53 protein-coding genes (1 of these 53 cut by a window edge) are annotated in these 57,671 nt (G+C 43.6%); 38 read left to right on the forward strand and 15 right to left on the reverse strand.

Translation table 11 applies throughout. The annotated features are described in order from the left end of the window. The 4 genes from B4K11_RS11365 to epmB form a co-directional block, all read right to left on the reverse strand. Positions 1-677, reverse strand: a 677-nt coding sequence (locus tag B4K11_RS11365) for a PhoH family protein (RefSeq protein WP_292959385.1), incomplete at its 3' end; no start/stop codon positions are given. Positions 678-681: 4 nt separating this feature from the next. After that, positions 682-2,046, reverse strand: coding sequence for a tRNA (N6-isopentenyl adenosine(37)-C2)-methylthiotransferase MiaB (miaB, locus tag B4K11_RS11370; RefSeq protein ID WP_292955886.1), 1,365 nt, complete (start codon positions 2,044-2,046; stop codon positions 682-684). A 192-nt stretch (positions 2,047-2,238) separates the two neighbouring features. Beyond that, complete coding sequence (locus tag B4K11_RS11375) at positions 2,239-3,393, reverse strand: hypothetical protein (protein WP_292955884.1); 1,155 nt, start codon at positions 3,391-3,393, stop codon at positions 2,239-2,241. 250 nt (positions 3,394-3,643) lie between these two features. Beyond that, positions 3,644-4,663, reverse strand: coding sequence for an EF-P beta-lysylation protein EpmB (epmB, locus tag B4K11_RS11380; RefSeq protein ID WP_292959386.1), 1,020 nt, complete (start codon positions 4,661-4,663; stop codon positions 3,644-3,646). Between the two features lie 123 nt (positions 4,664-4,786). Between epmB and efp the strand changes: the two genes are divergently transcribed. Together efp and epmA are read left to right on the forward strand one after the other, a co-directional pair. Then, positions 4,787-5,350 carry an elongation factor P gene (gene efp, locus B4K11_RS11385; protein WP_292953656.1) on the forward strand — a complete coding sequence of 188 codons (564 nt, stop codon included), beginning with the start codon at positions 4,787-4,789 and terminating at the stop codon, positions 5,348-5,350. 80 nt (positions 5,351-5,430) lie between these two features. Beyond that, on the forward strand, positions 5,431-6,399 hold the full coding sequence (gene epmA, locus B4K11_RS11390) for an elongation factor P--(R)-beta-lysine ligase (protein ID WP_292953653.1): 969 nt from the start codon (positions 5,431-5,433) through the stop codon (positions 6,397-6,399). A 130-nt stretch (positions 6,400-6,529) separates the two neighbouring features. Here the strand turns inward: epmA and B4K11_RS11395 are convergent, their stop codons facing one another. Beyond that, positions 6,530-7,681, reverse strand: coding sequence for a MalY/PatB family protein (locus B4K11_RS11395; protein ID WP_292953650.1), 1,152 nt, complete (start codon positions 7,679-7,681; stop codon positions 6,530-6,532). 353 nt (positions 7,682-8,034) lie between these two features. Between B4K11_RS11395 and B4K11_RS11400 the strand changes: the two genes are divergently transcribed. Genes B4K11_RS11400 through rimI form a run of 3 tightly spaced genes read left to right on the forward strand, consistent with a single transcriptional unit; the run spans position 8,035 to position 11,012 of the window. Beyond that, positions 8,035-9,576, forward strand: a complete 1,542-nt coding sequence (locus B4K11_RS11400) for a 2-isopropylmalate synthase (RefSeq protein WP_292959387.1) — start codon at positions 8,035-8,037, stop codon at positions 9,574-9,576. Positions 9,577-9,633: 57 nt separating this feature from the next. Continuing rightward, on the forward strand, positions 9,634-10,563 hold the full coding sequence (locus B4K11_RS11405) for a hypothetical protein (protein ID WP_292956707.1): 930 nt from the start codon (positions 9,634-9,636) through the stop codon (positions 10,561-10,563). Further along, positions 10,563-11,012, forward strand: a complete 450-nt coding sequence (rimI, locus tag B4K11_RS11410) for a ribosomal protein S18-alanine N-acetyltransferase (RefSeq protein WP_292956710.1) — start codon at positions 10,563-10,565, stop codon at positions 11,010-11,012. Before B4K11_RS11405 ends, rimI begins: the two co-directional genes overlap by 1 nt. Here rimI and B4K11_RS11415 read toward each other — a convergent pair. Further along, complete coding sequence (locus B4K11_RS11415) at positions 11,009-11,923, reverse strand: GGDEF domain-containing response regulator (protein ID WP_292956713.1); 915 nt, start codon at positions 11,921-11,923, stop codon at positions 11,009-11,011. The genes rimI and B4K11_RS11415 overlap by 4 nt on opposite strands. 131 nt (positions 11,924-12,054) lie before the next feature. Between B4K11_RS11415 and B4K11_RS11420 the strand changes: the two genes are divergently transcribed. After that, a complete protein-coding gene (locus B4K11_RS11420) occupies positions 12,055-12,723 on the forward strand; it encodes an energy-coupling factor ABC transporter permease (RefSeq protein ID WP_292956716.1) in 669 nt (222 codons plus the stop codon). Positions 12,724-12,758: 35 nt separating this feature from the next. On the opposite strand, the gene B4K11_RS11425 is transcribed toward B4K11_RS11420, so the two are convergent. Further along, positions 12,759-13,286: a response regulator transcription factor gene (locus B4K11_RS11425; protein ID WP_292956719.1), complete on the reverse strand. Its 528-nt coding sequence runs from the start codon at positions 13,284-13,286 to the stop codon at positions 12,759-12,761. Next, on the reverse strand, positions 13,286-14,536 hold the full coding sequence (locus tag B4K11_RS11430; RefSeq protein WP_292956722.1) for an ATP-binding protein: 1,251 nt from the start codon (positions 14,534-14,536) through the stop codon (positions 13,286-13,288). Before B4K11_RS11430 ends, B4K11_RS11425 begins: the two co-directional genes overlap by 1 nt. 116 nt (positions 14,537-14,652) lie before the next feature. Here B4K11_RS11430 and B4K11_RS11435 point away from each other — a divergent pair, with 116 nt between their 5' ends. Together B4K11_RS11435 and B4K11_RS11440 are read left to right on the forward strand one after the other, a co-directional pair. Further along, complete coding sequence (locus B4K11_RS11435; protein WP_292956725.1) at positions 14,653-16,233, forward strand: peptide chain release factor 3; 1,581 nt, start codon at positions 14,653-14,655, stop codon at positions 16,231-16,233. A 62-nt stretch (positions 16,234-16,295) separates the two neighbouring features. Beyond that, complete coding sequence (locus B4K11_RS11440; RefSeq protein ID WP_292956728.1) at positions 16,296-17,060, forward strand: TatD family hydrolase; 765 nt, start codon at positions 16,296-16,298, stop codon at positions 17,058-17,060. 12 nt (positions 17,061-17,072) lie between these two features. Here B4K11_RS11440 and B4K11_RS11445 read toward each other — a convergent pair whose 3' ends face one another. Continuing rightward, complete coding sequence (locus B4K11_RS11445) at positions 17,073-17,483, reverse strand: hypothetical protein (protein ID WP_292956731.1); 411 nt, start codon at positions 17,481-17,483, stop codon at positions 17,073-17,075. A gap of 22 nt (positions 17,484-17,505) precedes the next feature. Then, a complete protein-coding gene (locus B4K11_RS11450) occupies positions 17,506-19,416 on the reverse strand; it encodes a beta-ketoacyl synthase (RefSeq protein WP_292956734.1) in 1,911 nt (636 codons plus the stop codon). 224 nt (positions 19,417-19,640) lie between these two features. Here B4K11_RS11450 and B4K11_RS11455 point away from each other — a divergent pair, with 224 nt between their 5' ends. Continuing rightward, positions 19,641-20,297, forward strand: coding sequence for an OmpA family protein (locus B4K11_RS11455; protein ID WP_292956737.1), 657 nt, complete (start codon positions 19,641-19,643; stop codon positions 20,295-20,297). Between the two features lie 61 nt (positions 20,298-20,358). Here the strand turns inward: B4K11_RS11455 and B4K11_RS11460 are convergent, their stop codons facing one another. Next, complete coding sequence (locus tag B4K11_RS11460) at positions 20,359-21,573, reverse strand: flagellar assembly protein T N-terminal domain-containing protein (RefSeq protein WP_292956740.1); 1,215 nt, start codon at positions 21,571-21,573, stop codon at positions 20,359-20,361. 209 nt (positions 21,574-21,782) lie between these two features. Here B4K11_RS11460 and B4K11_RS11465 point away from each other — a divergent pair, with 209 nt between their 5' ends. Continuing rightward, positions 21,783-22,466, forward strand: coding sequence for a FlgO family outer membrane protein (locus B4K11_RS11465; RefSeq protein WP_292956743.1), 684 nt, complete (start codon positions 21,783-21,785; stop codon positions 22,464-22,466). Position 22,467: 1 nt separating this feature from the next. Continuing rightward, positions 22,468-22,956 (forward strand): LPP20 family lipoprotein, encoded by a 489-nt coding sequence (locus B4K11_RS11470; RefSeq protein ID WP_292956746.1) that lies wholly within the window; start codon positions 22,468-22,470, stop codon positions 22,954-22,956. A 7-nt stretch (positions 22,957-22,963) separates the two neighbouring features. Here the strand turns inward: B4K11_RS11470 and B4K11_RS11475 are convergent, their stop codons facing one another. The 3 genes from B4K11_RS11475 to map are packed head-to-tail and all read right to left on the reverse strand — an operon-like array spanning position 22,964 to position 26,790. Then, the gene (locus B4K11_RS11475; RefSeq protein ID WP_292956749.1) at positions 22,964-23,257 is read right to left on the reverse strand and encodes a DUF1244 domain-containing protein; all 294 of its coding nucleotides are present in this window, start codon (positions 23,255-23,257) and stop codon (positions 22,964-22,966) included. Positions 23,258-23,276: 19 nt separating this feature from the next. Further along, positions 23,277-25,979 (reverse strand): [protein-PII] uridylyltransferase, encoded by a 2,703-nt coding sequence (locus B4K11_RS11480; protein WP_292956752.1) that lies wholly within the window; start codon positions 25,977-25,979, stop codon positions 23,277-23,279. A gap of 40 nt (positions 25,980-26,019) precedes the next feature. After that, positions 26,020-26,790, reverse strand: a complete 771-nt coding sequence (gene map / locus B4K11_RS11485; RefSeq protein WP_292956755.1) for a type I methionyl aminopeptidase — start codon at positions 26,788-26,790, stop codon at positions 26,020-26,022. Positions 26,791-27,032: 242 nt separating this feature from the next. Here map and rpsB point away from each other — a divergent pair, with 242 nt between their 5' ends. The 26 genes from rpsB to rpoS all read left to right on the forward strand — a co-directional run bounded on the left by rpsB (position 27,033) and on the right by rpoS (position 54,725). Then, positions 27,033-27,773: a 30S ribosomal protein S2 gene (gene rpsB / locus B4K11_RS11490; protein WP_292956758.1), complete on the forward strand. Its 741-nt coding sequence runs from the start codon at positions 27,033-27,035 to the stop codon at positions 27,771-27,773. A 107-nt stretch (positions 27,774-27,880) separates the two neighbouring features. Beyond that, positions 27,881-28,741, forward strand: a complete 861-nt coding sequence (tsf, locus tag B4K11_RS11495; RefSeq protein WP_292956761.1) for a translation elongation factor Ts — start codon at positions 27,881-27,883, stop codon at positions 28,739-28,741. Positions 28,742-28,837: 96 nt separating this feature from the next. Then, positions 28,838-29,596 (forward strand): UMP kinase, encoded by a 759-nt coding sequence (pyrH, locus tag B4K11_RS11500; RefSeq protein ID WP_292956764.1) that lies wholly within the window; start codon positions 28,838-28,840, stop codon positions 29,594-29,596. Continuing rightward, positions 29,586-30,143: a ribosome recycling factor gene (gene frr, locus B4K11_RS11505; RefSeq protein WP_292956767.1), complete on the forward strand. Its 558-nt coding sequence runs from the start codon at positions 29,586-29,588 to the stop codon at positions 30,141-30,143. The genes pyrH and frr overlap by 11 nt, the downstream gene beginning before the upstream one ends. Before the next feature lie 39 nt (positions 30,144-30,182). Beyond that, positions 30,183-30,941, forward strand: a complete 759-nt coding sequence (gene uppS / locus B4K11_RS11510; protein WP_292956770.1) for a polyprenyl diphosphate synthase — start codon at positions 30,183-30,185, stop codon at positions 30,939-30,941. Next, positions 30,934-31,746 carry a phosphatidate cytidylyltransferase gene (locus tag B4K11_RS11515; protein ID WP_292956803.1) on the forward strand — a complete coding sequence of 271 codons (813 nt, stop codon included), beginning with the start codon at positions 30,934-30,936 and terminating at the stop codon, positions 31,744-31,746. Before uppS ends, B4K11_RS11515 begins: the two co-directional genes overlap by 8 nt. A gap of 1 nt (position 31,747) precedes the next feature. Continuing rightward, a complete protein-coding gene (rseP, locus tag B4K11_RS11520; RefSeq protein ID WP_348703419.1) occupies positions 31,748-33,109 on the forward strand; it encodes an RIP metalloprotease RseP in 1,362 nt (453 codons plus the stop codon). A 48-nt stretch (positions 33,110-33,157) separates the two neighbouring features. Continuing rightward, positions 33,158-35,479: an outer membrane protein assembly factor BamA gene (gene bamA / locus B4K11_RS11525; protein WP_292956773.1), complete on the forward strand. Its 2,322-nt coding sequence runs from the start codon at positions 33,158-33,160 to the stop codon at positions 35,477-35,479. A 10-nt stretch (positions 35,480-35,489) separates the two neighbouring features. Then, positions 35,490-35,987, forward strand: coding sequence for an OmpH family outer membrane protein (locus B4K11_RS11530; protein ID WP_292956776.1), 498 nt, complete (start codon positions 35,490-35,492; stop codon positions 35,985-35,987). Positions 35,988-36,001: 14 nt separating this feature from the next. Then, complete coding sequence (gene lpxD / locus B4K11_RS11535) at positions 36,002-37,039, forward strand: UDP-3-O-(3-hydroxymyristoyl)glucosamine N-acyltransferase (protein WP_292956779.1); 1,038 nt, start codon at positions 36,002-36,004, stop codon at positions 37,037-37,039. 3 nt (positions 37,040-37,042) lie between these two features. Then, a complete protein-coding gene (fabZ, locus tag B4K11_RS11540; RefSeq protein WP_292956782.1) occupies positions 37,043-37,480 on the forward strand; it encodes a 3-hydroxyacyl-ACP dehydratase FabZ in 438 nt (145 codons plus the stop codon). A gap of 3 nt (positions 37,481-37,483) precedes the next feature. Further along, on the forward strand, positions 37,484-38,254 hold the full coding sequence (gene lpxA, locus B4K11_RS11545; protein WP_292956785.1) for an acyl-ACP--UDP-N-acetylglucosamine O-acyltransferase: 771 nt from the start codon (positions 37,484-37,486) through the stop codon (positions 38,252-38,254). Positions 38,255-38,262: 8 nt separating this feature from the next. Next, positions 38,263-39,420 carry a lipid-A-disaccharide synthase gene (lpxB, locus tag B4K11_RS11550; RefSeq protein ID WP_292956788.1) on the forward strand — a complete coding sequence of 386 codons (1,158 nt, stop codon included), beginning with the start codon at positions 38,263-38,265 and terminating at the stop codon, positions 39,418-39,420. After that, complete coding sequence (gene rnhB, locus B4K11_RS11555; protein WP_292956791.1) at positions 39,420-40,013, forward strand: ribonuclease HII; 594 nt, start codon at positions 39,420-39,422, stop codon at positions 40,011-40,013. The genes lpxB and rnhB overlap by 1 nt, the downstream gene beginning before the upstream one ends. Positions 40,014-40,039: 26 nt before the next feature. Then, positions 40,040-43,531, forward strand: coding sequence for a DNA polymerase III subunit alpha (gene dnaE, locus B4K11_RS11560; RefSeq protein ID WP_292956794.1), 3,492 nt, complete (start codon positions 40,040-40,042; stop codon positions 43,529-43,531). A 67-nt stretch (positions 43,532-43,598) separates the two neighbouring features. After that, positions 43,599-44,561 (forward strand): acetyl-CoA carboxylase carboxyl transferase subunit alpha, encoded by a 963-nt coding sequence (accA, locus tag B4K11_RS11565; RefSeq protein ID WP_292956797.1) that lies wholly within the window; start codon positions 43,599-43,601, stop codon positions 44,559-44,561. Beyond that, positions 44,551-45,882 carry a tRNA lysidine(34) synthetase TilS gene (tilS, locus tag B4K11_RS11570; protein ID WP_292959388.1) on the forward strand — a complete coding sequence of 444 codons (1,332 nt, stop codon included), beginning with the start codon at positions 44,551-44,553 and terminating at the stop codon, positions 45,880-45,882. Before accA ends, tilS begins: the two co-directional genes overlap by 11 nt. Positions 45,883-45,969: 87 nt before the next feature. Continuing rightward, entirely contained in the window at positions 45,970-47,595 is a 1,626-nt protein-coding gene (locus B4K11_RS11575; protein ID WP_292951570.1) for a CTP synthase, read from the forward strand. Positions 47,596-47,657: 62 nt separating this feature from the next. After that, entirely contained in the window at positions 47,658-48,953 is a 1,296-nt protein-coding gene (gene eno / locus B4K11_RS11580; RefSeq protein WP_292951573.1) for a phosphopyruvate hydratase, read from the forward strand. 72 nt (positions 48,954-49,025) lie between these two features. Further along, positions 49,026-49,313, forward strand: coding sequence for a cell division protein FtsB (ftsB, locus tag B4K11_RS11585; RefSeq protein WP_292951576.1), 288 nt, complete (start codon positions 49,026-49,028; stop codon positions 49,311-49,313). 5 nt (positions 49,314-49,318) lie between these two features. Next, on the forward strand, positions 49,319-50,353 hold the full coding sequence (truD, locus tag B4K11_RS11590; protein WP_292951579.1) for a tRNA pseudouridine(13) synthase TruD: 1,035 nt from the start codon (positions 49,319-49,321) through the stop codon (positions 50,351-50,353). A gap of 4 nt (positions 50,354-50,357) precedes the next feature. Then, on the forward strand, positions 50,358-51,107 hold the full coding sequence (gene surE / locus B4K11_RS11595) for a 5'/3'-nucleotidase SurE (RefSeq protein ID WP_292951582.1): 750 nt from the start codon (positions 50,358-50,360) through the stop codon (positions 51,105-51,107). A gap of 26 nt (positions 51,108-51,133) precedes the next feature. Then, positions 51,134-51,772: a protein-L-isoaspartate(D-aspartate) O-methyltransferase gene (locus B4K11_RS11600; protein ID WP_292951612.1), complete on the forward strand. Its 639-nt coding sequence runs from the start codon at positions 51,134-51,136 to the stop codon at positions 51,770-51,772. 9 nt (positions 51,773-51,781) lie between these two features. Beyond that, complete coding sequence (locus B4K11_RS11605) at positions 51,782-52,723, forward strand: DUF368 domain-containing protein (protein ID WP_292959389.1); 942 nt, start codon at positions 51,782-51,784, stop codon at positions 52,721-52,723. Positions 52,724-52,733: 10 nt separating this feature from the next. Further along, complete coding sequence (locus B4K11_RS11610) at positions 52,734-53,618, forward strand: peptidoglycan DD-metalloendopeptidase family protein (RefSeq protein WP_292951588.1); 885 nt, start codon at positions 52,734-52,736, stop codon at positions 53,616-53,618. A 57-nt stretch (positions 53,619-53,675) separates the two neighbouring features. Then, positions 53,676-54,725: an RNA polymerase sigma factor RpoS gene (gene rpoS / locus B4K11_RS11615; RefSeq protein WP_292951591.1), complete on the forward strand. Its 1,050-nt coding sequence runs from the start codon at positions 53,676-53,678 to the stop codon at positions 54,723-54,725. 47 nt (positions 54,726-54,772) lie between these two features. On the opposite strand, the gene mutS is transcribed toward rpoS, so the two are convergent. Next, the gene (gene mutS / locus B4K11_RS11620; protein ID WP_292951594.1) at positions 54,773-57,355 is read right to left on the reverse strand and encodes a DNA mismatch repair protein MutS; all 2,583 of its coding nucleotides are present in this window, start codon (positions 57,353-57,355) and stop codon (positions 54,773-54,775) included. Between the two features lie 244 nt (positions 57,356-57,599). Here mutS and B4K11_RS11625 point away from each other — a divergent pair, with 244 nt between their 5' ends. Further along, on the forward strand, positions 57,600-57,671 hold the start of the coding sequence (locus B4K11_RS11625; RefSeq protein WP_292951597.1) for a tyrosine-type recombinase/integrase. 1,284 nt of this gene lie beyond the right edge of the window; the window shows 72 of its 1,356 coding nt (coding positions 1-72); the start codon lies at positions 57,600-57,602; its stop codon lies off the right edge, out of view.

Raw genomic sequence — 57,671 nt, forward strand, 5'->3', positions numbered from 1 at the left:
CGCATAAATGCAAGAGGAGCCACTTCAATCACATTTCGCTCAATGAGCTTACTAACACGCTCAAACCCAAGCATTTCGTAGAGAGCATCATAGAGTGGGCGTAAGTAAGGATCGACCTTTTGGCTTAGATCGCCGGGTAAAAAGCCTAGCTTCTCGCCTGCTTCAACGGCTGGGCGAACTAGCAAAATACGGTCAACCTCTTCACGTTCAAGTGCATCAACAGCACAAGCAACAGCGAGGTAGGTTTTTCCGGTGCCCGCAGGGCCAATTCCGAAATTGATATCGTGCTGTAAAATAGAGCGCACATAGCCTTGTTGATTCTCGCCGCGTGGGCGAATCAACGCTTTTTTGATGCGGATGCTGATATCCGAATCCATCACTTTTTGGTTGCTTGTGATCTGCTCTACACCGCTTTGTTGCATAAGCAGGTGAATATGTTCAGGTGATATATGTTTATCTTGTGTCGCTTCAAGATACAGTGCTTCTAGTATTTCAGAGACTAAGCGAATGATATCCATATCGCCCAATAGCTGGAAATGATGACCGTGATGGCGTATTTCAACACCTAAGCGTTTCTCTAATAACTTGATATGTTCATTAAATGGACCGCAAAGATTCGCCAGGAATTCTGTATTTTCAGGCTCTAGCGTTACTTTTATAGATTGTGCATTACTCAACAGCTTAGCCCGCCTTCTGTGGGAAAATTTCGTCTAATTCAGAACATAGCAACTCGCCTACTAGCGAGTTTTTATAGCTGTCAGCAATATTAACATCCGCAAAATGACCAATAAGGTCAGGGTTATCGCAGCGGAAGTTCACAACGCGGTTGTTCTCTGTACGGCCTGATAATAAGCCCGGGTCTTTTTTGGAATAACCATTTACAAGAATGCGTTGTGTCGTGCCAACCATTTTACGGCTGATACGTTGTGTGTTTTGTACTATACGTGTCTGCAAAATCTGCAGGCGCTGCTTTTTGGTTTCATCATCAATGTTATCGGGTAGATCTGATGCTGGAGTGCCTGGGCGGCGGCTATAGATAAAGCTATAGCTGTTATCAAAGCCAATATCATCAATTAACTTCATCGTTGCTTCGAAATCCGCATCTGATTCATTTGGAAAGCCGATTATGAAGTCAGAAGATATCTCGATATCTGGACGTGCCTTACGAATACGACGAATTTTAGATTTGTATTCTAGTGCAGTGTGGCCGCGTTTCATTGCCATCAATATTTTGTCAGAGCCGCTTTGAACAGGTAAGTGTAGGAAGCTAACCAGTTCAGGAACATCTTCGTAGGCTTCGATTAAACTATCTGTAAACTCAACGGGATGGCTAGTCGTGAAACGAATACGATCAATGCCATCTACTGCAGCAACACTGCGGATGAGCTCCGCTAGATCGGCGGTATCACCGTCATGAGTAGCACCGCAGTATGCATTAACGTTTTGCCCAAGCAGGTTTACTTCGCGCACACCTTGTTCGGCAAGCTCTACGCACTCGGTGATGACATCGTCCATCGGACGGCTTACTTCTTCGCCTCGAGTGTAGGGCACAACACAGAACGTACAATACTTTGAGCAGCCTTCCATAACAGAGACAAAGGCTTCAGCGCCTTCCACTTTTGGTGCTGGAAGGTGATCGAATTTCTCGATTTCAGGGAACGAAACATCGACAATGCCTACACTGCCAGCATCCGACTTTTCCATCATCTCCGGAAGACGGTGTAGAGTCTGAGGGCCAAAAATCATATCGACATAAGGGGCGCGTTTAAGGATTTTATCGCCCTCTTGGCTGGCAACGCAGCCGCCAATCCCGATTTTTAGATCTGGGTTTTTGGCTTTCAGTTTCCTCCAGCGCCCTAGCTGGTGAAATACTTTTTCTTGAGCCCTTTCGCGAATAGAGCAGGTATTAAGTAACAGGACATCTGCTTCATTAACATCTTCCGTTAGCTCTAGTTCATGGCTTTCTCCCAGGAGGTCAGCCATACGCGCGGAGTCGTATTCATTCATCTGACAGCCATGAGTTTTTATAAAGAGCTTCTTCGACATTGTTCACCTGTATCTTGCGTGGGTCATAAGCCTAATTAAGCGTATTGCTTAAGCAGGGTCGTAAAGGACCGCGCATTATACTTAAGCGACCAGATAATGAACAGTTTAGTGATGCAGATATAGTGTTTATTGTTTGCGTTGTAGCAAAGCTCTTAAGACGTGTAATTTGTATGGATTTATATCTATACCGGCTTAAACGACTAAATCGACCTGCTGGAGGGTGCCGGTGTCTCCCTCTTCTGTTAGAAATAAACCTGTCGCTCTAATTTTTCCCGCCATTTCATCACTGTGTTGGCCTGCGCTGAGCTCCCAATCCGTTTGAGTGTAACCAAGATATAGGGCGCCGACGCCTTTCTCCGCTAGGGTAAAGAGGCTACTACTGCCATCGTCATGTTGTACCCAGATCCGTAGTTGATCCCAGATGGCATCGCTTTCATCAATAAACCCATTGTTATCATCGTCGTAGGCGGCCAGCTCTTTAAAACCGTTTCCTGATGTCGCACCAAAGAGTTCACTGCCATCATCGATTGTTTCACTGTTATTTCGGTCTAATGCAATGTAACCGCTTGAATCATCTAAGCGGTGGATAGTGTCTTGTTTTCCATCCATATCAAGATCAAATTCGAGAGTGTCAGCCGTGAGCTCTGCTGCTTGTCCGGTAAAGTTTATAACCAGCGGGTCTTTAAGGGCAGCGCCTAATCGAATCTGGAAGCTATGATTTTCGCTCAGTGTTCGGCTCATGTTGAGCTGAAGGTCTAGATTGATGACCTTGCCATCTTCAGTGCGAACTTGCCCTTTAGCCTGAAATTGCACTTGTTCATGAGAGACTGTTGATTCACTGTAGCTATATTCAAATCCGTGTTCGAGTGCGCCGGTTCCTATGGCTAGATCGTTAGATGAGATGCTCAATTCTGATTCGTTGCTTGCTTCGGCGTTGCTATCATTGCCAACAGCTGGAGCGTTAAGCATGCCCACATTGAAACTTTTCCCCGTTAAACTCTCGAATAGTTTCTTTAATAACTCTATTTTAACTTTATCTTCAGGACTTAATTCGAAGAGGCTAGTGTTGCTGCCTGTTGCTTGAGTAATGAGTTGATCGAGGCTGTATTTACCGACATTTTCCCGGGCGAGCATCTGCCGCAGATCTGAATAAGTTGAAGCTTCAGTAGAGATCTCTCTGTTATTTTTTATCTCTACTTTTTCGGTGTGACTACCGGCGACGAGGTTTTCTTTATTAAAAGCATCGCCCGCACGCACATAACCTTCGGTTAAATGTTCACGAGTTTCAGTGTAACTGCTTTTATGACTTGCACTGTCGAGTGCTATATCTGAGGCCGCGATACGCATGGCATCACCAATTTCTAATAGGAACAGTGGCGGGCTTTAGTGACAAAATTCGTCAAAGAGTGAAGGGTCCCAATACTTGTCTGTTGAGCACGTGAGCTAAATGGGGCCAAGTCCGTTTGTGTGTTCCGAAACCAATGGGTTTTGTTTATAGGTTTACTGGTTATCGGCCAATATTGAGAATGTAATAGTCTCAAATTGCCTGTATGAATAACTTTCACTTCTAACGCCCTTCAGAAGGAGGACGCTTTATCTAAGGGTGTAAGAGTGTTTTTGATGGACGCTCAGGAATTTCACGCGCGAGTTTAGGTAGTAGATAGCCTGGGAGTAGTGTTTGAAGTTCGCCAAACAACTGTATTGCTTGTTTATCATCAACATTGAAATGTGCAGCGCCTTGTACTGGGTCCAAGGTAAAAAGGTAGTAGGGAAGAATACCCGCGTGAAACAGCTTTTCACTGAGCGTTTTTAAGGTCTCTACGCAATCATTTACGCCCTTGAGGAGTACCGATTGGTTTAGAACGGTGACATTGGCACTCTTTAGCTGTGATGTGATGCGGCCTGTTTCGTTATCAATTTCATTAGGGTGATTAGCATGTAAAACCATGACTGTATCGAAACGGCTGTTTTCTAGAATAGAGGTGAACTCAGGCGTTATGCGTTGTGGCAGAACGATAGGCAGGCGTGTATGAATGCGTAGTCTGGTTAGATGAGGGATCTTTTCTAGATCTGTAATCATCTGTGCTAAGCGATTATCCGATGTGGCCAGAGGGTCACCGCCAGAGAAGATGACTTCGCTAATACTTTCATCATCATTTAAGTATTTAAGGACTTGTTGCCATTGTTTAGGACCTAGTTTGTTCTCTTGGTAGGGGAAGTGGCGTCGAAAGCAATATCTACAGTTGATCGCGCAAGCACCGGTTAGAATGATTAATACTCTTCCCTTATATTTATGGATAAGCCCTTCGTGGTGGTTGGCAGACATTTCAGCCAGTGGGTCCGTCACATAACCCGGGATCTGCTGAGCTTCTGCTTCAATGGGCAGTATTTGACGCAAAAGGGGATCATTGATATCCCCTTTTTTGATTTTATTTAGATAGGGTGTGGGAACTTTAAGTGAAAATTCCGCATCGCCGGTTTGAGCGCCTTGTAAATAATCATGAGGGAGCTCGAGTAGCTTAATGAGTTGCTCAGGATCATTAATGGTATGGCTCAATAGTTGCTGCCATGAGGTGTTATTGTCGATCTGCAGAGCTTTGGGAAAAGAATTCATCATGTTTTTTGGCAGATTGGCAGCTGAAAGTTGCTCGCATTTTCCTTTCAAGTAGAATGTGTGTCAATTTTACTGCCAATGACACTGTTGGTTGAATGACAAATAATAAGAGATGCGTAGAACATTATGGGGAACTTTTCTGCTAACCAGTTTAAAAACGGTATGAAAGTAATGATCGACGGCGATCCATGTTCAATGGTCGACGTTGAGTTTGTAAAGCCAGGTAAAGGTCAGGCATTTACGCGTGTGAAACTGCGTAACTTGATGTCTGGGCGTATTTGGGAGCGTACGTTTAAATCTGGTGAAAGCGTTGAAGCGGCTGATGTCATGGATACATCAATGGAGTATTCATACTTCGATGGTGAGCTTTGGTACTTTATGGATCCAATTACGTTTGAGCAGGTGGGTGCTGATGAAAATGCTGTTGCCGAGGCGAAGCCTTGGTTGAAAGAGCAAGATTCAGTGACAGTAACGTTGTTCAACGGTAATCCAATCGCTGTAACGCCACCTAACTTTGTAGAGCTGGAAGTGGTTGAGACTGATCCTGGTTTGAAAGGTGATACGGCGCAGGGCGGTTCTAAGCCAGCGACGCTTGCAACTGGTGCTGTTGTACGTGTTCCGTTATTTATTAACCAAGGTGAAGTGCTAAAGATTGATACACGCACAGGCGAATATGTATCACGTGCATAGTATTATCTCTTGAAGGAAACGGCAGCTGAGGCTGCCGTTTTTGTTTCTGCTGTTTAATATTTATCTATTTGGGTTATTTGATGTCTGACTGGCGCCCCACCGCAACGATTGAAAATCTGCAAAAGCGAGCTGAACTACTGGCGTATATTAGGCAGTTTTTTCTTCAGAAAGGTGTCATGGAAGTTGATACGCCGGTGATGTCTCATTGCGCTGTCAGTGATCCTTTTATTGATAGTATTGAGGTGAGTTATCACCCTGCTGTTGGTCTAGATAGCTCCACACTTTATCTACAAACGTCGCCAGAGTACGCAATGAAACGCATACTTGCTGCGGGCAGCGGAGCGATATATCAGATGAGTAAAGTCTTTCGTAATGGCGAAAGTGGCAGTCGGCATAATCCAGAATTTACAATGTTAGAGTGGTATCAGCCTGGTTATGACGATCAGGATTTAATGTCTGAAGTTGAAGTATTAGTCGGTACTGTTTTAGGTTTGGGTGAAATAGAACGCATTACGTATTCAGATCTTTTTCAGCGCTATTTAGGTTTTCGGCCTGAAGAGGTCAGTGCAAGAGATCTGAAGTCAGAAGCTTTAAAGCATATCGATATTAATCTAGATGACGATAACCCTGATACATGGCTAAATTTACTAATCTCTAATGTAATTGAACCTCAGTTGAAATCTGTCCCTGCAATCTTCGTTACAGAGTACCCTGAATCCCAAGCCGCATTGGCTAAAGTGAAGGGAGGGAGCGCAGGCATTAAAGTGGCTGCTAGGTTTGAGTTATTTATTAAGGGTATTGAGCTTGCAAACGGTTACCATGAATTAACGGACTTTCGCGAGCAAGATCGACGTTTGACTGCTGATCAGCTACAGAGAGCTGAGTTAGGACTACCTCAGAGACCTTTAGATAAACGGCTTGTTGATGCGCTGGAATCCGGAATGCCTGATTGTGCGGGTGTTGCATTAGGTGTGGATCGTTTATTGATGTTGCTGTTGGACTCGACGACTATTTCTGAAGTCATTCCATTTGATCATGCGCGTGCATAGTGCGTAAATGTGAGTAGGAATAGATAGTATCTGAATTGTGAATAGGTAGAAGCTGGCGTTCTCATTTAAACCTTTATAAGAAGTTTAAATGAGAACGACTGAGGGTAATATAAAGTATCTATCGTGAATGCTATGCAGGTAATTCATTTAATAGCGCAGTTTTAATGCGGTGTATCGCTTGTTCTAAGGTGCTTCTCGGGCAGCCAAAGTTTAATCGCATATAGTTTGCGTCACCAAAGTCTCTCCCAGGGGACATACCCACGCCTGCTTGTTCAAAAAAGTGTGTCGGGTTTGATAATTTTGCACCCGATACATCAATCCAAGCGAGGTATGTTGCTTCAACAGGAAGGAGTTTAAGGCCTGGGATCTGGTTTATTTCATATTGCAGGTAATCACGGTTTTCGCGTAAATAATTGAGTTGCTGTTTATTCCATTCATCCCCATCTTTATAGGCTGAAATCGCTGCGGTATAGCCTAAAAGGTTAACGTCAGGAACGATCCCTTTGCGTACATTGATAAATTGTTGTCGTAATTTTGGATCAGTAATAATAGCAAAAGAGCATCCAAGGCCTGCGATATTATAGGTTTTACTCGGTGCCATTAATGTAATAGTACGTTTTGCAATCTCATCGTTGATTGAGGCCATAGGGATATGTTCTAACCCCTGTTCAAGTATAAGATCGCAATGGATCTCATCCGAACAGATATAAAGATCATGCTTGATTATGATCGCTGCAAGCGTTTCAAGTTCTTCACGGGTGTAGACTGCACCGCCTGGGTTTTGAGGGTTACAGAAGAGGAGTAGTCGGGTGGTGTCGGATAAGCTGTTTTCCAGTGCTTCGAAATCAATAATAAAGTGCTGGTTTGTCTCTTTAAGCGGAACGCTACACACTTCTCTTTCAGATAAGCGTGGTGATGAAATAAACGGGGGATAGATAGGCTTAGGTGAAATGACAGTGTCGCCACTTTGTCCTACAGTGCGACAGGCTAAGTTTAAACCGCAGACTAAGCCCGGTAGCCATTCAATTGCATCGGCTTCAATCTCCCAGCTGTAGAGTCTTTTCATTCGTTCAATTACGAGCTCGTTTAGCTCTGAGGGTACATTTGTGTAACCAAAAACACCGTGGTCTATACGTTCTTTAAGTGCTTCTATAACGCAAGGTGGAGACATAAAATCAGTATCTGCTACCCACATAGGTAGAATGTCGCTGTCACCATACTTTTCCCACTTTTGGCTAGCGGTTCCTTTTCGGTTTACGGGACGATCAAATTCTTTACTCATGACGGCCTTCTTTTGTGGAGAGCAGGAGCAAACTTAGGTTGCAAAACACTGCTCTGGCGCTATAGTGGTGGTCATCTGAGGACCACGTAAAATCTAGGTTTATAGTGTATTTGTTCTGTGTAATATTTAGAGATAACTACTCGCTCATTAGGTAGCGTTAAAACGTAGATTGCTGTTTCTAGTTAATAGAGCATTTTTTGAAGAAAGATAATCTCTCTTTTTGAGTATAGTCTTTTGTTACCCCTTTTTAGCCCTCTTTCTTTTTAAGATTAAAATCCAGTTTTGTAAAGAATAAAGAGAACGGCGATAATGGTATATATTGATCGTCGGTGAGTTGGTTTGGAGCAGTTCTGATGAATAATGATAATCGTGTAATTATTTTTGATACAACTTTGCGAGATGGCGAACAGAGCCCAGGCGCATCGATGACGCGTGATGAGAAATTGCGTATAGCTAAGCAGTTAGAAAAAATGCGTGTCGATGTTATCGAAGCGGGTTTTGCCATTGCTAGCCCAGGAGACTTTGAGTCGGTTAAAGCAATTGCTGAAGCGGTTACTGAAAGTCGTGTATGTTCATTATCACGTGCTTTAGATGCGGATATAGATCGTGCAGGTGAAGCGTTGATAAATGCTGCGATGGGTCGTATTCATACTTTCATTGCAACTTCGCCTATTCATATGAAGTACAAACTTCAGATGGAACCTGATCAAGTGGTTGAGCAGGCGGTAAAAGCTGTCACGCGTGCACGCAACTTAATTGATGATGTTGAGTTTTCGTTAGAAGATGCGAGCCGTTCTGAATTGGACTTTATGTGCCGGATTATCGAAAAAGTGATCGATGCAGGTGCTAGAACGATCAATATCCCTGATACCGTTGGCTATGCGGTTCCGGGTGAGTTTGCTCATACAATTAGTCAATTGATACAGCGTGTTCCTAATGCGGATAAAGCGATATTCTCGGTACATTGCCATAACGATTTAGGTTTGGCAGTTGCGAACTCTCTTGCTGCTGTAGGTGCCGGTGCACGCCAAGTCGAGTGTACAATTAACGGCTTGGGAGAACGTGCGGGTAATGCATCTCTAGAAGAGATTGTTATGGCTATTCGTACGCGTAAAGATTCTTTAGGCGTAGAAACAAATATTGATACGACTCAAATAGTTCCAGCTTCTCGTCTTGTGTCTAGTGTGACAGGCTTCCCTGTACAGCCTAACAAGGCGATTGTGGGAGCTAATGCTTTTGCTCATGAATCAGGTATTCATCAAGATGGCGTTCTGAAACATCGTGAAACTTACGAAATTATGACAGCGCAAGATGTAGGCTGGAATACGAATCGTATGGTGCTCGGTAAGCTTTCAGGTCGTGCGGCTTTCCGTAGCCGTTTAGAAGAGCTTGGTACTACTTTTTCATCTGATCTTGAATTGAACAATGCTTTTTCACGCTTTAAAGAACTTGCAGATAAAAAGCATGAGATCTTTGATGAAGATTTAGTTGCACTGGTAAGTGATACTCGTGCTTCTGCTAATAGTGAACAGTTCAAATTAAGCAGCTTATCTGTAACTTCTCAGACGGGTGAAACGCCGAAAGCAAATATTGTAATGCAAGTAGGGGATGAGGAAAAAAGTGCTGAAGCAACCGGTGGTGGACCCGTTGATGCAGCCTTTAAGGCGATTGAATCTATTGCTGAATCTGGCGCTAGCTTGCAGATATATTCAGTGAATGCGGTAACTGAAGGAACGGACTCTCAGGGCGAAGTTACAGTGCGTCTTGAGAAAGGCGGCCGTATTGTTAATGGGCTTGGTGCTGATACTGACATTATTATCGCGTCAGCTAAAGCTTACATACACGCGCTAAATATGCTGGATGCTAACGTTCAAAAAGCACATCCGCAGGTTTAGCGTTTGAGAAAGTTATAAAGTTGTGAAAAGGCATAATGTTGTGAAAAGGCTGTGAGCATGGAGCAGGAGACGCTTCGTCATCAATATCTAGAAGCGCTAGGCGTTTCTAGTTGGCTGCCTTGTGCCGTGTTACCCGGAGCAGCTCCTTCGGCCGATTGGGTAAATGATTTTCGTTATCCTGCTCCTGATATCCCTTTTGAATCCGATCGCGCCTCTTCAGCACGTGCTGCATTGGGCCAGCAAAATACGGTGCCTTCAGCGGGTGGTAATTCTCAAGGGGGTTCTTCCAGTAATGCGCTTAGTCGTACACTCAATAGTACAAAGGCCTCGCCGGAAAGTGCTCAACAAGGGATGTCTCAAGCGCGTGCTGCTTTAGGTTTATTTGAGAGCGAAGTTGATAATGCTTCAGAGATTCCTTCCGCTGCTAAGGCTCGCCCTGTTCAATCGACTAGTCCTACTCAATCGACTAGCCCGGTAGAAACACCTGATTCGGTAGAGGTTGAAGCGAACACTGAGACGCCTAACTTCAAACTCGCTTTTCAGCATATTGGTGATTATCTAGTAGTTGATAGTTTGCCTCCGCAGGGAGGTGGTTTTTCTGAAAACTATCAATCCTTGGCGCAGGCTATTGTGGTAGCACTAGGTGGACAAAGGAAAACGGGGCAAGTATTTATGTTGCCTTGGCCTATGTTTGCAAGCAAAACCTTGGATCAAGGGCATCATCAAGCATCGATAGCGGTTCAGCATAAATTAACTAAAGAACTCCAAGCTCACAATATTAAAACGGTGTTGTTGTTTGGTGAAGCTGCAGCTCAGATGGTTATGGCGAGGCATGAGGGGCTAGATGAGTTGAAAGGCATTAGCTTTGAGGTTCGCTCGGGTGTTAAAGCGATAGCCAGTCATAGTCTAACTGAAGCGATGCAGTTATCGGGTATAAAGAAACAGATCTGGATGGACTTTCAGCCCCTAGTTACAAAACGACTGTAATGCTTACAGTTAGGTGTTTAAATCAGCAAGATCTCCCTTCTCTGTTATTCCTAGAAAGAAAGTCTTTTGTCTCTAGTTGGGTAGAACAGCAGCTTGCTAATCAGTTAGATCATTCGCGTGGCCTTTCGTTAGGTTGCTTTGATGAGGACCTAAAAGGCTTTGTTTTGATCTCTACTGTGTTAGATGAGGCTGAGGTTCTGCAAATAGCGGTTGACCCTGAGCGCCAAGGTGAAGGCCTAGCTCGAACTTTATTGGATACCGCGATTGTTTACCTTAAAGCTAAGGGCGTTAATCGGCTCATGCTAGAGGTGCGAGAATCAAATATGGCTGCTGTTTCATTGTATCGCAGCTATGGCTTTGTTGAGGATGGGCTGCGTAAAGGGTACTACCCCTCATCACAAAATGATGGGGCTAGGGAAGATGCTTTGTTATTCAGTTATAGGTTCTAATTTTTAAAGATCTCACTTCGATTACGACCATTCTCTTTTGCAAGGTATAGCGCGTCATCCGCTTGTTTGAGTAACCCCGTGGGGGTTTCAGAATTAGCGCTAGTTGAGCTAATCCCCATGCTAACGGTTATGTGGCTTGCCGCTGTAGAGTGTTCGTGTGGTAGGTTTAACTGCTTTAAGCTATCAATAACTCTATTGGCTACATGTGTGGCCCCGTCTAGAGATGTCTCAGGCAAGACTATAGCGAACTCTTCGCCACCGTAACGGGCAAGTAAATCGTGTGAGCGGTGTAAGCATTTCTTTAGAGCTTTAGCGACGCTTTTTAAGCATTCATCACCCTGTTGATGTCCATAGGTGTCGTTGTATGGTTTGAAGAAGTCAATATCAAGCATGATGACAGCAAGTTCAGTTTCTTTGCGTTTATGCAGTTTCCACTCTTTAAGTAAGCTTTGTTCTAGGTCTCTACGGTTAGAGACTTTTGTTAGCGGGTCTTGAGTGCTGAGTTTTTCAAGGCGGGAATTGGCTGAATCTAATGCCTTCTTCATATTAGCTATACGTTCCATGGCTAAAATTTTAGCTTTTAGAACGATAGGGCTAACAGGCTTAGTTAGGTAGTCATCGCCACCGGCATCTATGCCCTCTTCATAGTGCTTTTCATCACTCTGGCCGCTTAAAAATATGATAGGGAACCAATCATTAGGGTAGCGTTGGCGTATTTCGCGGGTGAGTTCAAAACCGTTTAGGCCAGGCATTTCAACATCGGTCAAAACTAAATCGATATCGCTATTTTCAAGCAGTGGGAGTGCTTCATTGTCTCTGCTTGCTGTGATCGGGGTGTGGCCCGCGTCAGTAATTACTGCGCTAATTATTTCGCGTATAAAACGGTCATCGTCGACAACAAGAATGTTCATTGGCACTCCAGTGCGCGGTTATCATAGTATGCATGATATGGATCAAAAACTTAATCTATATAACTATCATATGCGCACATACAGAATCTTCAATGTAAAATAACTCTTATTGCTAATTTTGGGGTTTGATTATGAGCTTTTCAAATGAGTTAGTATCGGGGTATTGGATAGTGATTACGGCTATTGTGTATTCTGTGATCTTTTTGTGTGCAGTTAGAAGCGCGCCTTGGCGGGTGTTGTTGGCTAATCGTGTTCTGCAGCATATGTTGTTTGGTGCCACGGTATTGTTAACAGTCATGTGGTCTATTAGGGCAGGGATCTCTCCAGGATTAGGAATACACTTTTTAGGTTTGACTGTTCTGACACTCGTATTTGGTTGGGACTTAGCGATTTTGTCTGCAACGGTTGTTTTGTTAGGAATGGCCTTGATTGGCAAAGAGAGTTGGGATGGGCTCTTCATTAATGGGGTTTGTTCTATATTGCTGCCTGTTGCTACAACACATCTGATTAGTAAGTTTGTAGATAAACGATTAGAAAAGAATTTTTTTGTTTTTTTGTTTGTGTGTGGTTTTTTTGCAGCGGGAATATCAACCGCAGTTGCTGGATTGGCAACGAGTATGGTTCTGGTTTTAGATGGTGTTTATAGTTTAGAGAAAGTTTTTCTAGAATATATTCGCTACCTTCCATTAATCATGTTCCCAGAGGGACTGATGAACGGGATTTTCTTGACGGGAATGCTGGTTTTTCATCCTGATTGGGTTAGAAGTTTTGAGGCAAAAAGCTATATAGATGAGCAATAAATCGTACTGACAGGCGCTTAATATCTTCTCTGTACCTAACGTTTCACTGGGCGTTTAGCTAGTTTTCTTTGCAGTGTTCTGCGGTGCATGCCTAAAGCGCGTGCGGTAGCAGATATGTTGCCATCATGCTCATTAAGTACTTTTTGAATGTGTTCCCATTCTAGTCTGTTTACTGACATGGGTTGCTCAGTCACTTCAATATCGGCATTGGCATCTACTTGGTTGAGCGCTGCGAGTATTTGATCCGCATCTGCTGGTTTTGGTAAGTACTGAGTCGCACCAAGCTTTATGGCTTCGACAGCCGTCACGATGCTCGCGTAGCCTGTAAGCATGAGAATACGCATTGCCGGGTTAGCTGACCTTAGATGAGGTATTAAGCTAAGTCCGGAGCTGTCTTCCATTTTTAAATCGACGGTTGCAAAGTCAGGTAGCCAATCTTCAATAGTTTGCTCAGCCTCTTGTACGCTACGGGCAACTTGTACTTCAAATTCTCTACGTGTCATTGCTCTAGAAAGGACGCGAGTGAAGGCGGGATCATCGTCAACAATTAGAAATCGTTTCATTATGTTTTTTGCCTTATAGGAAGAGTGACTTCAGTTAACGTACCGCCATCAGGGTGGTTGTATAATCGTACATCACCGTCATAGCGGGCCAGTGTTGTTGCTGTAAGAAATAAACCAATACCTAAGCCTTTTCCTTTGGTAGTAATAAAAGGTTTACCTATATTGTCGCTTTGCTCAAGGCTTATGCCCGCCCCTTGATCATGAATTCGGAAGTAAACTTGTTGCGGGTCCCAATCTAATTCTATTTTTATATTTTTAGGTTCCGCATCTGCCGAGTTATTTAGAAGGTTAAGTAGCGATTGACGTAATGATGTAGTGCAGTTTACAGGAGGAGGGGTATCTGAAGGGAGCACGGAAAAAGTATAAGTAACCTCAGGCCTTTGCAGTAAAAACTGTTCAATGGTGTCTTGGATAAGCGCTGTTGCATCTAGCCATTGGGTTGTCATCTGCTCTTCTTTAACGCTTTGAGCCATCTGCTTTAGACGTTGAGAGCAGACTTCTGTTTGCTGATGAAGCAGCTGGAGGTCTTCCAGTAAGTCCAGATTGTCAGCGTGTTCATATTCAAGTTCTTTTAGCAGCACTTGCATCGTGCTTAAGGGGGTGCCTAATTCATGGGCGGTTCCAGCTGCCATTGTCGCCAGAGAAAGTAGCTGTTGGTCTTGAATATGCTTCTCTCGCTCTTGTTCAAGTCGATCTTGTTGGCGCTGCATTGATTGGCGCATTCTGACAATAAAATAGGTGACGACTAAAACGGTCAAAAGGAAATTTATCCACATACCTAAGATATGGATATCAAATAGCTCCATGATGCGATGCTGGTGGCTATCGCTGAGTCTAATTAAAGGCTCATAATAAAAGAGAAGTGAGCTATATATTGCGACGACCATGGCTGAAACTAGCCATATATAGCGCTTGGATAAAGTGGCGGATGCAATGATAAGGGGGACTAAGAGTAAGAATATAAAAGGGTTTGTTGCGCCTCCCATATGAAAGAGTAAGGCGCCGTATAAAGACATGTCAGCAATGAGTTGAGTAAAGAATTCAGGTTCAGTGACAGGCCAAGGAGAGAAAAGGCGCGCGTAAGTAATAAAGTTTAGGATAGCTAAAACGCAGAGAGTCGGGCCCACTTTCCAAATATCTAAGTCGGCTTCTAAACCATAGATAGCAAAGATAACAGCCAAGCACTGTCCGAACAGTGTGACAGTACGTATATAAGAAAGCTGTAGTAAATTATCGCGATGATTGGCCATGCAGGGATTATACCTCACGACGGTGGATATCTGGCGAGGCAAAATGTCGCAGTTGAGGTAATTTTTTACAGTAAGAGTATAATGCCCGCTTCTTTCTCTCTACACGATTTATACCGATGAGTATCCTGCAAGAAGAAGTTAACCAGCGCCGTACCTTTGCGATTATTTCCCACCCGGATGCGGGTAAAACCACGATCACTGAAAAACTGTTGTTGTTTGGGCAGTTAATCCAGCAAGCGGGCACAGTAAAAGGCAAGAAAAGTGACCGACATGCAACATCCGACTGGATGTCGATGGAGCAGGAGCGTGGTATTTCGATTACCTCCTCCGTTATGCAGTTTCCATATAATGATCGTATGGTTAACTTGCTTGATACACCAGGACATGAGGATTTCTCAGAGGATACTTACCGTACTCTAACGGCTGTAGATTCCGCGTTGATGGTTGTTGATGGCGCGAAGGGTGTTGAGGCAAGAACCATTAAATTAATGGAAGTTTGTCGTCTGCGTGATACGCCTATTTTCTCCTTTGTGAACAAGGTCGATCGTGAGATTCGTGATCCTATTGAACTGCTGGACGAGATCGAAGAAGTTTTAAAGATCGAAGCTGCGCCTATCACTTGGCCGATTGAAATGGGGCCGCGTTTTAAAGGGATTTACAACCTTTATACCGATACGATCCATGTTTTCCAGCCGGGGCAAGGTCATACCATTCCTGCAGATGTTCGAGTTCAGGGGTTGGAAAGTGAAGAGGCTAAAGAGCTATTGGGTGAAGTGTATGACGATTTCATCGAAGAGGTTGAGTTAGTTCGTGGCGCAACGCACGAGTATGATCAAGAAGCTTTTCTTGCAGGTAAGCTTACGCCGGTATTTTTTGGAACGGCTTTAGCAAATTTCGGTGTAAGAGAGATGCTTAATGATTTTGTTAAGTGGGCTCCGGCACCTATTTCTCGTCAAGCGGTTACGCGCACAGTAGAGCCTGCTGAAGAAAAATTTAGTGGTTTCATTTTTAAGATCCAAGCAAATATGGATCCTAAGCATCGAGACCGTATTGCTTTTATGCGTATTTGTTCAGGTAAATACAGTAAAGGCATGAAGATGCGTCATAGTCGTATCAATAAGGATGTAAAGATTGCCGATGCGGTCACGTTTATTGCCGGTGATCGTGAAAATGTAGAAGAGGCATGGTCTGGCGATATTATTGGTTTGCATAACCACGGTACTATCCAGATTGGTGATACTTTTACGGCAGGTGAAGACCTTAAATTTACGGGCATCCCACACTTTGCACCGGAAATGTTTAGGCGAGTTAGACCGCTTGATCCCCTTAAAATGAAACAGCTACAGAAAGGTTTGAAGCAGCTTTCTGAAGAGGGGGCAGTTCAGCTCTTCCAGCCGTTCAAAAATAACGATCTAATTCTTGGTGCGGTGGGTCAATTACAGTTTGATGTTGTGGTTTTTCGCTTGAAGGATGAGTACAAGGTTGAATGTAAGTATGAACCTATTAGCGTTCAGACGGCACGCTGGGCTGAGTGCGATGATGACAAAATGCTTGCGGATTTCGAGAAGAAGAATCACGATAATCTCGCAATAGATGGCAGCGGTTTGTTGACTTATCTGGCGCCTACTCGCGTTAACCTTAGTTTAGCGGAAGAACGCTGGCCTGACGTGGCATTTAGAGCGACGCGAGAACACTAAGTAGCCTTGCTTCGAGGGTTTGGCTGCTTGCAGTCAGACCCTCTACGTTTTACCCTTCCTGTATGCAATTTATTGATAGCCATTGTCATTTAAACTTTTCTCAGTTCGATTTATGTCGTGACGAGCTTGCTCGTGAAGCTGCGCTGCAAGGTGTTACTGATATCGTAGTACCGGGCGTTGTGGCTAGTGATTGGCATGTTATTCAGCAGTTATCTTCTTCATACCTCTCTATTCATACCGCTTTAGGGCTGCATCCCTGTTTTTTAAATAAGCATTTAGAATCAGATCTAGATCGGCTTGAGGAGTCCTTGTCCTCTGGTGGGGGTTGTGCTGTGGGAGAGATAGGTTTAGACCTGTTCATTGCAGATGCGGATATTGAAAAACAGCTATTTTTCTTTCAATCCCAGCTAGATCTTGCGGCTCAGTTCTCTTTACCGGTTTTACTTCATGTACGCAAAGCTCATGATCAGGTGCTTAAGCAGTTGCGGCAATACAAGCTTTCCTCCGGAGGGATTGTTCATGCCTTTTCTGGCAGTGAACAGCAGGCGAAACAGTATTTGGCGTTAGGCTTTAAATTGGGGCTGGGTGGCACCGTTACTTACGAACGTGCTAAAAAGCTTAGGCATATAGTCACAGAACTTCCGCTAGATTCTTTTGTTTTGGAGACGGATGCGCCAGATATGCCTTTAAGCGGGTATCAAGGTGAGCCTAATAGGCCTGTTCGTGTCAAAGAGGTGGCTCAAGTGATTGCCGAACTGAAGGGGTGTTCATTACAAGAGGTTGCTTCTGCAACCTCTTTGCAAGCGTCTAAGCTTCTAGATTTATAACCCGCTTTGCTATTAGCTGCCAGAAGAAAATAGGTTGTCCTGTATGCCGATAAGCGTTTCCCAAGCGACATCTGTTTTATCATTACTTGGGATTTTAAAATAGCGGCCATCTTTGCCAACAGGGTTTGAGCTGTAGCTTTTGTCTGCCGGATTCATCAGCATTCTCATGAGTGATACAGGATAATTTGGGCCTTTGACTGTTGTATTGTATGTTGCTTCTATCGGTCTTAGTTGTGCACGAGAAGAAACTATTTTTGTCATATCTGCACAACGCTTAGTGTTTCCTTGGCAGAAAAGACGAAATTGAGTATCAATTAGGTAGTAGCTAGTGTCTCTAGGTGCCTTTGGACTTGGCGTTATACTGTCCATGCTTAGGCAGCCACTTAAGCCGAAAATTAATGAGAGAACGAGAAGCGAGCGCATAGCCATTTCCTTGTAAGTATAGTTAGCAGATATCATCAAACGGATTTTCAACATCTAGATTTATTGGGTTGTCATAACCTGGCAGCGTTATCTCTTTATCGCTTATATGTAAATCTTCCCCTTGAAGCACATTATGGTCGTAAAGGTAGAGAGGTTTAGCTTCTCCGCGAATAGCGCTCTGGTCATAGGCATTGGCAACTTGCCTAGTTGTTTCTAGCTTTGTTTCATAGGTTTGCCATTCAGACTTGCTATAACGCTTTTGTAGCATGCTTTTGACAATATGGGGGGCGATTACCGCTGCGGATGCATTGTTGCCTCCGAAGCCTTTCGAGTTTAGAAAGACCGAATCCATACCTGTGCTGCCAACTTCTATGTGTTGATTGCTGAAAAATAGGTTGCTTTGGTGTACGTCGCTAGCAAATTCTGGAGTGGTTAAAATTCCAGGTATATAGCCGTACTTCCATGTCCCAAGAGAGCTGCTTAGTTGATCGCCACCGGCTGTTCCTTGGGAGTGGCCGATATAAGATTTAATCGCCGCAACAGGCCAGTTTTGAATAGAAAAAGCTTTAGCTGTCTCATTGATAACATGGGATTCAGTGACTCTATTCTGTGGAGTACTGGTTCCGTGCGCTTGAACAAAACTGCGCTGTTGTAGGGATTCTTTACCTAGCATATTGCGTACAAGTGAGGCCGATTTAGCTAGCGTGATGTAGTTGCCGATCCCCGGTGCTGAAATGGATTTTTTGTGCCCATCTGCATTAACAAATACTTCAGGAACAGCGCCGTAGATGTCTGCACCTAACTCTATTGCTAAATCATCACTCATCAATAGTGTGAATTGGCTGCTCTCACCTATCGTAAAACCACAGTTGTTGCCAAATGGGCGGCAAGCTTTGCGATAGTCGTCATCTGTTAATTCGGATAGTTTATCCAGTGCGAGCAGGTCTTTATCTTCAGCTAGCGCGCCCATAGCGCGGAAGCCTTCAATGATCTCAGGTGTGACAGGGGAATCGCTACCGCCCACCAATACAACTTTGCGTCTGCCTGAACGTATGTCGTTTACACCGCTTCTTAAGTTATAGAGGAATGTGGCGCAGGCACCTAGTGAGCCTCCCGTTGTGCCGACATTGCCTAAAATGTAGGCGTTGACGAAATCTGCGGGCATTTGGGCGTAGCCTAGAGGCATCTGTTTCGATGTTGTGCGTTTACCTAGAGAAGGGAATTTTGTGAGTCCGCCAAAACCATAGTCGTCTAACTGGCCGATAGAGTTGCTTGCGTAAACTGCTATCTTATCAGGAGCTACGCTATTTGCGATCGTTTCAAAAGGTATACCGCAGGAAGATATCGCATCAGAAGCTGCAAAAACAGTCATCTGTAGATTTCGTGGGTGGTTGCGAGACTGATACAGTTTTCCGGGTTCAAAGCCGCTAGGAAGTTGACCTGCCGCTTGTACGGGGGCCTTCTTAGTGTCAGGGATGATGACATCCATATGATTTGATACTTGTATATCAAATTGACCCGGCGCTGTTTCTTTAACTTCCCAGCTTTCAGGAATATTTTGTGGCATCTGCCTTTTTCTTAGGCGGAAATTTAATTTATTTTCGCCAAAGTTGAGGCAGGCGGCTTTGTTGAATACCACTTTATCTACATCAAAACAGCTTTTTTCAATACGTCGAATGAGTGTGTTGCTAAGAAGCTGAGTTTGTAATTCTTGTATTAGGTCTGTCGCGCTGCACTCTTGACCATCCTGATTTAGGTAGTTCCCATTCGAACCCGTTGCTAGCCCTGTTAAAATGGCAAGATCAGTTAACGTCTCTTGGCGTGTATGAGTATCAAGCTTATCAATGATCAGTCGACGATAAGCATGATGGAAAGACGCTCGTCCTGCGGGGTTAATACCACCAAAACCAACAATGACAGGAAGTTGAGACAATTGAAGCTCCTCTATGACGGGTAAAACTACAGTTAGCTAACGGTAAATAGATCTATTGAGCATATGGAAAACTGTGCAGCTCGAAATATTGCCATTATTTTATCGGTGTTTCGCATGACTGACTAGCAAGAAGTTGTTTATTTGTTTAATTGTTTTTTAGTCAGTGTTTATTAAGCCTCGGTAGGGTTATTATTTAGGCTATAGTCATTTCTTTGGAGTTAGTTATGAAAAAGCTGTTCGCAGTTTGTGTTGCTGGTGTTCTTTTGTCTGGGTGTCAAACTCTTGATCCATACACGGGAGAACAAAAAGTCGGTAATACAACAAAAGGAGCAGGCATTGGCGCGATTGCTGGTGCTGTATTGGGTGCTGCGGTTTCTAGTGATGGTGATCGAGATAAAGGTATTTTAACCGGCGCTATTGTTGGTGGTGCAGTAGGTGGGGGTATTGGCTACTACATGGATCAGCAAGAAGCTTTGTTGCGTCAAGAACTTCAAGGTACAGGTGTTCAGGTTGAGCGTATAGGTGATTCTATTCGTTTAATCATGCCAGGCAATATTACATTTGCGACAGATTCTGATCGAGTGGCAAGTAACTTTTATCCAGTGCTGGATTCTGTAGCTAAGGTTTTGATTAAGTTTGATAAAACCGAACTTAATGTTGATGGCTTTACTGATAGTTCCGGTTCTTTCGAATATAACCAGCAGTTGTCGGAGCGACGTGCTGCTCGTGTGGGTGATTATTTGGTAGGCTCAGGTATCGCACAGCTTCGTATTAATACACGGGGTTATGGTGAACGTTATCCAGTAGCAGATAACAAATCATCTGCAGGGCGATCACAGAACCGTCGAGTAGAAATTAATATTAGTGGCACCCGTCGTTAATATTAATTTGTCGAAAGAATTTATTTGTAAGGGGCTTTATGCCCCTTTTTTCATGGCTGTATCAGCGAGCAATCGCTAAATCCCCTGTGCGAATGTTATTAGATGCCGCTGCACTGCTAAGATTTCCAGAAGCGATACCTGCTTGAACGTTATCAATAATCAGTGTTTGCTGAGTATTGGTGAGTTCGGTCTTTGCATGCATTTGAGGTGTGAAGAATGTTGAGCGGCGGTAGATTGTGAGTTTGTCACCGCGCTTAAGTCCTTGTTGCTTGCCAGCATTAATCCAGACAGTGCGGTCGTTTATGCGTGTGATTCTGGCAGTAAAAGGCTCGCATTTTAGATCTGTTGTGAGTTCTTTTGATATTTTGCTAAGCAGTGTTTTGACCTTTTGGCCATAGTCTTGTTTTGCGAACTGTCCCGTAGCAAAGCCTGTCGAGATGGTGCGGTCTAAATTCCATAGCCCCATGGTTTGGTAATGTTTTTGACTAACTAGCTGGCCTGAAAAACCATCATGTATAAAAAGATCAATTTCAAAATTTCTCAAGTGCCGCTTACTTTTGTAATCGAGCTTATTATATAGATCTAGGAAGTAATCAGTTTCTGCGTGAGTCCGGGGATCTATCATTGAAATATCACGGATGACACCTGAAATAACATAGTTTACGTCCAGTTGGCCGATAGTGCTTAGCATGCTTGTCAGAGTGCCATCATCGAGTTGTGATGTACTTGCTTGGATGGGATTAGGGTGTAGATTGATTCGGCCAGCGTCAAGAGCAATTGCGTTGCCCGATGAGTTGAATGACTGTCCAAGCATAGTGGGTAGTTCGCTGCTAATGTTATGCAATCCACCTAAACTAGCTTGTGACGGTTTAATCAATGGAAACCCGGCTAACGCTATGGTTTTTTTGTACTGATTGTTATTGCCGTTGCTGCAGCCTTCATCAATAAGTACATTGGCTTTGATGCGTACGTGTAGTGTGGAACCAATGATTTTCTCACTTACTACTTCTATATCAGAGACTTGGCCTAATGTGCTGATCTGCATGTTGTCTATTGCTAAGATGCCGTCTCTCACCACTTGGCTGCTTGAAATATAAACCGCTGCCTGCATTGATGCTTGTTGGGACGCATCTCGTATCGCAGCTTCCCGTGCTGAAACGATATCTTTGTTCATAATAATGGCCACTCCTTCAGCTTCAACGACAACAGCAAAGGCCGCGGTGGAGGTGAGCCAGCAGAGAGTAGCGATAAAAAATGTGAGCGCTTTATTAAACATATTTGCCAAATGACCGATTATTAAAAGAAGGTGATGAATATGTCACTGATTTCAGAACAGTATTTTATTGTGTGGCTATTGTAAACGGTTTGAGCATACTCCCTATGCTTTGATGATTATGTTAGATTGTCGGGCTTAACCTTTGAGTTTTGGATATCAGGATGAAAAATACTTTACTCTTGTTGTTGATTTGCTGTTTAGGCGGATGCATGCAACAGCGTAATACCCAGGATGAGATGCCTGAGAAAGTTCATATTGAAAGTATGAGTCCTGAGGTGATTGCACAGCTTAATAAGCTAGAAGAAGCTCATATAGCAGAAAAGAAAGCGTTGCTTGAAAAAGAGCAAGCGATGGTTCAGCGTCAGGTCGTTCAAGTTGAGGGGCTACCCAATGGTTTAGATCCATTAAGTGAAGCCGTGGCGCAGATGGCGGTTCAGATGACCGCAGGATTGCAGCAGAATCGAGTTAAGCGCTTCCCTGTTGCAGTAATACCTTTCTCGAACTTGCATAACGAAAGAAAGGTGGGGCGCTTCGGTGAAAGAATTGAACAGGGGTTTATCTATCAGTTGCAGCAGCATGGTTATAACCTTGTTGATTATCGGGCTGCGGGTTTAACTACATCAACCAAGCAGCCTATCTCGAAGCAGAACTTATCGGGTTTGCGTACGCGTTATAAAATATATTTTTTGGTAACGGGTACCTATGCTCAACACTCCGATGGTTTGGTTATAAATGCACGGGTTATTGATACGACGACAAGGCAAGTGTTGGCTTCTGGTCAGTCACATATATCAAATGAGCGTTTAGAAGGTGGGATTCCTGGTTATAATCCACTTGAAGCACTAAATCAGGGGCTTATTATTGAAAATCGCGGCGGGCCTGTAGGTAGATAAAATGATTAAAAATATTATTCGCAAGCCTCTTCAGTGTGTTGCTTTTTGTTTGTTAATGCCTTCATTGTTGGTGTTACAGGGATGCGAAACTGTTGTTGAATCGACAGTTGAGATTGTTGAGGCTTTGCCTGATATTAATTTACCACCGAGTGTGGAGGAGCCTAAAGAGCCTAATTGGGTTCGCGCGACGGGTTATGCGCCTATCAGCTTGCAGCCTGGTCAGACTCGCCAGCATAAAGTGTTAATGGCGATGAGGGCGTCTAAACTTCGTGCCTATCAAGAGCTTGCGGGTGTTGTGCATGGGCAGTACATGTTTGGTACAACAACGGTGCAAGATATGATTTTGCAGAGTGATCAATTTAAAACAGCGGTATCAGGAATTGTTCGTGGGGCAAGAGTAGTAAAAACGTTCCCTGTTCAGGAAGATACTTATGCAACAACGATGGAAGTTGATCTGAACCAGGTGCAGCGCGCCTGGATCAGTCAGTAAAGCTAAATTACTTCTTTTGGATCGCATCAAAGGCTGCTAGCTGCTCTGGTGTAGCCTTTTGTTGGTATTTTTCTTTCCAGCTATCGTAAGATTCACCATAAACAAGTTCTCGAGCTGCATCATAGTCGACATCTTCACCTCTTTGTTCTGCTTCAGCCTTGTACCATTTGCTAAGGCAGTTACGGCAGAATCCTGCAAGAATCATAAGATCAATATTTTGTACGTCTTTGCGATTGTCTAGATGATCTAAAAGACGGCGAAATACGGCTGCTTCTATCTCGTTTTGCTTATTTTTATCCATAGTGTCCTCGTAGTATCCGTTAAGTTTTTTCAAGCTCTATATTTTCATCTAGCTGAAGACATATTTTGTCTTGTAAGGTTTGGCATAGTGCTGGGTCAGCAATGGGTGAGCCTGTTTGATCTGTAATAAAAAAGAAATCTTCTACTTTTTCGCCAACGCTGGCGATTTTGGCTTTTCGCACGGATAGATTGTGTTCAGAGAATATACCGCCTACGCGGGCGAGTAAGCCGGGTCTGTCAGGTGTGATGACCTCCAATACTGTCTGATGCAGTGTAGGGTCATTACTTAAATAAACCTGAGTTGGCGTTGTGAATAGCTTCATCTGGCGTGGAATACGGCGTTGGATTATATCGGGGTAATCGTCTGGGTCATCAAGTTCATCAATCAGTATTTGTTTTATCTGCGACAGCTGTTCAGGGTTTTCTGATAGAGGGGTGTTATCGTCAGATAGAACGGTATATGTATTTAACGCCTCTCCGCTTTCTGTAACGATAATACGAGCATCCTGAATGTTGAGGTGGAGCTGGTCCATTGCGGCAACAGTCGCCGCGAAGAGATTGTCGATATCTTTACTGTAGATGAAAATCTCAGTCGCGCCTTCAAATACACGGTGAGATGTTTGTCTTATCAGAATTAAAGGTTCATCTATTTTTCCGTGTTCGATGATGGCCTTTGTATGCTCTGCAATACTCTGAGCTGTTTCGTGTAGAAAATATTCCTCTCCAATTGATGACCATAAAGGATTGAAGTCTTCGAGCTCTAATCCTTGGCGTTTAAGAATAGCCATAGCTTCATGTTGTATCTGCTCAATGCGGTCTTCTTTGTTTATTGGGTTTTCTAACCCGCGGCGCAGTGCGCGTTTTGTTTCTGTGTAGAGCTTACGCATTAGCGTGGCACGCCAGCTATTCCATAGCGTGTGGTTGGTTGCGTTAATATCGGCAATTGTTAGTACGTAGAGATAATCTAAATGCAGAACATCACGAACCTGTTTGGCGAATGTGTGAATGACGTCAGGGTCTGAGATGTCTTTGCGTTGAGCCGTCATTGACATCAGAAGGTGACTTTGTACAAGCCATGCAACAAGATGGCTATCCCATTTGCCTAGATGGTGTTGTTCGCAAAACTCTAGAGCGTCAGTCGCGCCGAGTTCAGAGTGGTCTCCGCCGCGTCCTTTGGCAATATCATGGAATAGTGCTGCAATATAGAGGAGCTCAATTTTTGGTAGTTGGTTTACTATCCTGTGTGCGATAGGGAACTCTTCTCGATATTCATTGTGTCTAAATTGACGACACATTTGTATGACTTTCATTGTATGTGCATCGACCGTGTATATGTGGAATAGGTCGTGCTGCATCTGGCCTATAATATTGCCAAATGCGGGCAAATACCTGCCTAAGATGCCGTAGCGGGTCATTAGTGAAAGCTGGGTTGATACGCTTTCTGGGCAGCGTAATAGCTCCATGAATAAGCTGGTATTACGGATGTCTTTTCGGAAATCGTCGTCGATCCTGTGTCGATTGTCTCGAATAAGGCGGATTGTTGAGGCGCGAACACCTTTTATTTGAGGGTTTTGCGCTAATAGAACGAATAGCTCCATAAGAGCAAAGGGTTTCTTCTCGAAAATGTCTTCGCGTGTGAGCTCTATAAAATCGTTATGTATTTGGAAACGATTGTTTAAAGGTTGAATGTTTGGTTTTTCGGTTGCTCGAAGAATTGCTTCATCGAAATGCTGCAGAAGTATGCCGTTGAACTCAGACATTGCCATTGCAATTCGATAGTATTTACTCATGAATTGCTCAACCGCAAGCTTGCCATCTTCATCTGTATAGCCAAAGAATTCTGCAAGTGAGCGTTGGTGGTCAAACAGTAACCTATCTTCCCTACGGTTACAGATCATGTGAAGCGCATAACGAACTGACCAGAGGTACAGTTCACCTTTGTTTAATATCTCCAGTTCGGGTTCGGTCAGAAAACCGTCTGCAACAAGATCGCGGATGTAGGTGGAACCGAAATGTCGCTTTGCAACCCAACCGATTGTTTGGAGATCACGTAAGCCGCCAGGGGAGTTCTTAAGATTAGGTTCTAGGTTGTACTCAGTGTTATTGGTTTTCTTGTGTCGTTCTTTTTGTTCATTTAATTTAGCAATAAAGAACTCTTTGTCAGACCAGGCATCTTCAGAGGTTACTTTGTTGTACATCTCTGTGTGGAGTTGGTCATTCCCTGTGAGTGTTCTTGATTCTATTAAATTAGTGGCAATGGTTATGTCATTTTGGGCTTCTTTGTAGCATTCGCTTATGGTGCGTACGCTGGAACCTATATCTAGATTCATATCCCATAATTGAGTAAGAAAGCCGCTAATTGAATCGTGGTGGTTTTCTGCGTCTAAATCGTCGCTCAGTAGTATCAATAGATCTATATCTGAGTGTGGGTGGAGTTCGCCTCGTCCATAGCCGCCTACAGCGATAAGTGCAATTTTGCCCTCGGGCCAATTAAATTGAGCCCAGGCTGTCTGTAAAATACGATCAATTTCCCATGCGCGACCGTAAACAAGTTTGCGGATGTCGTCGCCGTCCTTAAAGCGTTCATCTAAACTTTCTTTGATCTTGCCTAAGGCCTCTTTATAAACTGGTAGTGTGGAGGCCGCGTTGGCAAGCTGTAATTCAAAGTCAGAGAGGTTGATGATCTCTTCTTCAGCAAGTTGTTGATGCAGTGTGGTCGGCATTAGTACGTTATCCGCAATGTGTTAGTACAGTAATTGATAATTAAATAGTGTCATCAGGGCGAAGGGTTAATATTTCATAACCGTCTGATGTGACTAAGATGGTGTGTTCCCACTGAGCAGAGAGGCGGCGGTCAGCCGTTTCGACAGTCCAGCCGTCCTTCTTTGATAGCTTTACCTGGCGTTTTCCTGCATTAATCATAGGCTCGATAGTGAAGATCATACCTTCTTCTAAAATTTCGCCAGTGCCTGCTTTTCCATAATGTAATACTTGTGGTTCCTCATGAAATTCTGCGCCTATTCCGTGACCACAATATTCACGAACGACAGTGTAGTGATTTTGTTCTGCATAGGTTTGTATTGCTTGGCCTATATCACCAAGGCGGGCGCCAGGTTTTACAAGACGGATGCCGCGGTACATACATTCTAGTGTGACTTCAGCCAGTCTAGTGGCGTGGGGTAGTTCTTTGCCTACAAAAAACATCTTACTGGTATCACCGTGATAGCCATCTTTAATGACGGTAATGTCAACATTGATCATGTCGCCGCTTTTCAGGGCTTTGTCGTTTGGGATGCCGTGGCAAACGACTTGGTTGACTGATGTGCAGATAGATTTAGGGAAACCGTGGTAGTTAAGCGGAGCTGGGATGGCTTGTTGTTCGTTAACTATATAGTCATGACAGATCTGGTTTAGTTCGTTGGTTGTAACCCCTGTCTTGATGAAGGGTTCAATCATAACTAAAACATCGGCGGCAAGGCGGCCAGCAACGCGCATTTTTTCAATTTCTTCAGGAGTTTTGATTTTGATGCTCATAGCTACGGATTATGTCCTTTAAATTCTTTTTATACAGCGTGTAAAAAATATTGGAGGGGATTGTATCAATCATGTGCGGTTAAGAGAAATAAGCTTTATCTATAACTGCGGTTATGGTATAAATCCGCGCTCAATTTGCATAAGCAAATATATCACACACGTGCCGACACAATATTCAGGGTGCCTTAGGGTTGAATGTTGGGGTTCGTGGAGGTCTAACCCAAACTATATTAGGAAATATAATGGCTCAAACTACTATGCGTGACCTGCTTAAAGCAGGCGTTCACTTCGGTCACCAGACTCGTTACTGGAACCCGAAAATGTCTAAATTCATTTTCGGTGCTCGTAACAAGATCCATATCATCAACCTAGAGCACACACTACCTGCTCTTAATGGTGCATTGGAAAGCATTGAAAACATGGCATCAAACAAGAACAAAGTTCTGTTTGTTGGTACTAAACGTGCAGCTAGCAAAATCATCAAAGAAGAAGCTACTCGCGCTAAAATGCCATATGTAAACCACCGCTGGTTGGGTGGTATGCTGACTAACTATAAGACTATTCGTCAGTCTATCCGTCGTCTTCGTGATCTTGAATCACAGAGTTCAGACGGTACGTTTGAAAAGCTTACTAAAAAAGAAGCGTTGATGCGTCAGCGTGAAATGGAAAAGCTTGAGCGTTCAATCGGTGGTATCAAAGAGATGGGCGGTTTGCCTGATGCTTTGTTCGTAATCGATGTTGATCACGAGCGTATCGCTGTAAACGAAGCTAATAAGCTAGGTATCCCAGTTATTGGTGTTGTTGATACTAACAGCAACCCAGACGGTATTGATGTTGTTATCCCTGGTAACGATGATGCACTTCGTGCTATTCAGATTTATGTTAAGTCTGCTGCAGATGCATGTGTTGAAGGTTCAGATACAGGCGCTGGCGACAAGAATGAATTTGTAGAAGTTGAAGAGACTCCAGCTGCGGCTGAGTAATTTAACTGTAAAAACAGTTATTTATTCTCTTTGATTTATAAGAGGGGGCTTGGCCCCCTTTTTTGGATTTTTGAATAACCCACGACAATTTATTAGGGGTATCGATAATGGCGAAGATTTCCGCTGTAATGGTTAAGGAACTGCGCGACCGTACTGGTTTGGGCATGATGGAATGTAAAAAAGCACTTCAGGGTACTGAAGGCGATGTAGAAAAAGCAATTGAAGAGCTACGTAAAGCTTCAGGCATGAAGGCAGCTAAGAAAGCTGGCCGTACTGCTGCTGAAGGTGTTGTAGTAATCAAGGTTGCTGAAGACAATAGCTATGCTGTTGGTGTTGAGGTTAACTCTGAGACAGACTTCGCGGCACGTGATGAGGGTTTCCTTGCGTTTGCTGATGTTGTTCTTGAGAAAGCATTTGCTGCTAAATCTACAGATGTTGCAGCGCTAATGGCGGGTGAACTGACTGATGCGCGTGATGCATTAGTTCAGAAGATCGGCGAGAACATTGGTGTTCGTCGTTTGTTTGTTGTTGAGGGTGGTGTTGTTGGCGCTTACGTTCATAGCAATAAGAAGATCGCTGCAATTGTTCAGCTAGAAGGCGGTAACGAAGAGACTGCTAAAGATATCGCTATGCATGTTACTGCGGTTAATCCGCAGGTTGTTAGCAAAGAAGATATGCCTGCTGAAACAGTTCAGAAAGAGAAAGAAATTATTCTTGCTCAGCCTGATATGGCTAGCAAGCCAGCTGAAATCGCTGAAAAAATGGTTATTGGTCGTATCAATAAATTCTTGGCTGAAAATAGCTTGGTAGAGCAGGCGTTCGTTAAGAATCCTGAGCTAAAAGTTGGTCAAGTTGCTAAAGATGCGGGCGCAACTGTTACAGCTTTCACTCGTATTGAAGTGGGTGAAGGTATTGAGATTGAAGAAGTTGATTTTGCTGCAGAAGTTGCTGCGCAGCTAAACGGTTAATTTTTGTAAATCCTTCCGATTGCGCATGTTCTGCATGCGCAATCGTCTCTTTTCCTGATACACTATCCTGATCTCAATTTTTGCGGAGATAGACGGATGCCATCCACTGAAAAACAGTCCAAATATAAACGTATTTTGCTCAAATTGAGCGGCGAAGCCCTAATGGGCGAAGAAAGCTTCGGTATCGATTCGAATGTGCTTAACCGTATGGCCTTGGAAATAGGACAGCTGGTTGGAATCGGTGTCCAAGTTGGCATGGTGATAGGCGGCGGTAACTTATTCCGTGGCGCAGCATTGAATGCGGCGGGTCTTGATCGTGTCACTGGCGACCATATGGGAATGCTAGCAACCGTTATGAATGCGCTTGCTATGCGTGACGCTCTAGAACGCAGTAATATCAATACGCGCGTGATGTCTGCAATACCTATGAGCGGTGTTGTTGATCATTATGATCGACGTAATGCTATCCGTTATCTAAACCAAGGTGATGTTGTTATTTTTGCAGCAGGCACGGGTAATCCATTTTTCACAACGGATTCAGCAGCTTGCTTGCGTGGTATTGAGGTCGATGCTGATGTTGTGCTTAAGGCAACAAAGGTTGATGGCGTTTATACGGCTGACCCAGTAAAAGACCCTAAAGCACGTCGTTACTTGCATCTTAGTTTTGATGAGGTATTGGATCAGCAGTTGGGTGTAATGGATCTTACAGCGATCTGTTTGACGCGTGACCATGATATGCCGATCCGTGTGTTTAATATGAATAAGCCAGGTGCTTTAGCCAATATGGTTGTTGGCGGTGGTGAAGGCACTTTGATTGATAGTAGCGAAACGGTTGGAGAAAAATATGCTGAATGAAATGACTCAGGATGCTGCTGAACGTATGCAAAAGAGCTTGGATGCTCTTGTCACTAATTTTAAAAAGATTCGTACAGGTCGAGCCCACCCAAGTATTTTGGAAGGGGTTCAGGTTCCTTATTACGGATCTAATGTTCCGCTGAGTCAGGTTGCTAATATCTCAGTTGAAGATGGTCGTACTTTATCAATTATTCCATGGGAAAAGCCTATGGTTCCAGTGATTGAAAAAGCAATCATGACCTCTAATTTAGGCCTTAATCCAGCAACGGCGGGTGAGAATATTCGTGTTCCGATGCCTCCTTTGACTGAAGAAACGCGTAAAGGCTATATAAAACAGGCACGCCAGGAAGCTGAGAGTGCTCGTGTCTCAATTCGTAATATTCGTCGTGATGAGAATGGCGATTTGAAAGATCTTCTAAAAGAGAAGGAGATCACTGAAGACGATCTACGCCGCGGCGAAGATCAGATTCAGAAAATTACGGATAAGTTTGTTGCAGAAGTTGATGTGCTTTTGGAACAAAAAGAGAAAGATCTAATGGAAATTTGATCGAAGCAGCGGTGCTGCAAAGTGCCGCTGAATTTATGCATGAAATCTACTAATAACCTCTCCAATTCAGTGAAAAACGCTCCCCGCCATATTGCAATTATTATGGACGGTAATAACCGCTGGGCAAAAGAGCGCCATCTGCCTGGGCTCGCGGGTCACAAGGCTGGCGTCGATTGTGTTCGTTCCACGATTGAGGGCTGTATCGAATCGGGTGTCGAGGTTCTGACTCTTTTTGCCTTTAGTTCTGAAAACTGGAAACGTCCCCCGTTGGAAGTTCGTGGGTTGATGGAGTTGTTTAAGCTGGCTTTAGATCGTGAGTCTAAGAAGCTTCTGAAAAACAATATTCGCTTACGCGTTATTGGTGATAAAACCGCATTTAGTAGTTCATTGCAGAAAAAGATTGAAAAAGTTGAAACTATGACGGCCGAATGTACAGGCCTGCAGCTTAATGTGGCCGCCAATTATGGTGGGCGATGGGACATAGTTTCAGCGGCGAAGAGTATAGCTGAGCGCTGTGTAAATAATGAATTATCAGTTAATGATATTACTGAAGAGCTGTTTTCATCGGATGTGTCATTAGCCGAACTACCTGAAGCTGATTTGTGTATACGTACAGGCGGTGAAAAGCGTATTAGTAATTTCTTGATATGGCAGTTCGCTTACACCGAATTGTACTTCTCTGATGCTTATTGGCCAGATTTTGATAAAACGCATTTGCTGACAGCTATCCATGATTTTAGCAGTCGCCAGCGTCGATTCGGGCGAACAAGTGAGCAAGTTGAGGCTGGAAATGCTTAAGCAGCGATTGATTACAGCAGCTATTTTGGCTCCTTTGGCGCTGTTGGGAGTTTTTGGGCTTCCCTTCTCTGGTTTCGTGTATTTGATGGATGCTGTCATTCTTGTGGCTGCCTGGGAGTGGGCAAATCTATCTGGTTATCAATCCACCAAAGAACGCTGGGCTTATGTTGTGGTTGCTGCGGTGCTGGTAGCGTTAGCGCATTACTATCTACCGAGTATTTCAAGTAATATAGTTCTACAGTTTGCCGTTTTATTTTGGTGCTTTGCTCTTTATGCAGTCATTAGGTATCCAGCGATATCTGGATGGGGAAGTCGTTTTGCTCGGGCGTTAATTGGATTTGTAGTTTTGCTTCCATGCTGGTTTGCATTTGTCAGTATGAAGGCAGTCGATGGCGGTGATTTGTTGATACTGCTGTTATTTCTTTTGGTTTGGGGTGCTGATGTCGGGGCTTACTTTACGGGTAAGCGTTTTGGGCGTACAAAATTGGCTCCAGATGTTAGTCCAGGGAAAACTCGAGAAGGTTTGTATGGCGGGCTATTTGCGTGCCTGCTTATTGCTGTGTCATATGCGCTCATTCTAGGCTATGAATTATCCCAGTTGATTCTATTGGCGGTTCTGGCATTTATAACCGGCTTAATATCGGTGTTAGGTGACTTGTTTGAGAGTATGTTGAAGCGCCATCGAGGCATTAAGGATAGTAGTCAGCTGTTACCGGGGCATGGCGGAGTCCTCGATCGTATCGATAGCTTAACGGCAGCTGCACCTTTATTTGTATTGGGTATGCAGTTCATGGTGCTTGCTTAGTATGGCTTTGGATCTATTACATACCATAGCTGTCACTATATTGACCTTAGGTATTTTGGTAACAATCCATGAGTGGGGTCATTTCTATATTGCTCGGCTTTGCGGGGTAAAGGTTCTACGTTTTTCAGTGGGATTCGGTAAGGCCTTGTGCTCGTGGAAAGATCGTAAGGGTACTGAATATGCTATAGCTGCAATTCCATTGGGCGGCTATGTGAAAATGTTGGATGAGCGTGAAGCGGATGTTCCAGTTCAGCAGTTAGATCAGGCGTTTAATCGTAAGCCGGTGCTGCAGCGTATGGCTATTGTTGTAGCAGGCCCTGCCGTTAATCTTATATTCGCAGTTTTTGCTTATTGGTTTATGTATGTCTCAGGGGTTTCGACTGTTGCTCCGATTGTAGGCTCTGTTGCTTCGGGCTCTGTTGCTGCTGAAGCTCGACTTCCCCAAGGGTTCGAGGTCCTTGCGGTTGATGGTGAGCAGACGCTGACATGGGATGAAGTTAATCTAAGACTAGCCGGTCGTGTTGGTGAGAGTGGTCAGTTAACTTTGCGGGTGAAGGAAATGGATGCTTCCTTAGCAAAAGATTACGTAGTTTTCTTGCAGAACTGGAATGTAGATGTTGATAAGGAATCTCCAGTATCTGCATTGGGCCTAGTACCTTGGCGTCCTGCTGTCCCCGCAGTTATAGGGCGTTTAGTGGAGGGGGGGAGTGCTGAACTGTCGGGTATGATGCTTCAGGATGAAGTAATTACGGCTAACCAGCAGCCATTAGGCAATTGGTATGCATTTGTTGAATTGGTAAGAGCTAATCCTGGTACTCTCTTACAGCTTGAAGTTCTTCGTAATGGCGGCGTTGTAAGTATTGATATTACCCCCGAGGTAAAAGTTGATAAAACGGGTGTCAGTTATGGTTACATTGGCGCCGCTGCAAGTTCGGTAGCATGGCCTGAAGAGTATAAGCGGACGCTTGAATACGGTTTGCTTTCAGGTATTGAAAGGGCGTTTAGTAAAACTTTTCAAATGATATCGCTAACCCTTGATTCCATCTGGAAGATGATTGAAGGGGTTATCTCAGTAAAAAACTTGAGTGGTCCTATAACCATTGCTAAAGTGGCGAGTGACTCTGCCGCTTCCGGTTTAGAATCCTATATTAGCTTTTTGGCTTATCTTAGTATCAGCTTGGGAATTTTGAATTTACTGCCTATACCTGTTTTAGATGGCGGGCATCTACTTTATTATACGATAGAGTTGATAACACGTAAGCCGGTAAGTGAACGTGTGCAAGTGTTAGGCTTGAAATTAGGTATGGCAATGCTGCTGACATTGATGTTCGTAGCCATTTTTAACGACTTTATGCGGTTATGATTAACAGTCATAACTGATTCAAACTTTATTATGGGTAAGAAGTACTTCATGAAACGCGCCTTTGGACTTCTAGTAACACTTTTTTTCTGGGCTTCTCTTGTTCAGGCAAATACAGCAGCTTCATTCGTAGTCGAGGATATCCGTCTAGAGGGTTTGCAAAGGGTATCACCAGGTATTGTTTTCAGAAACTTCCCTGTCTCAGCAGGTGACTCTGTAGACACTTCTGAGCTGGCTAAAGCGTCGCGTAAGCTTTTTGAATCAGGTTATTTTGATGATATTCAATTATTACGTGAAGACTCAGTTTTAGTGCTTAAAATCCAGGAACGCCCGTCTGTAAGTTTGATTAAGTTGGAAGGGAATAAGGTTTTAGAATCTGAAGCGTTACTTGAAGGTTTGAAGCAAACAGGCCTTCAAGAAGGTGATGTGTTTAAGCGCTCAACGTTGGAGCAAATCAAACAAGATGTGGTTGCGGTTTATTCTTCACAGGGTCGATATGGCGCTAGTGTAACTACAGATGTGGATTCATTGCCGGGAAATCGTGTTGCCCTAACAGTGAATATAAAAGAGGGGCGTGTTGCAACTATTCAGCATATAAATATTGTTGGTAATAGCGTTTACAGTGATGAAGAACTTAAAGAACTGTTTTCTTTGAAGTTGTCGAATTTCTGGTCTTTCTTTAGAAAGGATGATCGTTATGCACGTCAGAAACTGTCTGGGGATTTGGAACGCTTACGCTCTTATTACTTAGATAGCGGTTATGTAAATTTTTCCATTGATTCCACACAGGTCTCTATCACTCCAGATAAAAAGCATGTCTATATTACGGTCAATGTAACTGAGGGTGAGTTATATACTGTAAGAGGTTTTGATATTGCCGGTGAAATGGCAATACCAGAAGCTGAACTCGAGTCCGCTGTGCGGGTAGAGACGGGACAAGTGTTTTCTAGGCGATTAGTCACGGAGTCTCAAGAGGCCTTAAGCAGTAAGTTGGGAGATGCTGGTTATATGTTTGCCAATGTTTCTCCTGCGCCTGAACTACATGATGATAATACTGTCACAGTTAAATTCTTTTTAGATCCAGGTAAGCGCACTTATGTCAGACGTGTAAATATCAGAGGAAATACGCGTACGGCAGATGATGTGATACGTCAGCATCTTAAACAGATGGAGGCTGCGGTTGTTTCTAGTGAATTAATTGAGCAGTCTAAAGTTAAATTGGAGAAAACGGGCTACTTTAAAACAGTTGATGTGGCTACATCCCCTGTCCCAGGTAGCACTGATCTGGTTGATATCGAATATTCCGTTGTAGAGCAGCAATCAGGATCTTTCTCAGCAAGCCTCGGTTTTTCACAAACCTCAGGTATTATTTTAGGCTTTCAATTGAAGCAAGATAACTTCTTGGGTACGGGTAAAAAAGTAGGTATTGGTATATCTAACAGTGATACTTTAACTGAGTATTCCTATAGTTTTGTTGATCCTTATTATACCGTTGATGGTGTGAGTCGTGGTTTTGATGTGTATTACCGTGAACGTGATTTTGATGAGGATAATACCAGTGCCTTTTCTACAGACGAATTCGGTGGTGGCGTAAATTTTGGTTATCCAATTGATGACTATCAACGTTTGAATTTTGGTTTGAATGTTGAGCAGGTAACAATTAATACTAACTCCACTGAAACACCTGATGAAATCCTTCAGTATTTATTAGATGAGGGTAATGACTATTTTAATATCAACCTTCGTGGCTCTTGGAGTTCAAACCATTTGAATAGGGGGTATTTCCCAACGAAAGGTTACTCCCAAAGTGCTTCGATTGAACTAGGCCTGCCGGGAAGTGATCTGAGTTATTATAAAGCTTTATATAATGTTAAGTGGTACAGCCCTATTGATGATCAACGCACTTGGGTTATTTCTGCTAAAGGCCGTTTGGGTTATGGCGGTGAGCTAGGTGAGAATGAGTACCCATTTTATAAGCACTTCTTCGCTGGCGGCTTAAAAACTGTACGTGGTTATGAGCAGAACTCGCTAGGTCCACGCGACACAAAAGATGATCCGTTTGGTGGTGATGTTCTAGTTTCAGGTGGTTTGGAATTTATTTTCCCAACACCATTTGTTAAAGATAAATCTTCATGGCGCACACTGTTATTCCTTGATGGAGGTAATGTCTTTGATACGAGTTGCTCATCAGTGTCTTTGGCATCTAACTGTAAGAGTGGTATAGAATTAGATGAATTGCGTTATTCTGCAGGCTTTGGTTTAAGTTGGTTAACACCTATTGGGCCGCTTTCTATTGCGCTTGCAGCGCCGTTAAATGATAAAACAGGCGATGAAACTGAAGTCTTCCAGTTTGCATTGGGTCAAACTTTCTAAGGGATAAGATATGAAATCTAAGATATTGTTAGGTGTTGCTTTAGCAATGAGTATCAGCATGTCTGCGCATGCTGAAAAAATAGCAGTTTTAGGTGTACAGCAGGCGCTGATGGCTTCAGCTGCTGCAGTAGAGTTCCGTAATAGTGTTAAAAGTGAATTTGCTAAAGAAGAGAAAAATCTTTTAGATTTGGAAAAGCAGGTCAAGGCTGCGAGAGATAAAGCTTCCAAAAATAAAGATTTAGCATCACCTGATGAATTGAAGAAAATGAAAATTCAATTCCAAAAGGTATTTTCTGAATACCAGCGAGCTGCTCAAGCTTTACAGCAAAAACGTATGCAGAAAGAACAAGAGTTTATTCAGGAGATGAAGCCTCGTTTAGATAAAGTTATACGTGGCCTGATCGAGAAAGAAGGATATGATGTTGTATTAGCTAAACAGGCAACGTTGTTCGCAAAAAAAGAACTAGATATCACGCCTCGCGTGGTTGAACTGTTGAATAAACAATAGGCTTCTATAGGTTCATGGGAAGTAAAAAATTCACATTAATCGAAATAGCGAACTTCTTGTCATCTGATTTTGTGGGTGATGGTGAGCAAACGCTAAGTTCGTTGGCTACTTTGCAGGCAGCGTCGGCAGGTGAGCTTTCATTTATAGCAAATAAAAGTTATCAGAAGTTTCTTGCGTCAACTGAGGCTTCGGCTGTTATTTTGTCTGCGGACGATTTGGAACATTATTCAGGTAATGCGATAGTTTCAGATAATCCTTATTTGGCTTATGCCAAAGTAAGTCAGTTGTTTGCATATAATCCAGAACAAACATTAGGCATTTCACCATTAGCCAGTGTAGACCCAAGTACAAATGTTAGTTCAAACGCATCAATTGCTCCGGGTGTGTCTATTGCCGCAAATTGTGAAATTGGTGAACGTGTAATTATTGGTGAAAATACGGTGATAGGTGCAAACTGTGTTATTGCAGCGGGTACCGTTATTAAACCTAATGTGACGATTTATCACGGTGTTACTATTGGTGAAAATTGCCTGATTCATAGTGCTGTTGTGCTTGGGTCGGATGGATTTGGTTTTGCTCCTGATGGTAAAGAGTGGGTGAAAATCGCTCAGTTAGGTGGTGTGTTGATTAAGGATAATGTTGAAATTGGGGCCGGTACGACAATTGATCGCGGGGCTCTTGATGATACCGTTATCGGCAAAGGTGCCATCTTAGATAATCTAATTCAAATTGCTCACAATGTTCATATTGGTGAAAATACTGCCATAGCGGGTTGTACTGCTATCGCTGGTAGTACTAAAGTTGGCGCGCATTGCACGATTGCCGGTGCTTGTGGAGTTGCAGGTCACGTAACTATTGCTGACGGCACACATATCACTGGTATGTCTATGATTACAAAATCGATTTCTGAGCCTGGAGTGTATTCGTCAGGCACAGGGATGCTTCCGCATAAAGCGTGGCAGAAAAATGTTATTCGTTTTCGACAGCTAGATGATATGGCTCGTCGTGTTAAGTCTATAGAAGATAAGATTACTGAGATTAAGGGTTCTTAATAAATGATGGATGTGAATGAAATTCGTGAATATCTTCCGCACCGCTATCCTTTCCTTTTGGTGGATAGAGTGCTGGAGTTAGAAAAAGGAGCTTCCATTGTTGCGATTAAGAACGTTACAGTAAATGAGCCTTTCTTTAATGGACACTTTCCAGATCACCCTGTGATGCCGGGTGTTTTAATTGTTGAAGCAATGGCTCAGGCTGCAGGAATCCTTGGTTTTAAAACCATGGATAAAAAACCTCAAGATGGGTCAATCTACTATTTTGTTGGTGCTGATAAATTACGTTTTAAACGACCAGTAGTGCCTGGTGATCAGCTGAAGCTTGAAGCATCAATACTGTCAGAAAAGCGTGGGATCTGGAAATTTGAGGTGCGTGCATCTGTTGATGGTGATACCGTAAGTAGTGCAACCATTTTGTGTGCTGATAGAAAGGTTTAAATCTTGATCGATTCTCGTGCTGTCATTGACCCGTCCGCTAAACTCGCAAGTGATGTAGTCGTTGGCCCGTGGACTCTTATTGGGCCTGATGTAGAGATTGGTGCGGGTACTGTCATTGGCCCGCATGTCGTTATCAAAGGCCCTACAGTAATCGGTGAGAATAATCGAATTTTTCAATTCGCTTCAGTAGGTGAGGATTGCCAGGACAAAAAGTATGCAGGTGAGCCGACCAAGCTGATTGTGGGTGATAATAACGTCATTCGTGAAGGTGTAACTATCCACAGGGGAACCGTCCAAGATGCGGGTGTGACCATTGTTGGTAGTGATAATCTTTTCATGGCTTATGCACATGTGGCGCATGATTGTGTTGTGGGTGATAACGTTATTATGGCGAATAACACCGCAATCGCAGGACATGTACATATAGGTGATTGGACTATTTTAGGCGGTTTCACCGCTGTGCATCAGTTTTGCCGTATAGGTGCTCATGTTATGTGCGGTACAAGTACGGTCGTCCTCAAAGATATACCTGATTATATTATGGCGAATGGAAATACAGCGTCCCCGCATGGTATTAATGTAGAGGGGCTGAAGCGTCGCGGTTTTTCAGCTGATGCAATCGCCAATATTCGTCGTGCATATAAAATTATCTACCGCCAGAAATTAACAGTGGCACAGGCAATAACTGCGCTCCAGGCTTTAGCTGCTACTTGTCCTGAAATTGATTCCCTTATTCATTCTATAGAGTCATCTAACCGCGGCATTATACGCTAGGAGACGCTATGCCTAATCCACTACGCATAGGTATTGTTGCGGGTGAAGCGTCGGGTGATATCCTTGCTGCGGGTTTAATTCATTCTCTTAAGGCTAGATTCCCTGACCTCGTTTTTGAAGGGATTGGAGGGGAATTGATGATGGCTGAAGGTTTTCGGTCCCATTATCCTATGGAGCGCCTTTCCGTTATGGGACTCGTTGAAGTGCTTAGCCGTTTGCCTGAACTGCTAGGTATTAGAAAAAAACTTACACAATCGTTTATCGATAATCCTCCTGATCTATTCATCGGCGTTGATGCACCTGATTTTACGCTTGCAATGGAGGGACGCTTAAAAAAAGCAGGTATTCCCACTGTTCATTATGTAAGCCCTTCCGTGTGGGCTTGGAAACCTAAGCGTATCTTCAAGATTAAAGAAACGACCGATCTTGTTCTTGCTTTACTCCCTTTTGAGCCTGCATGCTATGAAGAAACTCAGCAGCGAATAGAGTTTGTAGGTCATCCACTAGCGGATCAAATAGCTGAAGATGAAAGCTTGTTTAGTGCTCGATCATTGTTTGGAATTGATGAGGGTGATCGTGTGCTGGCTATTCTCCCAGGAAGTCGGGGGAGTGAAGTTAAATACCTGGCAGAGCCTTTTTTAATGACTGCCAGGTGGTTGCAGGAGCAGGAGCCTAAGCTTGTCTTTGTTTTGCCGGCCGCAAACCAAAAATTATATGACCTGTTGGAATCCTTAATTCAGGATAAGTTCTCAGATTTAAATATCTGTCTTGTTTTAAAGCAATCTAGACAGGTGCTTGCCGCATCAGATGCGGTGCTAATAGCCTCTGGAACGGCAACGTTGGAAGCGACATTGTTAAAAAAACCGATGGTGGTCGCTTATAAGATGGCTTCTATTACCGCTGCTATTTATTCTCGGATGCTTCGCTCTAAATATATTTCATTACCAAATCTGCTCGCTGATGAGATGCTTGTACCGGAAATTTTACAGGATGCAGTTAAACCTGAGGTTATGGGTGAGGCGATATTAAGAGCTTTAAATGATAAAAAGTATCGACAGTATCTTGAGCAGCGTTATGATGAGATTTATGCTCAAGTGCATCATAATGCTGATGAGCGCGCTGCTGATGCAATTGTTCACTTACTTCAAGATAAAGGTGTTATCTGATGCAATTTGCTGCGCTTGATTCAAAACAAATCATAGCGGGTGTTGATGAGGTTGGTCGAGGCCCGTTGGTGGGAAATGTTGTTGCAGCAGCAGTTGTGCTTGATCCCAATAATCCTATTGAAGGTTTAGCTGATTCAAAAAAGCTCACAGAAAAGCGCCGTAATGCCTTAAATGTTGAGATCCTTGAAAAGTCGTTATCTTGGTGTATCGCTTCTGCTACACCTGCTGAAATTGATCAGCTAAATATTCTCCATGCATCTATGTTGGCGATGCAAAGAGCTATTGAAGGGCTAAAGATAACGCCTGATTTTGCTTATATCGATGGCAATCGGTGCCCTGATTTGAAGTGTGCCAGCGAAGCGGTAGTGAAAGGCGATAGTAAGATAGCTGAGATTAGTGCCGCTTCAATCATAGCCAAAGTGGCCAGAGACCGTGAAATGAAAGATCTCGATCTGCTGCACCCCGAATATGGTTTTGCAAAACATAAAGGCTATCCTACAGCTTTGCATTTTGAAGCGTTAGCTAAGTATGGCCCTTTGCCTCAGCATCGACGTAGCTTTAAACCTGTAAAAAAGCTGCTTGAGCAGTCCTAATTTAATCAATATTTTGATCGAGTCCTATGTCTGATCCACAGTTTGTCCATCTTCGTGTACACACAGAATTTTCGTTAGTTGATGGGTTAGTTCGCGTTAAAGAACTTGTTGCCGCAGCAAAGGCTAATAATATGCCTGCTGTTGCAATGACCGATCAAACTAACTTTTTTGCTCTGATAAAGTTCTATAAAGCGGCTACAGCGAACGGTATTAAGCCGATCTGCGGAGCTGATCTTTGGCTGGAAAACCCAGAGGAGCCAGGCGGCGATCCTTATCGGTTAACCTTAATAGTTCGTAATGCCGAAGGTTATTTGAACTTAATGGAGCTCATTTCGCAGGCTTACTTTGAAGGTCAGAATATCATTCATGATATGGCTTTGGTTAAGCGAGAGTGGGTAGCCGAAAAGTCTGCTGGACTGATTGCGCTTTCGGGGGCGAAAAAAGGCGAAATTGGGCATGCAATCTTATCTGAAAATGAGCAGGCTGGTAGTCTTTTAGAGTATTGGATGGGGGTTTTCCCTAATGCATTTTATTTGGAAGTGCAGCGTACAGGGCGTGCTGGTGATGAGCAGGTTGTGCATGGTTCTGTTGCGTTAGCTAAACAATACAACTGTCCCGTTGTGGCAACAAACGACGTTATGTTTGTAAGTGCTGATGATTTTGAAGCGCACGAAGTCAGGGTCTGTATTAACCAAGGTCGTGCTTTTGAGGATCCTACACGCCCTAAAGATTACAGCGAAGAACAATACTTCCGATCTCAAGAAGAGATGGTCGAGCTCTTCAGTGATATACCCTCGGCAGTCAGTAATAGTGTGGAGATTGCTAAACGCTGCAATATTGATATTGAAATAGGAACCTATTACTTACCGAAATACCCTATCCCTGAAGGGATGTTGATGGATGACTATTTCCGCAAAGTGTCATATGACGGATTAGAAGAAAGATTGGCGATTCTTCTTGATAAAGATGATGCGGAATATGAAGCAAAGCGTCAGGAGTATATAGACCGTTTAGAGTTTGAGTTAGATATCATTATTCAAATGGGTTTCCCCGGTTATTTCCTTATCGTAATGGACTTCATTATGTGGGGTAAAGAAAACGGCGTACCGGTTGGGCCGGGGCGTGGTTCAGGTGCCGGCTCTTTGGTCGCTTATGTACAGAAAATTACCGATCTGGACCCATTGGAATACGATCTTCTATTTGAGCGATTCTTAAACCCTGAACGTGTATCTATGCCGGATTTCGATATCGATTTCTGTATGGATAACCGTGATAAGGTTATTGATTATGTAGCGCGCACTTACGGTCGAGATGCAGTATCCCAGATTGTTACATTCGGTACGATGGCGGCTAAAGCAGTTGTACGTGATGTTGCGCGAGTGCAGGGGAAACCGTTCGGGCTTGCTGATCGTCTATCAAAACTTATCCCCTTCGAAGTTGGTATTACGCTTAAAAAGGCAATGGAACAGGAGCCTTTATTGAGTGATTTTGTGAACTCTAGCGCTGAGGCGCAAGAGATCATGGATATGGCGTATAAGCTTGAAGGTATTACCCGAAATGTAGGTAAGCATGCGGGTGGTGTAGTTATCGCACCAACCAAGCTAACAGACTTTTCTGCTACCTACTGTGACGAGGAAGGTAAAGGGGTTGTTACTCAGTTTGATAAAGGTGATGTAGAAGAAGCGGGCTTGGTTAAGTTCGACTTCTTGGGTTTGCGTACCTTAACAATTATCGATTGGGCGCTTAAGACTGTTAATCGAGTGAGAGCAAAAAATAATGAAGAGCCGCTTGATATAGCATTAATTGATCTAGAGGATCGTAAAACATTTGATCTTCTACAGTCCGCGGAAACTACAGCTGTTTTCCAGCTGGAATCCAGCGGTATGAAAGACCTTGTTCGTCGATTGCTGCCCTCTCGTTTTGAGGATATTGTCGCGCTTGTAGCATTGTTCCGTCCGGGGCCTCTGCAATCCGGAATGGTAGATGACTTTATTAACCGTAAGCACGGCCGTGCTGAAATGGCATGGCCGCATTCAGATTATCAGTTAGATAGTTTGCAGCCTGTATTGGAGCCAACCTACGGTATCATCTTGTATCAAGAGCAGGTTATGCAGATTGCTCAGGTTATGGCGGGCTATACCTTAGGTGGTGCAGATATGCTCCGCCGAGCAATGGGTAAGAAAAAACCTGAAGAGATGGCCAAGCAGCGGGCATCCTTTTTGGAAGGGTCTGAAGGTAATGGGATCGATCGGGATTTGGCAGGAAATATCTTCGATCTGGTTGAAAAATTTGCAGGTTATGGTTTTAACAAATCTCACTCTGCAGCTTACGCGTTAGTTTCTTATCAGACCGCTTGGCTAAAAACACATTATCCTGCTCCCTTTATGGCTGCGGTGCTTTCTTCGGATATGCAAAACACGGATAAAGTCGTGATTTTCGTTGAAGAGTGCCGGCAGATGAAAATCCCACCGACGCTACCCGATGTTAATAGCGGCGATTTTCTTTTTACCGTCAATGATGAAGGCGAGATCGTATATGGCTTGGGTGCGATTAAAGGGGTGGGTGAAGGTCCGATTGAAGCGATTGTTGAAGCGCGCTCATCCGGAGAAGAGTTTAAAGATATCTTCGATTTCTGTGAGCGGGTAGGCGCTAAAAAGTTAAACAAAAGAGTGCTTGAAGCGCTTGTGCGTTCAGGGGCTTTGGATAAACTTGGCGCTGAACGTGCCGTGCTTTGGAAGGCGATCCCTGATGCACTTCAAGCGGCAGATCAATCGGCTAAAAACCAAGATGCAGGCATGTTTGATATGTTTGGTGAGGTTGAGGCTGAGTCAGGTCGCTGCCCTTACGAGGATTATAAAGGGATACGCCCTTGGACTGACAAAGAGCGTCTTACAGGTGAAAGAGATACATTAGGTTTATATCTGACAGGTCACCCTATCGATGAATATGAATCTGAATTAAAGCATTTCATTAGTAAACGTATCGTTGAATTACAGCCTGCTCGTGGTCAGATGCAGAAAATGGCTGGGTTGGTTGTGGAAATTCGTTTAAAGAAAACGAAGAAAGGGGATAATCTCTGTTTTGTGACCCTAGATGATCGTAGTGCTCGTATTGATGTGACATTGTTTGGCGATACCTATGATGATGTTAGAGAGATGATTCAGAAAGATACGGTGCTGATTGTTGAAGGTGAAGTCGCAGAAGATCATTTCTCGGGCGGTATGAAGGTGAGGGTTAGTAAAGTGCTTACTATTCCTCTAGCTCGGGCACAGTATGCAAGGGGTGTTCAAGTTGTTGCGGATGAAAGTCATTTTAAAGGGCGGAAACTAAAAGAGTTTGAAGGGCTTCTCAATAATTATAAGTTGGGAGGGGCTCTGCCGATAAAAGTTAAATACCAAAGAGAAGATGCTGAGGCCATTTTGACCTTAGGGGATGACTGGCTTGTGCAGGCTAATGATGAGTTATTGATCGATTTAATGGACCGTTTTGGTCATGATGCGGTCTCTTTGACGTACTAGGACTGGTCCTTGGTGGCTCAAAAAGGTACACTTTGGGCAATTTTTCACTTAAGAATAGATGAGTCATATGAATCCGAACTATCTGGATTTTGAACAGCCGATCGCTGAGCTGCAGGCAAAAATTGAAGAGCTACGTCTAGTTGGAGATGATACAGCTGAATTAAATATCTCCGAAGAGATCTCGCGTCTGGAAGGTAAAAGCCGTTCCTTAACTGAATCTATATTTTCTGATCTATCTGCATGGCAGGTATCTCAGTTAGCGCGCCATCCTCAGCGTCCTTATACGCTGGATTACATTGAGTATATCTTTGATGAATTTGATGAAATCCACGGTGATCGTCATTTTGCTGATGATCAAGCAATCGTAGGTGGTGTCGCTCGTTTAGATGAGATGCCAGTTATGGTTATTGGTCATCAAAAAGGACGTGGTGTGCGTGAGCGTCAGCAGCGTAACTTCGGTATGCCTCGCCCTGAAGGATATCGCAAAGCGCTACGCATGATGGAAATGGCTGAACGTTTTAAGATGCCAATCATGACGTTTATCGATACGCCAGGTGCTTACCCTGGTATTGATGCTGAAGAGCGTGGCCAATCAGAAGCGATCGCTTTCAATCTGGCAAAAATGTCGCAGTTGAAAACGCCAATTATCTCCACTGTTATCGGTGAAGGTGGTTCCGGTGGTGCCTTAGCTATTGGTGTATGTGATGAATTAATGATGATGAGTTATTCAACTTATTCCGTTATTTCACCTGAAGGTTGTGCTTCCATTCTATGGAAAAGTGCTGATCGTGCTGCTGATGCTGCAAAAGCGATGGGTATTACTTCTGATCGTTTACATCAATTAGGCTTGGTGGATCAGATCATCAGTGAGCCTCTTGGTGGTGCTCATCGTGATCCAGCACTTACCGCGGCTAATCTAAAGAGACATTTGCTTGAGGTTGTGGGCAAGCTAAATGACTTACCGATTGATGAATTGCTTGAAAGGCGCTATCAGCGTTTGATGGCTTATGGTTTCGGCGGTGAAGAGTAACCCGGAAGGGGTTGCAGCTTTACAAAAATGTGAGCGCCAGTTTTGTTGTGCGCTCTCATCTTTTCTTTCAGAAAATCCGCATGTTAAACGTTGGGTTATTGCTCATAGCGGTGGTCTCGACTCTCAGCTGTTATTGCATTTAGCGGCTAAAAGAATTCCCTCTACCTCCCTGTTAGTTCTACATATCAATCATCACTTGCAGGCCTCCTCTGGGCGGTGGGCTGAATTTTCCTTAACGCAATCACGTCAGTTATCTTTGCATCATCAATCAATAGATGTATATCCAGCAAGCCAGTCAGAAAACTCTGCGAGAGAAGCAAGGTATGCAGCGTTTGAAGAAGTGATTGAGTCTGGGGATTGTCTGTTAATGGGGCATCATGCGGATGATCAGGCTGAAACTGTGCTTTTTAGAATGCTGCGTGGTTCCGGGTTGGCAGGCATGTCTGGAATTACCCCGAGTCGTACCCTCGGGCAAGGATATTTGTTGCGCCCTTTGTTGCAATTAAGCCGTCTTGATTTAGAGAGGGCGGTCAGTGAGTCAGGTATTGAATTTATTGATGATCCGAGCAATGTAGATGAGAATTATGATCGAAATTATCTGCGTCATCAAATAATACCCGTTCTGAAAAAACGTTGGCCTAATATGCTGGAACGCTGGGAAAAGAATGCCCAGCTTTTTTCTCAATCTAATCAGCTCTTAGAGAGTTATTTGGATGCAGATTTATCTGGTCTGGTTGATGAGCAACGACTCTGTTTGGATATTGAAAGGCTCCTTCAGTTCGACGAGTTAAGAGGTTTTGCTCTTTTACGGCATTGGTTGTATAAAAAAACCAAAATGCGTGCCAATCAAAAGCAGCTCGAAACTATTTTTTCTGATGTTCTGAAGGCTCAATTAGATGCGAATCCTATTTATCGTATTGGCCAGTACGACCTTCGCCGCTTTCTCGGGCAGCTCTATATCGTTAAGCCCCGAGAGTTGGTTGGGGATGATTGTAAAAGTGAAGCACAGATATCTGGTGTAGGCGAGTATCGTTTACCAGGTGGATTGCTGACAGTTCGGAGCGCTTCTTTAGGAATAAAAGAGAGCGCGGGTCTAATGGTGAGATATAGGCAGGGGGGCGAGCGTTGTCGGCCTGCGGGTAAAAAGCACTCCATGTTGGTTAAAAAATTGTTGCAAGAGGCCGCGGTACCTACTTGGTTAAGAGAGCATTGGCCCTTGCTATATATGGGTGAAGAGTTGGTTGCTGTGCCTGGAATTTGCATTTGTGAAGGGTGGTATACAGAAAAGTCGGGATTTTCTCTTTTATGGCACCCATTTTAATTGTCTGATTGGCGCTAATTTGCTATCTTATAGCGCCATCTCCACCATAAAATTTCCTCGTATACTACACGATCAAACAGGTTCTGCATGACGCGATATATTTTCGTAACAGGCGGTGTTGTGTCCTCATTGGGCAAAGGCATCGCATCCGCATCTCTCGCTGCTATTTTGGAAGCAAGAGGGCTGAAAGTAACTATGTTGAAACTGGATCCATATATTAATGTGGACCCGGGAACAATGAGCCCAATTCAGCACGGTGAAGTGTTTGTTACTGAGGATGGAGCAGAAACTGACCTAGACCTTGGTCATTATGAGCGCTTTATTCGTACGACGATGAGTAAACGTAATAATTTTACTGCTGGACGTATTTATCAGCATGTATTACGTAAAGAGCGTCGTGGTGATTATTTAGGTGGAACAGTACAAGTTATCCCTCATATTACAGATGAAATTAAGCGTCGTGTGATTGAAGGTGCAGGTGATGCTGATGTTGCGCTTGTAGAGATTGGCGGAACTGTAGGTGATATTGAGTCACTTCCTTTTATGGAAGCCGTTCGACAATTAAAAGCGGAACTCGGTTCATCGCGTGCAATGTTTATGCACTTGACCTTAGTTCCTTATATTGCCACAGCGGGTGAAATTAAAACCAAACCTTCTCAGCACTCGGTTAAAGAGTTGCGTTCAATTGGTATTCAGCCCGATATTTTGGTTTGTCGTTCTGATTTTCCTATTCCTGATTCTTCACGTCGTAAGCTTTCTTTGTTTACCAATGTTGAAGAGCGTGCGGTTGTTTCATTGCCGGATGCCGATACTATTTACAATATTCCACGTATGTTGTCTGACCAGAACTTAGATGACATCGTTATCGAACGTTTTAATCTAGAGTGCAACGACGCTGACCTAAGTGAATGGGATCGTGTTGCTGATGCTCATCTGAACCCAGAGGGTGAAGTGAAGATTGCCATGGTTGGTAAATACATGGAGCTTCTGGATGCGTATAAGTCTTTGATCGAAGCACTTTCTCATGCCGGTATAGCGTTAAAGAGAAAGGTTAAGATTGAGTGTATCGATTCTGAACGTGTTGAGCGTGAAGGTGTTGAGATTCTAGAGGGTATGAGTGCAATACTTGTTCCCGGTGGATTTGGTGAGCGTGGCGTAGAAGGTAAAATTAATGCCGTTCGTTATGCCCGAGAGAATAAAGTTCCTTACCTAGGTATCTGCTTAGGGATGCAAGTTGCGGTTATCGAATTTGCTCGTAATGTTGCTGGTTTAGAAGGCGCGACCTCTTCTGAATTTGATTCAAATGCTGAGCACCCTGTCGTTGGTCTTATTACTGAGTGGATGACATCTGAAGGTGGTGTCGAAACGCGCGGTGAAACTGATGATTTAGGTGGCACTATGCGTTTAGGTGCGCAGGTTTGTCACTTAGCTGAAGGCTCAACAGCCGCAGCGGCTTATGGAGCTAATGAGATCACGGAACGCCATCGTCACCGTTATGAAGTCAATGATAATTATGTAGCTCAACTGGAAAAAGCGGGTCTACGTATTTCTGGTCGTTCTGTTGACGGTGAATTGGTTGAGGTTGTTGAGGTGGCTGACCATCCTTGGTTTGTTGCTTGTCAATTCCACCCTGAGTTCACTTCAACGCCACGTGATGGTCATGGCCTATTTACAGGCTTTATTCAAGCAGCCATTGATCAGCGGGCTAAATAAGACAATATTTATGGAATGGGGGTTAAGGCCCCCTGAACAAGAAAATTCTGGAGCTTTTACACATGACACAGATTGCTAATATCAAAGCCCGCGAAGTATTGGATTCTCGTGGTAACCCAACGGTTGAAGCTGACGTTATTTTAGCGTCAGGCGTTGTTGCTTCTGCGTGTGCACCATCGGGTGCATCAACAGGTTCTCGCGAAGCGCTTGAGCTACGTGATGGCGACAAGGCTCGCTATTTAGGTAAAGGTGTATTAAAGGCTGTTGCAGCAGTCAACGGTGTTGTTCGCGAAGCTTTGACTGGAATGGATGTTACAGACCAGCGTGCTTTAGATAACAAAATGCTTGAGCTAGATGGCACTGAAAACAAAGAAAACCTAGGTGCTAATGCTATTTTGGCTGTTTCATTGGCAGCGGCTAAAGCTGCTGCAGCGGAGAAAGGTATTCCTTTGTATGCGCATATCGCTGAAATCAATGGCACACCAGGTCAGTTCTCTTTACCTGTGCCGATGATGAATATCATCAATGGTGGTGAGCATGCTGATAACAATGTCGATATCCAAGAGTTTATGGTTCAGCCGGTTAACTTTGATAAGTTCTCCGATGGCTTGCGCTGTGGTGCTGAGATCTTCCATGCATTGAAGTCTGTACTGAAAAATAAAGGTTTGAACACGGCTGTAGGTGATGAGGGTGGTTTTGCACCTAACCTTGCTTCCAATGAAGAAGCTTTGGTTGTCATTAAAGAAGCGATTTCAAATGCGGGTTATGAGCTTGGCAAAGATATCACGCTAGCGTTGGATTGTGCCGCTTCTGAATTCTATAAAGATGGTAAGTATGACCTTTCAGGCGAAGGAAAAGTGTTTGATGCTGAAGGTTTTAGTGATTACCTTGCTGCGTTGACTGAAAACTATCCAATTGTTTCTATTGAAGATGGACTAGATGAGTCAGATTGGGATGGTTGGGCTTACCTTACTAAGCAGATCGGTGAAAAGGTTCAGCTAGTAGGTGATGACCTGTTTGTTACGAATACTAAGATTCTTAGCCGTGGTATTGAGCAAGGTATTGGTAACTCGATTTTGATTAAATTCAATCAGATCGGTTCTCTATCTGAAACATTAGACGCAATTAAAATGGCGAAAGATGCCGGCTTTACAGTTGTTATCTCTCACCGTTCTGGTGAGACAGAAGATACAACGATTGCTGATCTTGCTGTAGGTACTGCTGCTGGTCAGATTAAAACGGGTTCTTTGTGTCGTTCTGATCGTGTTGCTAAGTACAACCGTCTTCTACGAATTGAAGAAGAGCTGGGTGCTGATGCGGTTTATAATGGTTTAAAAGAAATTAAAGGTCAGGGCTAAGCGTAGTCTGTTGATCAATAGTCTGATATAAAAAGGGGGCATCTGCCCTCTTTTTTTGCGTATAGAATCTCTATGTATCGTTGGTTAATTGCATTGCTGATCGTACTTTTCTTTGGACTGCAATATAGATTGTGGTTTGGGGAAAATAGTGTGCGTGATATTTGGGATTTGGATGCGAAAATTGAGTTACAGAAAACAATTAACAAAGAACTCAGTCAACGAAATAGTGAGTTAGAAGCAGAGGTGCAGGATCTTAAAAAAGGTTATGCAGCTTTGGAAGAAAGAGCCCGAAGTGAGTTGGGTATGATTCGTAAAGGTGAGACCTTTTTTCAATTGGTTGAACCAGTAGATGAGAATTAAGTAGCGTGACCAATCTTCCTATCGATTTTACATACCTGCATGACACCCCTAAATGTGAAGCGCTTATACGTTCATGCCCAGAAGACTTTCAAGTTATTGAACAATTAGGTTTTGAGCCAGAAGGGCAAGGTGAGCATGTTTTTCTATATATCCGTAAACGGGGTGAAAATACTGATTGGGTTGCTAGACAGCTAGCTAATTTTGCCCAGATTAGTCCTCGTGATGTCAGTTATGCGGGTAAGAAGGATCGTCATGCTGTGACTGAACAGTGGTTTTGCGTTAAATTTCCGATTAAGAGAAATCTAAATTGGAAGCTCTTTGGTGGCGATAGTGTTGAGGTCTTGAAGGCGGTGCGTCATCCTCGAAAATTACGCTTAGGTACCTTAAAAGGGAATACGTTTAAGCTTCGATTACGTCAGGTTTCTGACATGGATGAATTGAAGGCACGTGTAGAGCTCGTATCAAAAACTGGAGTACCGAATTACTTTGGTGAACAACGCTTTGGACATGACTACGGGAATCTATATAAAGGGATCTCTCTTTTAAAAGGAGAGTTGCAAGAGAGGCAGAGAAACAAAAAGGGTATCTATATCTCTGCTGTACGCTCATGGTTGTTTAACCAATTGTTATCATCACGGATTAAGCTAGAGCTATGGAATGGGCTATTAGACGGTGATGCTTTGATGATCTCAGGAAGCCAGAGCTGTTTTGTTGAAGAGCAGGCTGATAACGAGCTGCGGGAAAGATTTAGTTGTGGTGCTCTTACCTTGACGGGGCCTTTATGGGGGCGTGGGGATATGATGCCCACTGGGGTCGCTGAAAAGTGGGAGCGAGATCAGTTATCTGTTTGGTCTGATATTTCTGATCTATTAGAGAATGTAAGCTTAAAGCAGGAGCGCAGAGCGTTAAAGCTTCAACCTGAGGATTTAAGCGTGGAATCTATCAGTGATACGGAGTGCTGGCTTGAATTTGGCTTAACTTCAGGCTCGTTTGCTACAAGTGTACTTAGAGAGTTATGTATAACGTCTGTCCCAGAGTAACCAGATGAAAATATTAATTTCAAATGATGATGGTGTATTTGCACCGGGCCTAGCTGCTTTAGCAAAATCTCTTGCCGAGCTTGGTGAGGTGCTGGTGGTGGCACCTGATAGAAATCGCAGCGCAGCGAGCAATTCTTTAACCTTGGATCGACCTCTAGAAATCTTTCAGCATGAAAATGGTTTCTATAGTGTTAATGGTACTCCGACGGATTGTGTTCATATTGGTGGATCCGGAGTCTTAGGTAGGGTGCCGGACATTGTTGTATCCGGTATTAATGCTGGGCCTAATTTGGGCGATGATGTTATTTACTCGGGAACGGTTGCGGCGGCGATGGAGGGACGCCACTTTCGATATCCTGCGATTGCCCTTTCTTCCGGTAGTTTTAATCCTCAGTCTTATGAGAGTGCGGCGCTGATTGCTAAAGATATAGTTAAAAATATTACAAAGCTAAATGTGGCCCCCCGGACTATTTTGAATATAAATGTGCCTGATTGCGAGATGAGTGAATTTCAGGGTATTCATGTCACTCGTTTAGGTCATCGTTCCTCTGCAGATAAGCCCCTACCAACGAAAGATCCGCGTGGTAAAGTACGCTACTGGGTTGCGGGTGCTGGTATTGCAGCGGACAGGGAACCTGGTACTGACTTTTATGCGCTAGATGAGCGTTGTGTTTCTATTACCCCATTGCATGTTGATATGACTGAGTACTCAGGTATGGATAATGTGGGTGATTGGTTGGAGAGTAGTTTTTGAAAGATCAGCATTTACGCGGAATTGGAATGACTTCGCAGCGTACTCGAGACCGGCTTATTAATCGGTTGCGGGATCAAGGTATTAGTGATGAACGTTTGCTTGATGTTCTGCGTCAGACTCCTAGGCATATTTTTATAGATGAGGCGCTTTCTCATCGAGCCTATGAGGATACCGCTTTACCTATAGGGTTTAACCAAACGATCTCTCAGCCTTTTATTGTTGCTAGGATGACAGAAGCATTGCTATCTGAGGGGCCATTATCTCGAGTGCTTGAGGTGGGAACCGGTTCAGGTTACCAAACGTCAATACTCGCTCCGTTAGTAGATGAGCTGTTCAGTGTCGAACGTATACGTCCTTTGCAGGAGAAAGCGCGCGAACGTTTAAAGTTACTCGGTTTAAAGAATGTGCACTTGAAACATACAGATGGTGGTATGGGGTGGTCATCTAAGGCGCCATTTGATGGTATTCTTGCTGCCTGCGCACCTGAAGAAGTGCCAGAAGAACTAAAGCAGCAGTTGGCTATTGGTGGACGTTTAATCATTCCTGTAGGTGGCAGCGAAAATCAAGAACTGAAGTTGGTTATAAGAGAATCCGAGAGTGATTTTTCGACTGAAGTGCTTGAATGTGTCAAATTTGTTCCATTGTTAAGCGGTACAGTACGTTAGGGAGTTTTAATGCAAAAAGGGCGTTCAATGCGCGATTATGTCGCGCTTTCAGGTAAAGGGATGATGATGGGGGCGGCTGATGTTGTTCCTGGGGTATCTGGTGGTACGATTGCCTTTATGACAGGGATATACGAAGAGCTTATTTATTCGTTAAAACAGTGTGGACCTGCTGCACTGGTTAAGTTGTTTAAAGAAGGTCCCGCTGCGTTTTGGGCGCATGTTAATGGTACATTTTTACTTACTTTGATTGCGGGTATATTTTTTAGCCTGCTGACCATATCACGTGTCGTGCTTTACTGGTTGACTGAATACCCTGAGTTATTATGGTCATTCTTTTTTGGGTTGATTTTTGCTTCTGTTTGGTCGGTTTGTCGGCATATCGAGCATTGGGATCGTAATACTTATACTTCATTCATGGTCGGGACTATAGCGGCTTATCTAGTTACTTCGTTGGGTCCGACTTCGTTAGAACCAACGCCCCTCTTTATATTTTTGTCAGGTATGGTTGCTATTTGTGCCATGATTCTGCCGGGTATTTCAGGTAGTTTTATTTTGTTGTTACTGGGGATGTATGCCCCAGTTTTAATGGCAATTAAAAACCTAGAGTTTTTTACATTAGGTTTATTTGCTGCGGGCTGTATTATAGGTTTGTTAAGCTTTTCTCATGTATTAAGTTGGATGTTTAGTTCTTTTAAAACCGTTACGCTCTCTTTGTTGGGTGGTTTTATGTTGGGTTCGCTTAATAAAGTATGGCCTTGGAAATATACAACGGCTTATACCATTAATCGGCATGGAGAAGAGGTCCCTCTCGTGCAGGAGAATATATCGCCGCTTTCTTTCGAGTCATTAACAGGCCAGCCGTCGTTTTTGCTTTATGCGATTGGCTTTATGTTATTGGGAGCTGCGATGGTATTTTTTATTGAAAAAATAGGACGGAGGTCCGAGGTATAATTCTGTGTGGGTGAAGTGTTGTACGGTGTTGTTGTTTGGTTGGCTGCTGACAGCATGCGGTGGAAATACCTATGCGCCGGTTAGTGACCGCTCGATGTCTGTACAATCTGACGCTGCACCTAGTGAATATATTGTAAGAAAAGGAGATACGCTTTATGCAATTGCCTTTCGATATGGTTTAGATTATCGAGAGCTGGCTGCGGCTAATAATATAAATGGTCAATATAGTATCTACCCTGGACAGCGTCTGGGGTTAATAGTTAAGAAGCCTTCTTCGGGTGGTACGTCTATCGTACGTGATGTTTCTACTCACTCTCCTAAGCCAATTATTGCTTCAACGCAGCATAAAGCACCCTCTAAATCTTCTGCACCTAAAGCCTCAGCTACAAATAAAGCTAGAACAGTGGCTCCTGTTACGGTTAAAGAAAAGCCAACAAGTGCACCTAAGCAATCTGCCTCAAGTAAAGCTACTACGCCTCCAGTTTCTGCTGCTAAGACCAAGGTTCAAACAAAACGCTCCTCTGTTATTGTCTGGAAGTGGCCTGTTTATGGTAATGTGATAGGTGGATTTAAAACAAAAGGTACTGTCAATAAAGGTATCAATATTGCTGGTAAAAAAGGTTTGGCTATTAAAGCTGCAGCTTCAGGCAAGGTTGTATATGCAGGAAATGGCCTTTTAGGCTACGGAAACTTGGTAATAGTTGATCATAATCAGCAATTTTTAAGTGCATATGCACATAATAGTCGTGTTTTAGTAAAAGAAAATGATATGGTTGAAACAGGACAGAAGATTGCTGAGATGGGAAATAGCGGTGCTGATCGTGTAATGCTTCACTTTGAAATACGGCGTGATGGTAAACCGGTTGACCCTCTGCGATATCTTCCTAAGAGATAATAAAAAAACATAATAATAAAAATCGCTTAATAAAGTAGCACGGTTAAGGGATCACTTATGGAAAATATGGATAACGACTGCAAAATGGATGTGCAGACTGTAGCTGTAGAAAATGAGGAGTGTAAAAAAGTTATTCAGAAAGATGAAGCTGAAGAGGGCAATTCTAAAAAGAAAGCGCCTGGCAAAAAGGCTTCAGGAAAAAAAGACTCTGAATTTCTGAACAGTGGTCGAGGTCGTGGCAGTATGGCCCATAAAGACCTATTGAATGCTAAAAACTTAGATGCTACTCAGCTTTATTTGAATGAGATTGGCTTTTCGCCGTTGTTAAGTGCTGAAGAGGAAGTTTATTTCTCTCGCTTAGCCTTAAAAGGGGATGAGGCAGCGCGTAAGCGTATGATCGAAAGTAATTTAAGGCTGGTAGTTAAAATTGCTCGACGTTATATCAATCGCGGTTTAACCCTGCTCGATCTGATTGAAGAGGGCAATTTGGGTTTGATTCGTGCAGTAGAAAAGTTTGACCCCGAAAGAGGGTTTAGGTTTTCTACTTATGCCACATGGTGGATAAGGCAAACGATTGAGCGTGCGATAATGAATCAGACGCGTACCATTCGTCTGCCTATTCATGTTGTTAAAGAGTTAAATGTCTATCTGCGTGCCGCTCGCGAGCTTGCGCAGAAGCTTGATCATGAGCCATCGTCTGAAGAGATCGCTGAACTGGTTGATAAGCCAGTTGAGAATGTTGAACGAATGTTAGGGCTTAATGAGCGAGTGGCTTCTGTCGATACCCCTATGGGGAAAGATTCAGATAAGTCTTTGCTTGATACTATTCCTGATACCGTCTCTTCTGACCCTGCTTCTTTGCTGCAAAATTCAAATATCAGTGGTAATTTGGATAAGTGGCTTGATGCATTGCCTGAAAAGCATGCGGAAGTTTTATCTCGCCGTTTTGGGCTGAGGGGATATGAGATGAGTACGCTTGAAGAGGTTGGGCGCGAAATAGGGCTAACCCGAGAGCGTGTACGTCAGATCCAGGTGGAAGCCTTAAGAAAACTCCGTGATATCGTCGAGAAAAATGGCCTGAGTGGAGAAGATCTATTTCAGTCGTAGCCGTCTTTTGAAATAAAAAAACCGCCTTCAGGCGGTTTTTTTATTTGTCATACGAGTGTTTTTAATTGGTAAATAATATCAAGGGCTTGTCGAGGAGATAGCTCGTCAGGAGATATTTTTTTTAGTTCTTTAACCGCTTTATGAGTTGGTTGGGAAAACATATCATTTTGCACCGGAGGAGGCGGACTGGTGAGTTGAGCCGCAACGGTGACGTCTTGTTCTAACTGTAATAGTTTTGCTTTGGCTTGCTGGATAACTTGAATAGGAACCCCTGCAAGTTGTGCGACCTGTAATCCATAGCTTTGACTGGCAGGGCCTTCTTTTACCTCATGTAAGAATACGATGTGGTCATTATGTTCTACAGCGGTTAAATGCACATTAAAGACGCTAGCTATTTGTTCTGGAAGGCTAGTGAGTTCAAAGTAATGGGTAGCAAATAGGGTGAAAGCGCAGGTTTCTCTTGCTAGGCTTTCAGCGCAAGCCCAAGCGAGCGAAAGACCATCAAAAGTACTGGTGCCACGACCTACTTCATCCATCAATACAAGGCTTCGAGCAGTTGCATTGTGCATAATGTTGGCTGTTTCAGTCATCTCAACCATGAATGTCGAGCGGCCGCCGGCTAAATCGTCAGAGGAGCCCATGCGGGTAAATATTCGGTCTACTATTCCAATCGTTGCCGCGCTTGCAGGAACGTAGCTCCCAATATGAGCTAAAAGAGTGATAAGTGCCGCCTGACGCATATAGGTGGATTTACCACCCATGTTGGGTCCGGTGATAATCAGCATTTTTCGTTCAGAATCTAAATCTAGATCATTCGAAACAAATGGGTCGTCTAATACATTTTCTACTACGGGATGGCGGCCGCGTTGTATCTTAATTTGCGGCTCTTCCGTTAGGGTTGGAGGTACGTAATCCAGAGTAGATGCACGTTCTGATAAATTATTTAATACATCTAGTTCTGCGGTAGCCGCAGCAGAATCTTGCAGCTCTGAAAGCTCTGCCGCTAGTGTTTCCAGCAGCTCATCATAAAGTGCCTTTTCGCGACTTAATGCACGGCTTTTTGCTGAAAGCGCTTTATCTTCAAATTCTTTCAGTTCAGGCGTTATATAGCGTTCAGCATTTTTTAGAGTCTGTCTTCGGACATATTCCGCAGGTAGCTCTGCTTTTTGCGCTTTGCCGATTTCTATAAAGTATCCATGGACTCTATTGTAGCCAACCTTAAGTGTGGAAATGCCGGTACGCTCACGCTCACGCTGTTCAAGCTCAATTAAATAGGCGCCCGCGTTCTCGCTTAACCCGCGAAGTTCGTCGAGTTCGCTATCAAAACCTGTCGCGATGACGCCACCGTCTCGAATAATCACAGGTGGATTGTCGATGATAGCTCTATTCAACAAGTCGGATAGAATTGGGAATTCGGTAATACTTGTTGCAAGCTCGGCGAGTAGTGGGCTTGTGGTACTTTTTAACTTTTTTTGTAAGTTAGGCAGTATTGATAGCGCATTTTTTAGTCTTTCTAAATCACGTGGGCGTGCTGATCTTAGAGCTATGCGGGCTAAGATTCGCTCGCTGTCACCAATGTTTTTTAAATCAGTTTCAAAGTCTTCGTATCGGTAATCTTCCTGTAGCCACTGAATTGAAACCTGCCGGGCTAGAAGAGTGCTTCGGTTCTGTAGGGGGCGATGTAACCAGCGCCTAAGTAGACGACTGCCCATGGATGTTCTGCAGCGATCTATGACTTTGGCAAGGGTGTTATCAAATCCGCCTGAGAGGTTTTGGTCTATCTCGAGGTTTTTTCGAGTTGATGCGTCGAGTGCTACAAAGTCGTCATGTTGCTCAACCTGAATACGACGAATATGCGGTAAAGCAGTTCTTTGCGTGTCTTTTGCGTATTGAAGTAAGCAGCCTGCAGATGTGAGGGCTAAGTGATATTGCTCACAGCCAAACCCGCTAAGATCTTTAACTTTGAATTGTTGGCACAAAAGGTTATTTGCTGTATCTGTCTCAAAGTGCCAAGGGGCTTGAGGTCGGAGGCTTTTATGGCTTCCTAGAAGTTCACCGATATTTAAGTCTTCATTATATAAAATTTCTGATGGCTTTAGGCGCTCAATTTCACTAAGCAGAGTATCTTCAGTATCGACTTCAAGTAAGCTAAAGCGACCGGAGGCGATATCCAGAATCGCTATGCCGAATGCTTGATCGGCAGCGTTAATAGCGATTAAAAAATTATCACGGTTTTCATCTAATAAGGCTTCATCACTTATAGTGCCGGGGGTAATAATGCGAGCAACAGCGCGTTCTACTGGGCCTTTGCTTGTTGCGGGATCCCCAATTTGCTCACAAATAACAACTGATTCGCCAGCTCGGACTATTTTTCCTACATATGCCTCAGCTGCATGGTAAGGGATGCCTGCCATTGGAATAGGCTCGCCTGCCGATTTTCCTCTAGCGGTTAGCGAAATATCAAGCAGCTCAGAGGCCTTTTTAGCATCGTCAAAAAAGAGTTCATAAAAGTCACCCATGCGATAGAAAACAAGCTGATTGGGATGCTTGGCTTTAATGCGAAGGTACTGCTGCATCATAGGTGTGTGAGGCGATTTGTTAGCTTTTGTTTTATCTGGTTTTTTTGCCATTTTCTATAATAACCTGCTGAACTATAACTATTTATTTGTTTTTTGTTGTCTGGCTTAGTTCAATAAGAACCAATAAAACACATTAGATGCTAAATAAAAAGTGTAGCTTTTGGTGTAGCTTTTTTGGTGTTATAGTTTTGTTGAAACTTTAGTTTCTCAAAAGCTATATTTTTTCGTGTCTGATAAGCCTGTATGGGCCAAGGAGATTGCTATCCGACGCATCTCCAACTAAAGCGATTAAACAATGCAGAATACCAAAACTATGTCTAAACCACTATCAGCAAGAGCTGTTGAAACAATGAAGCCGGGAGATCCG

This window comes from Neptuniibacter sp. UBA6509 (assembly GCA_002435145.1).
GTDB lineage: Bacteria > Pseudomonadota > Gammaproteobacteria > Pseudomonadales > Balneatricaceae > Neptuniibacter.

Excerpts from the sequence above, each read along its gene's own strand:
- B4K11_RS11600 (WP_292951612.1), top strand. The coding sequence starts at position 51,134 with ATGACTTCGCAGCGTACTCGAGACCGGCTTATTAATCGGTTGCGGGAT.
- B4K11_RS11435 (WP_292956725.1), top strand. The coding sequence starts at position 14,653 with ATGAGTATCCTGCAAGAAGAAGTTAACCAGCGCCGTACCTTTGCGATT.
- B4K11_RS11400 (WP_292959387.1), top strand. The coding sequence starts at position 8,035 with ATGAATAATGATAATCGTGTAATTATTTTTGATACAACTTTGCGAGAT.
- tsf (WP_292956761.1), top strand. The coding sequence starts at position 27,881 with ATGGCGAAGATTTCCGCTGTAATGGTTAAGGAACTGCGCGACCGTACT.
- B4K11_RS11430 (WP_292956722.1), bottom strand. The coding sequence starts at position 14,536 with ATGGCCAATCATCGCGATAATTTACTACAGCTTTCTTATATACGTACT.
- B4K11_RS11475 (WP_292956749.1), bottom strand. The coding sequence starts at position 23,257 with ATGGATAAAAATAAGCAAAACGAGATAGAAGCAGCCGTATTTCGCCGT.
- dnaE (WP_292956794.1), top strand. The coding sequence starts at position 40,040 with ATGTCTGATCCACAGTTTGTCCATCTTCGTGTACACACAGAATTTTCG.
- eno (WP_292951573.1), top strand. The coding sequence starts at position 47,658 with ATGACACAGATTGCTAATATCAAAGCCCGCGAAGTATTGGATTCTCGT.
- B4K11_RS11440 (WP_292956728.1), top strand. The coding sequence starts at position 16,296 with ATGCAATTTATTGATAGCCATTGTCATTTAAACTTTTCTCAGTTCGAT.
- bamA (WP_292956773.1), top strand. The coding sequence starts at position 33,158 with ATGAAACGCGCCTTTGGACTTCTAGTAACACTTTTTTTCTGGGCTTCT.
- B4K11_RS11530 (WP_292956776.1), top strand. The coding sequence starts at position 35,490 with ATGAAATCTAAGATATTGTTAGGTGTTGCTTTAGCAATGAGTATCAGC.
- surE (WP_292951582.1), top strand. The coding sequence starts at position 50,358 with ATGAAAATATTAATTTCAAATGATGATGGTGTATTTGCACCGGGCCTA.
- efp (WP_292953656.1), top strand. The coding sequence starts at position 4,787 with ATGGGGAACTTTTCTGCTAACCAGTTTAAAAACGGTATGAAAGTAATG.
- B4K11_RS11470 (WP_292956746.1), top strand. The coding sequence starts at position 22,468 with ATGATTAAAAATATTATTCGCAAGCCTCTTCAGTGTGTTGCTTTTTGT.
- mutS (WP_292951594.1), bottom strand. The coding sequence starts at position 57,355 with ATGGCAAAAAAACCAGATAAAACAAAAGCTAACAAATCGCCTCACACA.
- B4K11_RS11455 (WP_292956737.1), top strand. The coding sequence starts at position 19,641 with ATGAAAAAGCTGTTCGCAGTTTGTGTTGCTGGTGTTCTTTTGTCTGGG.
- map (WP_292956755.1), bottom strand. The coding sequence starts at position 26,790 with ATGAGCATCAAAATCAAAACTCCTGAAGAAATTGAAAAAATGCGCGTT.
- pyrH (WP_292956764.1), top strand. The coding sequence starts at position 28,838 with ATGCCATCCACTGAAAAACAGTCCAAATATAAACGTATTTTGCTCAAA.
- rnhB (WP_292956791.1), top strand. The coding sequence starts at position 39,420 with ATGCAATTTGCTGCGCTTGATTCAAAACAAATCATAGCGGGTGTTGAT.
- B4K11_RS11445 (WP_292956731.1), bottom strand. The coding sequence starts at position 17,483 with ATGCGCTCGCTTCTCGTTCTCTCATTAATTTTCGGCTTAAGTGGCTGC.
- B4K11_RS11405 (WP_292956707.1), top strand. The coding sequence starts at position 9,634 with ATGGAGCAGGAGACGCTTCGTCATCAATATCTAGAAGCGCTAGGCGTT.
- epmB (WP_292959386.1), bottom strand. The coding sequence starts at position 4,663 with ATGATGAATTCTTTTCCCAAAGCTCTGCAGATCGACAATAACACCTCA.
- B4K11_RS11415 (WP_292956713.1), bottom strand. The coding sequence starts at position 11,923 with ATGAACATTCTTGTTGTCGACGATGACCGTTTTATACGCGAAATAATT.
- lpxB (WP_292956788.1), top strand. The coding sequence starts at position 38,263 with ATGCCTAATCCACTACGCATAGGTATTGTTGCGGGTGAAGCGTCGGGT.
- B4K11_RS11395 (WP_292953650.1), bottom strand. The coding sequence starts at position 7,681 with ATGAGTAAAGAATTTGATCGTCCCGTAAACCGAAAAGGAACCGCTAGC.
- B4K11_RS11375 (WP_292955884.1), bottom strand. The coding sequence starts at position 3,393 with ATGCGTATCGCGGCCTCAGATATAGCACTCGACAGTGCAAGTCATAAA.
- uppS (WP_292956770.1), top strand. The coding sequence starts at position 30,183 with ATGAAATCTACTAATAACCTCTCCAATTCAGTGAAAAACGCTCCCCGC.
- fabZ (WP_292956782.1), top strand. The coding sequence starts at position 37,043 with ATGATGGATGTGAATGAAATTCGTGAATATCTTCCGCACCGCTATCCT.
- accA (WP_292956797.1), top strand. The coding sequence starts at position 43,599 with ATGAATCCGAACTATCTGGATTTTGAACAGCCGATCGCTGAGCTGCAG.
- ftsB (WP_292951576.1), top strand. The coding sequence starts at position 49,026 with ATGTATCGTTGGTTAATTGCATTGCTGATCGTACTTTTCTTTGGACTG.
- B4K11_RS11425 (WP_292956719.1), bottom strand. The coding sequence starts at position 13,286 with ATGAAACGATTTCTAATTGTTGACGATGATCCCGCCTTCACTCGCGTC.
- lpxD (WP_292956779.1), top strand. The coding sequence starts at position 36,002 with ATGGGAAGTAAAAAATTCACATTAATCGAAATAGCGAACTTCTTGTCA.
- rimI (WP_292956710.1), top strand. The coding sequence starts at position 10,563 with ATGCTTACAGTTAGGTGTTTAAATCAGCAAGATCTCCCTTCTCTGTTA.
- B4K11_RS11515 (WP_292956803.1), top strand. The coding sequence starts at position 30,934 with ATGCTTAAGCAGCGATTGATTACAGCAGCTATTTTGGCTCCTTTGGCG.
- rpoS (WP_292951591.1), top strand. The coding sequence starts at position 53,676 with ATGGAAAATATGGATAACGACTGCAAAATGGATGTGCAGACTGTAGCT.
- B4K11_RS11605 (WP_292959389.1), top strand. The coding sequence starts at position 51,782 with ATGCAAAAAGGGCGTTCAATGCGCGATTATGTCGCGCTTTCAGGTAAA.
- B4K11_RS11575 (WP_292951570.1), top strand. The coding sequence starts at position 45,970 with ATGACGCGATATATTTTCGTAACAGGCGGTGTTGTGTCCTCATTGGGC.
- B4K11_RS11465 (WP_292956743.1), top strand. The coding sequence starts at position 21,783 with ATGCAACAGCGTAATACCCAGGATGAGATGCCTGAGAAAGTTCATATT.
- rseP (WP_348703419.1), top strand. The coding sequence starts at position 31,748 with ATGGCTTTGGATCTATTACATACCATAGCTGTCACTATATTGACCTTA.
- B4K11_RS11480 (WP_292956752.1), bottom strand. The coding sequence starts at position 25,979 with ATGCCGACCACACTGCATCAACAACTTGCTGAAGAAGAGATCATCAAC.
- B4K11_RS11460 (WP_292956740.1), bottom strand. The coding sequence starts at position 21,573 with ATGTTTAATAAAGCGCTCACATTTTTTATCGCTACTCTCTGCTGGCTC.
- rpsB (WP_292956758.1), top strand. The coding sequence starts at position 27,033 with ATGGCTCAAACTACTATGCGTGACCTGCTTAAAGCAGGCGTTCACTTC.
- epmA (WP_292953653.1), top strand. The coding sequence starts at position 5,431 with ATGTCTGACTGGCGCCCCACCGCAACGATTGAAAATCTGCAAAAGCGA.
- frr (WP_292956767.1), top strand. The coding sequence starts at position 29,586 with ATGCTGAATGAAATGACTCAGGATGCTGCTGAACGTATGCAAAAGAGC.
- B4K11_RS11420 (WP_292956716.1), top strand. The coding sequence starts at position 12,055 with ATGAGCTTTTCAAATGAGTTAGTATCGGGGTATTGGATAGTGATTACG.
- miaB (WP_292955886.1), bottom strand. The coding sequence starts at position 2,046 with ATGTCGAAGAAGCTCTTTATAAAAACTCATGGCTGTCAGATGAATGAA.